Annotated in this window: 46 protein-coding genes and 1 tRNA gene (1 of these 47 running past the window's edge); 13 read left to right on the top strand and 34 right to left on the bottom strand. The window is 54.7% G+C overall.

The window, feature by feature from the left end; all coding sequences use genetic code 11:
- The 9 genes from truD to cysG all read right to left on the bottom strand — a co-directional run.
- On the bottom strand, positions 1-99 hold the 5' portion of the coding sequence (gene truD / locus LZP96_RS20235; RefSeq protein WP_064327186.1) for a tRNA pseudouridine(13) synthase TruD. The gene continues 951 nt to the left of window position 1, outside the view; the window shows 99 of its 1,050 coding nt (coding positions 1-99); its start codon is at positions 97-99; its stop codon lies off the left edge, out of view.
- Positions 96-575, bottom strand: coding sequence for a 2-C-methyl-D-erythritol 2,4-cyclodiphosphate synthase (gene ispF, locus LZP96_RS20240; protein ID WP_015571711.1), 480 nt, complete (start codon positions 573-575; stop codon positions 96-98). Before ispF ends, truD begins: the two co-directional genes overlap by 4 nt.
- The gene (ispD, locus tag LZP96_RS20245; RefSeq protein WP_064327187.1) at positions 575-1,285 is read right to left on the bottom strand and encodes a 2-C-methyl-D-erythritol 4-phosphate cytidylyltransferase; all 711 of its coding nucleotides are present in this window, start codon (positions 1,283-1,285) and stop codon (positions 575-577) included. Before ispD ends, ispF begins: the two co-directional genes overlap by 1 nt.
- A 19-nt stretch (positions 1,286-1,304) precedes the next feature.
- Positions 1,305-1,616 carry a cell division protein FtsB gene (gene ftsB, locus LZP96_RS20250; RefSeq protein WP_064327188.1) on the bottom strand — a complete coding sequence of 104 codons (312 nt, stop codon included), beginning with the start codon at positions 1,614-1,616 and terminating at the stop codon, positions 1,305-1,307.
- 78 nt (positions 1,617-1,694) lie between these two features.
- Positions 1,695-2,018 (bottom strand): DUF3561 family protein, encoded by a 324-nt coding sequence (locus LZP96_RS20255; protein ID WP_064327189.1) that lies wholly within the window; start codon positions 2,016-2,018, stop codon positions 1,695-1,697.
- A 58-nt stretch (positions 2,019-2,076) separates the two neighbouring features.
- On the bottom strand, positions 2,077-2,682 hold the full coding sequence (cysC, locus tag LZP96_RS20260; RefSeq protein ID WP_064327190.1) for an adenylyl-sulfate kinase: 606 nt from the start codon (positions 2,680-2,682) through the stop codon (positions 2,077-2,079).
- Positions 2,682-4,109: a sulfate adenylyltransferase subunit CysN gene (cysN, locus tag LZP96_RS20265; RefSeq protein WP_064327191.1), complete on the bottom strand. Its 1,428-nt coding sequence runs from the start codon at positions 4,107-4,109 to the stop codon at positions 2,682-2,684. The genes cysC and cysN overlap by 1 nt, the downstream gene beginning before the upstream one ends.
- A 9-nt stretch (positions 4,110-4,118) precedes the next feature.
- Positions 4,119-5,027, bottom strand: a complete 909-nt coding sequence (gene cysD / locus LZP96_RS20270) for a sulfate adenylyltransferase subunit CysD (protein WP_064327192.1) — start codon at positions 5,025-5,027, stop codon at positions 4,119-4,121.
- Between the two features lie 9 nt (positions 5,028-5,036).
- Complete coding sequence (gene cysG, locus LZP96_RS20275) at positions 5,037-6,395, bottom strand: siroheme synthase CysG (protein ID WP_064328179.1); 1,359 nt, start codon at positions 6,393-6,395, stop codon at positions 5,037-5,039.
- 241 nt (positions 6,396-6,636) lie between these two features.
- Here cysG and LZP96_RS20280 point away from each other — a divergent pair, with 241 nt between their 5' ends.
- On the top strand, positions 6,637-7,680 hold the full coding sequence (locus LZP96_RS20280; RefSeq protein WP_064327193.1) for an aminopeptidase: 1,044 nt from the start codon (positions 6,637-6,639) through the stop codon (positions 7,678-7,680).
- A 269-nt stretch (positions 7,681-7,949) separates the two neighbouring features.
- Here LZP96_RS20280 and cysH read toward each other — a convergent pair whose 3' ends face one another.
- From cysH to cysJ, 3 genes are read right to left on the bottom strand one after another with little or no spacing between them, the layout of a single operon-like run.
- Positions 7,950-8,684 (bottom strand): phosphoadenosine phosphosulfate reductase, encoded by a 735-nt coding sequence (cysH, locus tag LZP96_RS20285; RefSeq protein WP_064327194.1) that lies wholly within the window; start codon positions 8,682-8,684, stop codon positions 7,950-7,952.
- A 15-nt stretch (positions 8,685-8,699) separates the two neighbouring features.
- Positions 8,700-10,412 carry an assimilatory sulfite reductase (NADPH) hemoprotein subunit gene (gene cysI, locus LZP96_RS20290; RefSeq protein ID WP_064327195.1) on the bottom strand — a complete coding sequence of 571 codons (1,713 nt, stop codon included), beginning with the start codon at positions 10,410-10,412 and terminating at the stop codon, positions 8,700-8,702.
- A complete protein-coding gene (cysJ, locus tag LZP96_RS20295) occupies positions 10,412-12,217 on the bottom strand; it encodes an NADPH-dependent assimilatory sulfite reductase flavoprotein subunit (protein WP_064327196.1) in 1,806 nt (601 codons plus the stop codon). The genes cysI and cysJ overlap by 1 nt, the downstream gene beginning before the upstream one ends.
- Positions 12,218-12,521: 304 nt before the next feature.
- Here cysJ and queD point away from each other — a divergent pair, with 304 nt between their 5' ends.
- Positions 12,522-12,887 (top strand): 6-carboxytetrahydropterin synthase QueD, encoded by a 366-nt coding sequence (queD, locus tag LZP96_RS20300; protein ID WP_198324742.1) that lies wholly within the window; start codon positions 12,522-12,524, stop codon positions 12,885-12,887.
- A gap of 29 nt (positions 12,888-12,916) precedes the next feature.
- Here the strand turns inward: queD and queE are convergent, their stop codons facing one another.
- The 3 genes from queE to LZP96_RS20315 are packed head-to-tail and all read right to left on the bottom strand — an operon-like array spanning position 12,917 to position 15,905.
- Positions 12,917-13,588, bottom strand: coding sequence for a 7-carboxy-7-deazaguanine synthase QueE (queE, locus tag LZP96_RS20305; protein WP_064328181.1), 672 nt, complete (start codon positions 13,586-13,588; stop codon positions 12,917-12,919).
- A 53-nt stretch (positions 13,589-13,641) separates the two neighbouring features.
- On the bottom strand, positions 13,642-14,349 hold the full coding sequence (locus tag LZP96_RS20310) for an N-acetylmannosamine-6-phosphate 2-epimerase (RefSeq protein ID WP_064327197.1): 708 nt from the start codon (positions 14,347-14,349) through the stop codon (positions 13,642-13,644).
- Entirely contained in the window at positions 14,346-15,905 is a 1,560-nt protein-coding gene (locus LZP96_RS20315) for a PTS transporter subunit EIIC (protein ID WP_258926299.1), read from the bottom strand. Before LZP96_RS20315 ends, LZP96_RS20310 begins: the two co-directional genes overlap by 4 nt.
- 166 nt (positions 15,906-16,071) lie before the next feature.
- On the opposite strand from LZP96_RS20315, the gene LZP96_RS20320 reads away from it, so the two are divergent.
- Both LZP96_RS20320 and LZP96_RS20325 read left to right on the top strand, forming a co-directional pair.
- Positions 16,072-16,896, top strand: a complete 825-nt coding sequence (locus LZP96_RS20320; protein ID WP_064327199.1) for a MurR/RpiR family transcriptional regulator — start codon at positions 16,072-16,074, stop codon at positions 16,894-16,896.
- Between the two features lie 362 nt (positions 16,897-17,258).
- Positions 17,259-18,362: an SDR family oxidoreductase gene (locus tag LZP96_RS20325; protein ID WP_064327200.1), complete on the top strand. Its 1,104-nt coding sequence runs from the start codon at positions 17,259-17,261 to the stop codon at positions 18,360-18,362.
- A 55-nt stretch (positions 18,363-18,417) separates the two neighbouring features.
- On the opposite strand, the gene eno is transcribed toward LZP96_RS20325, so the two are convergent.
- From eno to rlmD, 5 genes are all read right to left on the bottom strand, one after another.
- Positions 18,418-19,713, bottom strand: coding sequence for a phosphopyruvate hydratase (gene eno, locus LZP96_RS20330; protein WP_064327201.1), 1,296 nt, complete (start codon positions 19,711-19,713; stop codon positions 18,418-18,420).
- Between the two features lie 84 nt (positions 19,714-19,797).
- Positions 19,798-21,435 (bottom strand): glutamine hydrolyzing CTP synthase, encoded by a 1,638-nt coding sequence (gene pyrG / locus LZP96_RS20335; protein ID WP_064327202.1) that lies wholly within the window; start codon positions 21,433-21,435, stop codon positions 19,798-19,800.
- Between the two features lie 224 nt (positions 21,436-21,659).
- Complete coding sequence (mazG, locus tag LZP96_RS20340) at positions 21,660-22,451, bottom strand: nucleoside triphosphate pyrophosphohydrolase (RefSeq protein WP_064327203.1); 792 nt, start codon at positions 22,449-22,451, stop codon at positions 21,660-21,662.
- A gap of 67 nt (positions 22,452-22,518) precedes the next feature.
- Positions 22,519-24,750, bottom strand: coding sequence for a GTP diphosphokinase (gene relA, locus LZP96_RS20345; RefSeq protein WP_064327204.1), 2,232 nt, complete (start codon positions 24,748-24,750; stop codon positions 22,519-22,521).
- Positions 24,751-24,802: 52 nt separating this feature from the next.
- Complete coding sequence (gene rlmD / locus LZP96_RS20350) at positions 24,803-26,101, bottom strand: 23S rRNA (uracil(1939)-C(5))-methyltransferase RlmD (protein WP_064327205.1); 1,299 nt, start codon at positions 26,099-26,101, stop codon at positions 24,803-24,805.
- 57 nt (positions 26,102-26,158) lie between these two features.
- Here rlmD and barA point away from each other — a divergent pair, with 57 nt between their 5' ends.
- Positions 26,159-28,918, top strand: coding sequence for a two-component sensor histidine kinase BarA (gene barA / locus LZP96_RS20355; RefSeq protein WP_064327206.1), 2,760 nt, complete (start codon positions 26,159-26,161; stop codon positions 28,916-28,918).
- 74 nt (positions 28,919-28,992) lie between these two features.
- On the opposite strand, the gene LZP96_RS20360 is transcribed toward barA, so the two are convergent.
- From LZP96_RS20360 to syd, 8 genes are all read right to left on the bottom strand, one after another.
- Positions 28,993-30,132 carry a glycerate kinase gene (locus tag LZP96_RS20360; protein WP_064327207.1) on the bottom strand — a complete coding sequence of 380 codons (1,140 nt, stop codon included), beginning with the start codon at positions 30,130-30,132 and terminating at the stop codon, positions 28,993-28,995.
- A gap of 77 nt (positions 30,133-30,209) precedes the next feature.
- Entirely contained in the window at positions 30,210-31,550 is a 1,341-nt protein-coding gene (gene gudD, locus LZP96_RS20365; RefSeq protein ID WP_087892638.1) for a glucarate dehydratase, read from the bottom strand.
- A gap of 13 nt (positions 31,551-31,563) precedes the next feature.
- Positions 31,564-32,904 carry an enolase C-terminal domain-like protein gene (locus LZP96_RS20370; protein ID WP_064328182.1) on the bottom strand — a complete coding sequence of 447 codons (1,341 nt, stop codon included), beginning with the start codon at positions 32,902-32,904 and terminating at the stop codon, positions 31,564-31,566.
- Positions 32,904-34,259 carry an MFS transporter gene (locus LZP96_RS20375; protein ID WP_064327209.1) on the bottom strand — a complete coding sequence of 452 codons (1,356 nt, stop codon included), beginning with the start codon at positions 34,257-34,259 and terminating at the stop codon, positions 32,904-32,906. Before LZP96_RS20375 ends, LZP96_RS20370 begins: the two co-directional genes overlap by 1 nt.
- Before the next feature lie 459 nt (positions 34,260-34,718).
- Positions 34,719-35,168, bottom strand: a complete 450-nt coding sequence (locus LZP96_RS20380; RefSeq protein WP_064327210.1) for a flavodoxin — start codon at positions 35,166-35,168, stop codon at positions 34,719-34,721.
- Between the two features lie 24 nt (positions 35,169-35,192).
- Positions 35,193-35,969, bottom strand: coding sequence for a tRNA pseudouridine(65) synthase TruC (truC, locus tag LZP96_RS20385; protein ID WP_064327211.1), 777 nt, complete (start codon positions 35,967-35,969; stop codon positions 35,193-35,195).
- Positions 35,966-36,295: a YqcC family protein gene (locus LZP96_RS20390; protein WP_064328183.1), complete on the bottom strand. Its 330-nt coding sequence runs from the start codon at positions 36,293-36,295 to the stop codon at positions 35,966-35,968. The genes truC and LZP96_RS20390 overlap by 4 nt, the downstream gene beginning before the upstream one ends.
- A 633-nt stretch (positions 36,296-36,928) precedes the next feature.
- Positions 36,929-37,474 (bottom strand): SecY-interacting protein, encoded by a 546-nt coding sequence (gene syd, locus LZP96_RS20395; RefSeq protein WP_064327212.1) that lies wholly within the window; start codon positions 37,472-37,474, stop codon positions 36,929-36,931.
- Between the two features lie 68 nt (positions 37,475-37,542).
- Between syd and queF the strand changes: the two genes are divergently transcribed.
- The 5 genes from queF (at position 37,543) to xni (ending at position 43,962) form a co-directional block, all read left to right on the top strand.
- Positions 37,543-38,385 carry an NADPH-dependent 7-cyano-7-deazaguanine reductase QueF gene (gene queF / locus LZP96_RS20400; protein WP_064327213.1) on the top strand — a complete coding sequence of 281 codons (843 nt, stop codon included), beginning with the start codon at positions 37,543-37,545 and terminating at the stop codon, positions 38,383-38,385.
- 116 nt (positions 38,386-38,501) lie between these two features.
- The gene (gene ppnN / locus LZP96_RS20405; protein ID WP_064327214.1) at positions 38,502-39,866 is read left to right on the top strand and encodes a nucleotide 5'-monophosphate nucleosidase PpnN; all 1,365 of its coding nucleotides are present in this window, start codon (positions 38,502-38,504) and stop codon (positions 39,864-39,866) included.
- A gap of 508 nt (positions 39,867-40,374) precedes the next feature.
- Positions 40,375-41,664 (top strand): HAAAP family serine/threonine permease, encoded by a 1,290-nt coding sequence (locus LZP96_RS20410; protein WP_064327215.1) that lies wholly within the window; start codon positions 40,375-40,377, stop codon positions 41,662-41,664.
- Positions 41,665-41,727: 63 nt separating this feature from the next.
- On the top strand, positions 41,728-43,095 hold the full coding sequence (locus LZP96_RS20415; RefSeq protein ID WP_064327216.1) for an L-serine ammonia-lyase: 1,368 nt from the start codon (positions 41,728-41,730) through the stop codon (positions 43,093-43,095).
- A gap of 111 nt (positions 43,096-43,206) precedes the next feature.
- Entirely contained in the window at positions 43,207-43,962 is a 756-nt protein-coding gene (xni, locus tag LZP96_RS20420; RefSeq protein WP_064327217.1) for a flap endonuclease Xni, read from the top strand.
- A 46-nt stretch (positions 43,963-44,008) separates the two neighbouring features.
- On the opposite strand, the gene rlmM is transcribed toward xni, so the two are convergent.
- The 4 genes from rlmM to LZP96_RS20440 form a co-directional block, all read right to left on the bottom strand.
- A complete protein-coding gene (rlmM, locus tag LZP96_RS20425) occupies positions 44,009-45,109 on the bottom strand; it encodes a 23S rRNA (cytidine(2498)-2'-O)-methyltransferase RlmM (RefSeq protein WP_064327218.1) in 1,101 nt (366 codons plus the stop codon).
- Positions 45,102-45,497: a DUF423 domain-containing protein gene (locus tag LZP96_RS20430; RefSeq protein ID WP_064327219.1), complete on the bottom strand. Its 396-nt coding sequence runs from the start codon at positions 45,495-45,497 to the stop codon at positions 45,102-45,104. The genes rlmM and LZP96_RS20430 overlap by 8 nt, the downstream gene beginning before the upstream one ends.
- 42 nt (positions 45,498-45,539) lie before the next feature.
- On the bottom strand, positions 45,540-46,457 hold the full coding sequence (gcvA, locus tag LZP96_RS20435; protein ID WP_064327220.1) for a glycine cleavage system transcriptional regulator GcvA: 918 nt from the start codon (positions 46,455-46,457) through the stop codon (positions 45,540-45,542).
- Between the two features lie 346 nt (positions 46,458-46,803).
- The gene (locus tag LZP96_RS20440) at positions 46,804-47,031 is read right to left on the bottom strand and encodes a YgdI/YgdR family lipoprotein (RefSeq protein ID WP_064327221.1); all 228 of its coding nucleotides are present in this window, start codon (positions 47,029-47,031) and stop codon (positions 46,804-46,806) included.
- A 193-nt stretch (positions 47,032-47,224) separates the two neighbouring features.
- Here LZP96_RS20440 and csdA point away from each other — a divergent pair, with 193 nt between their 5' ends.
- Together csdA and csdE are read left to right on the top strand one after the other, a co-directional pair.
- On the top strand, positions 47,225-48,430 hold the full coding sequence (csdA, locus tag LZP96_RS20445; protein WP_064327222.1) for a cysteine desulfurase CsdA: 1,206 nt from the start codon (positions 47,225-47,227) through the stop codon (positions 48,428-48,430).
- Positions 48,430-48,876 (top strand): cysteine desulfurase sulfur acceptor subunit CsdE, encoded by a 447-nt coding sequence (gene csdE, locus LZP96_RS20450; RefSeq protein WP_064327223.1) that lies wholly within the window; start codon positions 48,430-48,432, stop codon positions 48,874-48,876. The genes csdA and csdE overlap by 1 nt, the downstream gene beginning before the upstream one ends.
- Here csdE and tcdA read toward each other — a convergent pair.
- Both tcdA and mltA read right to left on the bottom strand, forming a co-directional pair.
- Positions 48,867-49,673: a tRNA cyclic N6-threonylcarbamoyladenosine(37) synthase TcdA gene (tcdA, locus tag LZP96_RS20455; RefSeq protein WP_064327224.1), complete on the bottom strand. Its 807-nt coding sequence runs from the start codon at positions 49,671-49,673 to the stop codon at positions 48,867-48,869. The genes csdE and tcdA overlap by 10 nt on opposite strands.
- A 95-nt stretch (positions 49,674-49,768) precedes the next feature.
- The gene (gene mltA / locus LZP96_RS20460; RefSeq protein WP_064327225.1) at positions 49,769-50,866 is read right to left on the bottom strand and encodes a murein transglycosylase A; all 1,098 of its coding nucleotides are present in this window, start codon (positions 50,864-50,866) and stop codon (positions 49,769-49,771) included.
- A 209-nt stretch (positions 50,867-51,075) separates the two neighbouring features.
- On the opposite strand from mltA, the gene LZP96_RS20465 reads away from it, so the two are divergent.
- Positions 51,076-51,152: transfer RNA gene (locus LZP96_RS20465), tRNA-Met, on the top strand.
- Positions 51,153-51,325: the final 173 nt, after the last annotated feature.

Raw genomic sequence — 51,325 nt, forward strand, 5'->3', positions numbered from 1 at the left:
TAAATCTTCAATGACCACAAAATCTTCAGGATTGGCTTTTAACAGGCCCGTCCCGTGCGGTCTGCCGTGCAAATAGGTCAGATCATCAAACGCCGTCATTTTACCGCCTTCACCAGAAGCGCCACCGCCTCACAGGCAATCCCTTCACCCCGGCCGGTAAAGCCGAGTTTTTCAGTGGTGGTGGCTTTTACGTTGACGTCATCCATATGACAGCCGAGATCTTCGGCAATAAACACGCGCATCTGCGGAATGTGAGGCAGCATTTTCGGTGCCTGAGCAATAATCGTCACATCAACGTTACCCAGCGTATAGCCTTTAGCCTGAATACGACGCCAGGCCTCACGCAGCAATTCGCGGCTGTCGGCGCCTTTGAAGGCCGGGTCGGTATCCGGAAACAGCTTGCCGATATCGCCTAACGCCGCCGCGCCAAGCAGGGCATCGGTTAATGCATGCAGCGCAACGTCGCCATCAGAATGCGCCAGCAGCCCTTTTTCATAGGGAATGCGCACGCCGCCAATGATAATCGGGCCTACGCCACCAAAGGCGTGTACGTCAAAACCGTGTCCAATTCGCATTATGCGTTCTCCTGATGCGTCGTACGGGTAAGATAGAATTCCGCCAGCTGTAAGTCTTCCGGGCGCGTGATCTTAATATTATCAGCGCGTCCCTCCACGATAACCGGATGATAACCGCAATATTCCAGCGCCGATGCTTCATCGGTGATGGTCGCGCCTTCATTAAGCGCGCGGGTTAAGCAGTCGTGGAGCAGCTCGCGGGGAAAAAACTGAGGCGTCAGCGCATGCCATAAATCGACGCGCTCGACGGTGTGGGCGATGGCCTGCGCTCCCGGCTCGGCGCGTTTCATGGTGTCGCGCACGGGTGCGGCCAGAATGCCGCCAATCGGGCTGGTGTCGCTCAGCGCCAGCAGTCGCGCCAGGTCATCCTGGTGCAAACAAGGACGCGCTGCGTCGTGCACCAGAACCCAGGGCGCGTCACCCGCGGCGCGGAGGCCCGCCAGAACGGAATCAGCACGTTCGGAGCCACCGTCAACAACGGTAATTTGGGGATGATGGGCCAGCGGAAGCGCGGCAAAGCGGGCGTCGCCCGGACTGATAGCGATAATGACACGCGTCACCCGTGGATGGGCAAGAAGCGCCGCCACGGAGTGTTCAAGTATCGTCTTATCACCCATTGAAAGGTATTGTTTAGGACACTCTGTCTGCATGCGCCGACCAACGCCAGCGGCCGGTACCACGGCGCACACATCCGAAAAAGTCACTGCCATGTCGTAATCCTGGGCCTGATTATCGATTATTTTGTACTGAGCCCTGATTGCGTTTAGACGCATCTGGAACCAGGCGATAAAAAGTTTCACCCGGCTTAGTCATACTGAGTTCATTACGTGCGCGTTCCTCAATCGCCTCCTGACCGCCATTGAGATCGTCAATTTCGGCAAACAGTTGATCGTTGCGCGCTTTAAGTTTGGCGTTTGTTGCCTGCTGTGCTGTTACGTCGTCATTGACACGGCTATAGTCGTGCAGACCATTTTTGCCGAACCACAGCGAATACTGAAGCCAGACCAGCAAAGCCAGCAACAGAAGCGTTAATTTACCCATCCTGCCCCCTGAAAAACGGCATCATCATCCCATAACTTTCCGCTGGACTCTACTCTGGGGTTTTAATTATGTCTTAAGTTAGCCCATGAGCCATAAAAATAGCAGGCCGAAGATAATGACAACGGTGGCGATCGTCACGATCGTGCTGTAAAGCAGGCGGCCATTGAGCAACGAATGCAGCGCGATGCCGACGACCACGGCCACGGGCATCAGCGCCAGAAAGAACGGCCAGGTGTACAGGAAGAAAAAGAGCGTATTGCGGCCATAGATCATGAAAGGGATGCCCAGCGCCAGCAACCATGAGACGAAACCGACCACCGCCCCGGGCAGTGACCAGGTCGTTTCGTCAGGCGTCGAAAATGTATCCGACCCGGTAATAATGTAGTTTTGGCTTTCGCGCATAAGGGATCCTGTAACCATGACCAGTCGTTCGGGAGAATCACGCCCCGAACGATACGTCTCAGGATCTGATAATATCGCCCTGTCTGAGCAGGTCTAATAATTGGCTTACTAAATTTGTTACCAATTGTTGACCATCCAGGTGAATGTCTGGCGATTCAGGAATTTCGTATACAGAATCAATTCCCGTGAAATGGCGCAACTCTCCCGCCCGCGCTTTCTTATACAGCCCTTTAGGATCGCGTTCCTCGCAAATCGCCAGCGGCGTATCCACGAAGACTTCGATAAAGCGATCGTTACCCACTCGTTCCCGCACCATCTGGCGTTCAGCGCGATGGGGAGAGATAAACGCCGTCAATACTACCAGTCCGGCGTCGGCCATGAGGCTGGCCACTTCGCCTACGCGCCGAATGTTCTCTTTGCGATCGTTATCGCTAAAGCCCAAATCGCTGCAAAGCCCGTGGCGGACGTTATCGCCATCCAGTAAATAGGTACTCACACCGGCCTGGTGGAGCGCCTCTTCCATTGCTCCCGCGACGGTGGATTTCCCCGAGCCCGACAGCCCGGTGAACCACAGTACAACCCCACGGTGGCCGTGGAGTTGTTCGCGCTGCGAGACCGTGACCGGATGAGGATGCCAGACGACGTTCTCATCGTGTTGCGCCATTACTTTCCTCCCAGCAGATCGCGTGCGCCCCAGTGCGGGAAATGCTTACGTACCAGCGCGTTCAGCTCCAGCTCAAAGGCGCTGAATTCTGACGGTGCCGCGGCAGACTGCTCATGCGGTTGTCGCACCATGCCGGCCCCGACGGTCACGTTAGTCAGGCGGTCAATAAAGATCAGCCCACCGGTGACGGGGTTTTGCTGGTAACGATCTAGCACCAAAGGTTCATCAAAAATAAGATCCACCAGACCGATGCCGTTCAGCGGCAGTTCATTGACGCTGTGCTGCGTCAGCGTATTGATGTCCACCTGATACTGAACGCCTTCCACGCGTGCACGCGTTTTCTTACCCGCAATTTTAATGTCATAGCTTTGGCCTGGCGTCAGAGGCTGTTCCGCCATCCACACCACGTCCAGCGAGGCGCTCTGCACGGCAGGGACGGATTCCTGCGCATCCACCAGCAAATCGCCCCGGCTGATATCGATTTCATCTTTCAGTACCAAAGTAACCGCTTCGCCCGCGCCGGCTTCCTGTAAGTCGCCGTCAAAGGTGACGATGCGCGCAATCGACGACTCAACGCCAGAAGGCAGCACTTTGACACGCTGCCCGACCGTGACCACGCCGGATGCGAGGGTGCCTGAGAAGCCACGGAAATCGAGATTAGGACGGTTAACGTACTGAACCGGGAAACGCATCGGCTGGCTTGCCACCACGCGCTGAATCTCAACGGTCTCCAGCACCTCCAGCAGCGTCGGGCCACTGTACCAGGGCATGTTAGCGCTCTGGGAGGCGACGTTATCGCCCTCCAGCGCCGACAGCGGCACGAAGCGGATATCCAGATCCCCCGGCAGTTGTTCTGCAAAGGTCAGATAGCTCTGGCGGATCTCGTCGAAAGCCTCTTCGCTGTAGTTGACCAGATCCATTTTGTTGACCGCGACCACCAGATGTTTAATGCCCAGCAGCGTGGAGATAAAACTGTGCCGACGCGTCTGATCCAGCACGCCTTTACGGGCATCCATCAGCAGAATCGCCAGCTCGCAGGTCGACGCGCCGGTCGCCATGTTACGGGTGTACTGCTCATGCCCCGGGGTGTCCGCAATGATAAATTTGCGCTTCTCGGTAGAGAAATAGCGGTACGCCACATCGATAGTAATGCCTTGTTCACGCTCGGCCTGCAGTCCATCGACCAGCAGTGCCAGGTCAAGCTTCTCGCCCTGGGTGCCGTGACGTTTGCTGTCATTATGCAGTGACGAGAGCTGGTCTTCGTAAATCTGGCGCGTATCGTGCAGCAGGCGACCAATCAGCGTACTTTTACCGTCATCGACGCTGCCGCAGGTCAGAAAACGCAGCAGGCTTTTGTGTTGTTGTGCGTGGAGATACGCCTCGACGCCGCCTTCATCAGCAATTTGTTGTGCAATAGTGGTGTTCATGGCGGCTCCTTAGAAATAACCCTGGCGTTTTTTCAGCTCCATCGAGCCTGCCTGATCGCGGTCAATCATGCGGCCCTGTCGCTCACTGGTGGTGGAGACCAGCATCTCTTCGATGATCTCCGGCAGCGTTTGCGCGTTGGATTCCACCGCGCCGGTCAGCGGCCAGCAACCGAGTGTACGGAAACGGACCATCTCTTTTTTGATCACTTCGCCCGGCTGCAAGTCGATACGATCGTCATCGATCATCATCAGCATGCCGTCACGTTCGAGCACCGGACGTTCTGCCGCCAGGTAGAGAGGGACAATTTCGATATTTTCCAGATAGATGTACTGCCAGATATCCAGCTCGGTCCAGTTGGACAGCGGGAAGACGCGAATACTTTCGCCTTTATTAATCTGGCCGTTGTAGTTATGCCACAGCTCCGGACGCTGGTTTTTTGGGTCCCAGCGGTGGAAGCGATCGCGGAAAGAGTAGATGCGCTCTTTCGCGCGGGATTTTTCTTCGTCACGACGCGCCCCGCCGAAAGCCGCATCAAAACCATACTTATTCAGCGCCTGTTTTAGCCCTTCGGTTTTCATGATGTCGGTATGTTTGGCGCTGCCATGCACGAAGGGATTGATGCCCATCGCCACGCCTTCAGGATTTTTATGTACCAGCAGCTCGCAACCGTAGGCCTTTGCCGTGCGGTCACGGAATTCATACATCTCACGGAATTTCCAGCCGGTATCCACATGCAGCAACGGGAAAGGCAGTGTCCCTGGATAAAACGCTTTACGCGCCAGGTGCAGCATGACGCTGGAGTCTTTGCCGATGGAGTACATCATGACCGGGTTAGAAAATTCAGCAGCCACTTCGCGGATAATATGGATACTTTCCGCTTCGAGTTGCCGCAGGTGAGTCAGTCGTTTTTGGTCCATAACCATTCCTTAAGACAGCGTTATCACAGAAGAATGAAAGCTCTCTGTGTCTGTTGTATGTTGAAACCAGGCGAGCGTCTGGTGCAGCGCCACCACTTCTCCCACCACAATCAGGGCGGGCATCGGGGCATCTTTTGCCAGGTGTTCAAGGTGTTGTAATGTGCCGGTCGTCACCTGTTGATCGACCCGCGTCCCACGGGAAATCACCGCCACCGGCGTGGCCGCATCTCTCCCGTGACGAATAAGCTGTTCAGCGATTTCCGCCGCCTTCATGGTGCCCATATAAATCGCCAGCGTCTGGCGGCTCTGCGCCAGGTGGGACCAGTCAAATGGCGTACTGTCGGCTTTGTAATGCCCGGTTACGAATGTCACACTTTGGGCGTAGTCGCGATGCGTCAGCGGAATACCGGCATAGGCCGTTACCGCAGAGGCGGCCGTGATACCTGGCACCACCTGAAACGGTATCCCAGCCCCGGCAGCAGCCTGTAGCTCTTCGCCGCCGCGCCCAAAAATAAACGGGTCTCCCCCTTTCAGGCGTACCACGGTTTTGCCCTCTTTCGCCGCCGCAATCAGCATCTCATTGGTGTCGTGCTGAGAGACCGAGTGTTCATTCGCCCGTTTACCCACGCAGATTTGTTCCGCATCGCGGCGAATAAGCTCCCGAATGCCGTCGGTCACCAGATGGTCATAAAACACCACGTCTGCGTCCTGGAGTACCTGTAAACCGCGTAACGTCAGGAGGCCGGGATCGCCCGGTCCTGCGCCGACCAGGATAATCTCCCCGGTGCTGCGTCCGGGGTTATCCAGCTCATCTTCCAGGATTTGCTGGGCGGCCGTTTCATTGCCCGCCTGCATCAGGCTGGCAAAGCGACCGCGAAAGACCCGCTCCCAGAAGCGGCGTCGCGCCGTCACGCTGGTTAAGCGCGTTTTGAGATGCGCGCGCCAGTAGCTCGCTTTCTCAGCCATTCGCCCGAGGCTGGTGGGCAGCAGAGCCTCTATTTTTTCTCGCAGGACTCGCGCCAGTACCGGCGCGGTGCCGCCAGAGGAGATCGCCACGATCAACGGCGAGCGATCGACAATCGACGGGAAAATGAATGAACAGAGCGGCTGGTCATCAACCACATTCACCAGGCGAAACCGGGCGTTTGCCGCGTCGGAAATCCGACGGTTAAGCTCGCGATTGGTTGTTGCCGCGATGACCAGGACGATGGAGTCCAGCATTGACTCGTCAAACTGCGCCTCTTTGACCACCTTGACCTGCGCCCCGGCACGACGCAAAAACAGCATTTTGCGTTCGGCAATTTCTCCCGTGCCGACAACCAGTACCGGACGGTCTTTCAGAGCAGCAAATAACGGCAGGTAGTCCACGATGTGAAAACTCACTCATATTCAGGAATAGAGGGACTATAGGGGGCGGCTTAGAGTGAATGAAATTACGAATTGGAATGAGTAGTTACTCAATGGAATAACGAGCTGAAAATATAAATATCAAAAAGTGCTTAACACGCCAGATTTCGGGCGTTTAAGAGCAAATGAAATTGTGCAGGAGCGATCACAGTTTCATACTAGGCGGGTTAAAATTTTGCTCTGTTTTTTTAAAGGACTCACTATGTTTTCCGCAACGCGCCACCGTATCGCTGCCCTGGCGTTCGGCGTTTGCTTTATCCTCCCGGTTCAGGCGAAGGATCTTCCGCCTGGTGATATTGCCACTTTACAGGCTCGCCATATCGCGACCGTATTTCCGGGACGTATGACGGGCTCTCCGGCCGAAATGCTGTCAGCGGATTATCTGCGCCAGCAATTTGCGGAAATGGGCTACCAGAGCGATATCCGTGCGTTTCATAGCCGCTATATCTATACCTCGCGCAGCAATAATAAAAACTGGCACAACGTGACGGGCAGTACGGTTATCGCGGCACACGAAGGGAAAGCCGAACAGCAGATTATTATCATGGCGCATCTGGATACCTTTGCGCCACTGAGCGATGCCGATACGGATAAAAACCTCGGCGGCCTGACGCTTCAGGGCGTCGACGATAACGCCGCAGGTTTAGGCGTATTGTTAGAGCTGGCTGAACGGCTGAAAAATATTCCCACGCAATACGGCATTCGATTTATTGCCACCAGCGGTGAAGAGGAAGGCAAACTCGGCGCTGAGAATGTCCTTAAACGCATGAGCGCCGCCGAAAAGAAAAATACGCTTCTGGTCATTAATCTCGATAATTTGATCGTCGGGGACAAACTTTATTTTAACAGCGGGAAGACGACGCCAAATTCGGTGCGTAAGCTCACGCGTGACCGGGCGCTGACGATTGCCCGGTCACATGGCATCCAGGCGGCCATTAACCCTGGGCTCAACCCTGCGTATCCGAAAGGAACGGGATGCTGTAACGACGGAGAGGTATTCGACAAAGCAGGGATCCCGGTTCTGTACGTTGAAGCGACAAACTGGGCGTTAGGTAAACAAGACGGGTATCAGCAACGCGCCAAAACGAAGGCCTTCCCGGAAGGGACCAGCTGGCATGATGTCAGGCTGGATAATTTGCAACATATCGACCGTGCCCTGCCACAACGCATTGAGCGCCGGAGTCGGGACGTGATGAAAGTGATGTTGCCGCTGGTGAAAGAGCTGGCGAAAGCCGGGAAAGCGTAGTGCGGTCTGGTGCCCTCACCCCAACCCTCTCCCACGGGGAGAGGGAGAAATAACCCTGCAGGCCCATTCAACTTCCTCCCACGGGGAGAGGGAGGAGTAGCCCTGCTGGCCCATTCAACTTCATCCCTCGGGGAGAGGGAGGAGTAGCCCTGCAGGCCCATTCAACTTCATCCCTCGGGGAGAGGGAGGAGTAGCCCTGCAGGCCTTTTCAACTTCCTCCCACGGGGAGAGGAAGGAGAAAAGCAGCAGAGCCGCAGGGAAAGAAACCCTTACCCTTCGTGCAGTCCGCACTCTCGCTTAAGCCCGAAGAAGCGCGTCTCTTCTTCTGCCATACCGGGCTCCCATTTGCGGGTGGTGTGGGTATCACCGACCGAGAGATAGCCTTCATCCCACAGCGGGTGGTATTTCAGCCCGTGCTGTTGCAGATAGTGATAGACAGTCCGGTTATCCCAGTCGATGATCGGCAGCACTTTGAAGACCCCGCGCTGAATCCCCAGCACCGGCAAACTGGCACGGCTACCGGACTGTTCGCGGCGCAGCCCGGCGAACCAGGTGTTGGCCTTCAGCTCTTTGAGCGCGCGATTCATGGGCTCGACTTTGTTGATCTCGTTGTATTTCTCAATCCCTTCAACGCCCTGTTCCCACAGCTTACCGTAGCGCGCCTCCTGCCAGGCGGGGCTTTGCGGCGCACGATAAACCTGAAGATTGAGCTTGAGCTTATCGGTGAGTTCATCAATAAACCGGTACGTCTCCGGGAAGAGATATCCGGTATCCGTGAGGATCACCGGAATATCCGGGCGAATCTTGTTCACCAGATGCAAACTCACCGCCGCCTGAATACCAAAGCTTGACGACAGCACATAATCACCAGGCAGATTCTCCAGCGCCCAGGCCACACGCCCTTCGGCGTCGCGCTTTTCCAGCAGCGCATTGGTTTCGGCAAGCGCAAGAATGCGCTCGACTTTAGGCAGTGCATTCAGGGCGTTCAGATCGAGTACGGACATAATTACCTCTCGTGTTTATTCCCAGAAATCCCTGGCGGGATCGAGCACCGGGCGGATGATGCCCGCACGCACCGTAAAGTCGCCGAAGCCTTCACCCGCTTCACGCTCTTTCGCCCAGCGCCCGACAAGCTGGTCCAGGGAGTCAAGAATTTCGGGTTCCGTGATATTTTCACGGTACATCCGCGGAATTCGGGTTCCCATCCGGTTACCACCAAGATGTACGTTATAGCGACCCGGCGCTTTACCAACCAGCCCCAGCTCTGCCAGCATGGCGCGGCCGCACCCGTTCGGGCAGCCCGTCACGCGCATCACGATATGCTCTTCAGGCATGCCGTGTTTTGCCAGAATCTCTTCCACCTTATCCGTGAAGGACGGCAGAAAACGTTCAGCTTCCGCCATCGCCAGCGGACAGGTCGGGAACGACACGCAGGCCATGGAGTTTTCACGCTGCGGTTTCACCGCGTCCATCAGACCGTGACCTTTTGCCAGCGCCTCGATCTTCGCTTTTTCGCTTTCCGGCACGCCCGCAACGATCAGGTTCTGGTTTGCGGTAATGCGGAATTCCCCTTGATGGATCTTAGCAATTTCCAGCAGACCGGTTTTCAACGGACGGCCCGGATAATCCAGAATACGGCCGTTTTCGATAAACAGCGTCAGGTGCCATTTGTCGTCGATGCCTTTCACCCAACCAATGCGGTCGCCGCGTCCGGTGAATTCATACGGGCGGACTGGTTCAAATGTAATGCCTGCGCGACGTTCCACTTCTGCTTTAAACGTCTCGACGCCCACGCGCTCCAGGGTGTATTTGGTTTTCGCGTTTTTACGATCGGTACGGTTACCCCAGTCGCGCTGGGTAGTGACCACCGCTTCAGCCACGGCCAGCGTGTGCTCCAGCGGCAGATAACCAAACTCGCTGGCGGTGCGGGCATAGGTTTTCTTGTTACCGTGCTCAATGGATAATCCCCCGCCGACCAGCAGGTTAAAGCCCACCAGCTTGCCGTTTTCGGCAATCGCCACGAAGTTCATGTCGTTGGCGTGCAGATCGATATCGTTCTGCGGGGGGATCACCACGGTGGTTTTGAACTTACGCGGCAGATAGGTCTGGCCGAGAATCGGTTCTTCATCCGTTGTGGCGACCTTCTCCTGATCGAGCCAGATCTCCGCATAGGCGCGGGTGCGCGGCAGCAGATGCTCAGAAATTTTCTTTGCCCACTCGTAGGCTTCGGCATGCAGCTCAGACTCGTACGGGTTTGAGGTGCAAAGCACGTTACGGTTCATGTCATTGGCGGTTGCCAGCGCGTCCAGTCCAACGGAGTGCAGCATCTGGTGCACCGGTTTGACGTTCTTCTTCAGAATGCCGTGGAACTGGAAGGTCTGACGGTTCGTCAGACGAATGCTGCCGTAAATCGTGTTGTCGTGGGCGAATTTGTCGATCGCCTGCCACTGCGTCGTGGTGATAACGCCACCCGGCAGACGGCAGCGCAACAGCATCGCATGGCGCGGCTCCAGCTTCTGTTCCACACGCTCGGCGCGGATATCGCGATCGTCCTGCTGATACATGCCGTGGAAGCGGATCAGCAGGAAGTTATCGCCCTTAAAACCGCCGGTTAAACCGTCATTTAAATCTTCGGCAATGGTGCCGCGCAGATAGTTACTATCAACCTTCATGCGCTCGGCATCAGCCAGTTTGCCTTCGACCACCAGTGGGCCTGGGTGTTTTTCGCTCATTAGTAGACATCTCGCTGATAACGGCGCTCGACGCGCAGCTCACTTAAAAATTCATCCGCCGATTCGATATCCATACCACCGAATTCAGCAATCACTTCCAGCAACGCCTGCTCAACGTCTTTCGCCATGCGATTGGCGTCGCCGCAGACATAAAGGTGGGCACCGTCATTGATCCAGCGCCACAGTTCTGCGCCCTGTTCGCGCAGTTTGTCTTGTACGTATATTTTCTGTTTCTGATCGCGGGACCAGGCAAGATCGATTCGCGTCAGCACGCCCTCTTTGACGTAGCGCTGCCACTCCACCTGATAGAGGAAATCTTCGGTAAAGTGCGGATTGCCGAAGAAGAGCCAGTTTTTACCTGGGGCTTCTTCTGCCGCGCGTTGCTGCATAAAGGCGCGGAACGGGGCAATCCCGGTGCCTGGCCCAATCATAATGACCGGGGTTTCCGGGTTTTCTGGCAGGCGGAAGTTGTCGTTATGCTCGATAAAGACGCGCACTTCGCCCTCCTCTTCCACACGATCGGCGAGGAAGCTCGACGCGCCGCCGGCGCGCGCACGACCTTCAATGTCGTAACGGACTGCGCCTACGGTAATATGGACTTCGCTCTCGACCTCCGCCTGCGACGAGGCGATGGAGTAGAGGCGTGGCGTTAGCGGACGCAGCAGGCCAATGAGCGCCTCAGCATCCAGCTGTGCCGGTGAGAAGCGCACCATATCGACAATCGGCGTCGTCGCGGCGTAATGCTGGAGTTTGGCTTTGTCACCCACCAGCGCCAGCAGTGAATCGCTGCGGGTGAGCGTGGCGTAATTCTCCACGATATTGGCGGTGTTAACGGTGAGTTCAACATGCCATTGCAGCGCTTCACTAAGCGGCAGCGTTTTGCCCTCGACCGTGACCGGCTCGTCGCCTTTCAGCCACAGCAGTTCAACCAGTTCGTTCACCAGCGCAGGATCGTTTTGATACCACACGCCCAGGGCATCGCCCGGCTGATATCGCAGGCCGGAATCCCCTAAATCAATTTCAATGTGGCGCACGTCTTTTTCGGAGTCGCGTCCGGTGATCTTTTGATTGACCGACAGGCTTGCCGTCAGTGGCGCTTCTTTGGTGTAAGGGCTGGTGTGGATGTCGTTCACCACGCCCGTGGCGGTCAATGCCGCCTGGGCAGAGGTCTCTTTCGGGACGCGGGCTTTCAGCACATCGACTATGCGTGCACGCCATTCGGCTGCGGCCGTCTGGTATTCCACGTCTGCATCCACGCGATCCAGCAAGCGCTCTGCGCCCAGCTCTGCAAGTTTGTTATCGAAATCTTTACCGGACTGGCAGAAAAATTCATAGGACGTATCGCCCAGCCCAAACACCGCGAAGGCGGTGCCATCGAGTTTTGGCGCTTTTTTGGAGAACAAGAACTTATGCAGGGCCACGGCCTCTTCGGCCGGTTCACCTTCACCCTGCGTTGACGCGACCACCACCAGCGATTTTTCTGACGCGATTTGCTTAAATTTATAATCCCCGGCGTTCACCAGGTTCACGTTCAGTTTTGCGGCAAGCAGATCGTCACGCAGGGCCTCAGCCACGCGGCGCGCGTTGCCGGTTTGCGAAGCGGAGATCAGAGTAATCGCAGGAATTTCTGCTGCAACCGCCGGTGCGGCAGCCACCGTGCCGGGCTGTTGATTCAGCATGCCCCAGAAATAGCCGGAGACCCAGGCAAGCTGAGTCGGTGAAAAATCAGTCGTGGCCGCCTGAAGGCGCGCCAGTTGCTCCGGATTAAGAGGGAGCAAATTCGAAGGTGGGGCCTGTGTTGTCATGCGTTGTTATGTTCCAGTAGCAAAGCGGAATTTATGCAAAAAGACCAAACTAGCGATAAGGTTAACGGCGAGGATCATAACAATTAAAGAAGTGATGGAAATAATTAATAACCAAATGAACTAACCTGTTTTAGTCATGGTTCTTAACAAGAAAAGTGATAAAGCAACACACTGAATATAAAGGACAAATAAGCCTTGCAAGGTGAGTTTCCCCGCACAGTCGCATGAAGGCCGTTTTAGTTAATGCTAAAAAATGTGCTTTCCGGTACTATGCGGCGGTTTTTTCCGCACTACTTGAGAGTTCATGATGTCCACCACACTGTTTAAAGATTTCACCTTCGAAGCCGCTCACCATCTTCCGCACGTTCCTGCCGGGCATAAATGTGGCCGTCTGCACGGGCACTCCTTTATGGTGCGCCTTGAAATCACCGGTGAAGTCGATCCCCATACGGGCTGGATCATGGACTTCTCCGAGCTGAAAGCGGCGTTCAAACCAACGTACGATCGTCTCGATCACTACTATCTGAACGATATTCCAGGCCTGGAAAATCCCACCAGCGAAGTGCTGGCAAAATGGATCTGGGATGTGATGAAACCTCTGGTGCCGTTACTGAGCGCCGTGATGATCAAAGAGACCTGCACCGCTGGCTGCGTGTACCGCGGAGAATAAAAAAACCCGGTTTTTACACCGGGCTTTTATCAGGCAATGTTCAGGTACTTGTGCGTCTGCATTGACAGGCGCCAGTTGCGCGCAATACAGGTTTCGATACACAGCCGCGTGGCGTCCTCTTTCTGACTGATCGGCTGCAGAGCAATGATGCGCTGCTTTTCATCCGACAGTGTCTCCAGCAGTTCATCCAGCGCTTCGATGTCGCGCACCCGGCCAACCGGATGTTTAATTTCATCAGCACGTTCAAGCGCCTGTGAAAGGACATCATATCCCCCGCGCATATTCACTTTTGGCGACACGGTGACCCACGTCGAGGGTGTACAACGCACTTCATGCGTACCGCTGGTTTCGATCTGGCAGCTAAAGCCGTTCTTTTCCAGCAGGTCCGTCAGCGACATGAGATCGTGGATACACGGCTCACCACCGGTAATCACCACATGGCGCGCGGTCCAGCCCTGACGACCAATGATCGCCAGAAGGTCTTCCGCACTCCCTGCACCCCATTTATCGCTCTCTTTGGTTTTGGCAAGAATGCTAAACAGCGAGACTTCCCGATCTGCAAGCTTATCCCACGTATGTTTGGTATCACACCAGGCACAGCCAACCGGGCATCCCTGTAAACGAATAAAAATAGCGGGAACGCCAGTGAAGTAACCCTCGCCTTGCAGGGTCTGGAACATCTCGTTAATCGGGTACTGCATAGTCATCTCGGTTCAGGGATAATCGTTAATTATTACAGATCCCAGCCCAAGTATCATGCCCCATCGGTGCTGTGCGCATGAATGGCCATGACAAACCGCGTGGTAATTTGCTGCGGGCGGGTTATTGCGCCACCCACGACCACCGTATGCGCCCCGAGCGCCAGGCAGCGCGCGGCACGCTCCGGCGTATCGACATTGCCTTCCGCCACCACCGGAATGCTGACGGCAGCAATGACATCGCGCAAAAATGCACAGTCATCTTCAGGCAGAGAATGACCGGCCGTCTCCTGCGTATAGCCATACAGGGTGGTACCAACGCAGTCAAAGCCCAGTGCCTCTGCGGTGCGGGCCTCTTCTACCGTGGCGATATCAGCCATTAGCAGCAACGCCGGATAACGAGCCCGAATCTTGCCCATTAGCTCCGCCAGCGTTTCGCCCCCGGGACGAGGGCGCGCCGTGGCGTCAAGCGCTATCATCTCGGGTGCCACCGTCATCAGCTCGTCCACCTCTTTGAGGGTGGCGGTAATGAAGACCTCACTGTCGGGGTAATCTCGCTTAATAATCCCAATCACCGGCAGAGAAACCTGCTGCTTAATCGCGCTGATATCAACCACGCTGTTCGCCCGAATCGCCACCGCCCCACCCTGTTCGGCGGCCACGGCCATCCGTGACATAATAAATGGGCTGTGCAGCGGTTCGTTTTCCAATGCCTGGCAGGAAACAATCAGTTGGCCTTTCAGATTATTCAGTACAGTTTTCATGACGATAACATCTCTTCTACTTCGTTTTTGATAATGGTGACATGCGGTCCATAGATGACCTGTACCCCGTTGCCGCGCACAATCACGCCGCGCGCACCGGTGGCTTTTAACGCCTCTTCATTGACTTTATTTCCGTCTTTCACCGTTACGCGCAGCCGCGTGGCACAGCAATCGACCTCATCAAGGTTCTCTCTCCCGCCAAGCCTGGCAACTACCGCCGCTGCTCTTTCGCTTTGCAGCAGGTTAGTTTCCACTACGGCCTCTTTCTCACGACCCGGTGTGGCATAACCAAAACGGTTAATCATGAAACGGAAGGTGAAGTAATAGAGGAAGAACCACGGCACGCCGACCAGCGGCACAGACAACCAGTGCGTTTTCGCCTCTCCCTGCAGCACGCCAAAGAGAATGAAATCGATAAACCCGCCGGAGAAAGTCTGCCCGATGGTGATATGCAAAATGTGGGCGATCATGAATGCCAGGCCATCAAAGAACGCATGGATGACATATAAAACGGGCGCAATGAACAGGAACGAGAACTCAATCGGTTCGGTAATCCCCGTCAGGAAAGAGGTCAACGCGGCGGATAATAACAGCCCGGCGACGCGTTTTTTGTTCTCGGGTTTTGCCGTGTGATACATCGCAAGGCACGCACCGAGCAGACCAAACATCATCGTGATAAAACGCCCGGACATAAAGCGAGAGGTGCCCACGTAGAACTGCCGGGTATCAGGATCCGCCAGCTGAGCAAAGAAGATCCGCTGGGTGCCTTCAACCAGCTGGCCATTAACGATTTCACTTCCCCCTAACGCCGTCGTCCAGAAAGGCAGATAGAAGATATGATGAAGACCAAACGGGCCAAGCATACGCAGGATAAAGCCGTATAAAAACGTGCCCAGATAACCGGTGGCGTCCACCAGCCCGCCCAGCCCAAAGATGAGCTTCTGGAAGTGGGGCCAGACAATGGTCATTGCGGCGCCGACGACGATCGCTGCCAGCGAACTGATGATGGGCACAAAGCGCGAGCCGCCAAAGAAGCCAAGGAACTGGGGCAGCGCAATTTTATTGAAGCGGTGATGCAAAATGCAGGTCACCAGACCAATCACGACGCCGCCAAATACACCGGTTTCCAGCGTCTGGATCCCGAGCGTCATGCCTTGCCCTACCGCACCCGGGTTTTCCAGCGCCAGCTTGCCGGTCAGGATCAGTAACGCATTTATCGTGGCGTTCATCACCAGAAAGGCCAGCAGTGCCGCCAGCCCCGCGGTGCCTTTATCGGTTTTCGCCAGACCCACCGCGACGCCAACGGCAAAAAGGACCGACAGATTGGCAAAGACGATCGACCCTGCACTGCTCATGATGGTGAAGATGGCCTGAAGCCAGCCAATATCCAGGAAAGGATAGGCAGTGAGAGTATTGGGATTGGACAGCGCGCCGCCAATGCCCAGCAACAACCCTGCCGCGGGCAAAACCGCGATAGGCAGCATAAACGATTTACCAAACCGCTGTGCTTTTTCAAACCAGGCCCCTGAAGAGGCGCCACTCATTATTTGCATCATTTTTTCACTCCCCCGACAATTGATGAAAATTTTTACCATATAATTATATTTAGCTGGAAATTATCACCAATAAAGGAGAAGCGGATCATACTTTTTTAAAATGACTGGCATCTTTGCCCCGCTTTCCCCCACACTAGACGGCAGAGAAACGCATTAAGGATCGAGCATGTCAGACCATGAAAACCTGCTGCTGAAGCTACGCCAGGAGGCTTCCGGGTACAGTCCCACACAACAAAAACTGGGTGAGTTCGTCCTCAACGATCCGGCCCGGGTCATTTACCTGACCATCACCGAACTGGCGCGCGAGAGCCACACCAGCGAGGCCAGCGTGACGCGCCTGTGCCGTACGCTCGGCTGTAAGGGATATAACGAATTCAAAATGGCGCTGGCGCTGGATGTTCAGCAGGGTCAACCAGAACGTCAGGCCGGGGATGAGATCGATCGCGTGGTGGATGAGTCCGTCCAGGCCCTGCAGGACACCGGCAAACTTCTCGACAGAGCGCAGCTTGAAAAGGCGGCACAAGCGCTGCATCAGGCGCGTTCAGTACAAATTTACGGCGTGGCGGCCAGCGCAATCCTGGGTGAATACCTGCACTACAAGCTTCTGCGCCTCGGTAAACCTGCACAGCTTTTTAGCGATATGCACTGCGCGGCAATGAATGCCGCCACGCTTGGGTCAGACGCGCTGGTCGTCGCCATTTCGAGTTCAGGCTCAACGCGTGATTTGCTCCATGTGGTGAAGCTGGCGCGCAAACGCGGCGTCACGGTACTGGCGCTCAGCAACACGCCACGCAGCCCGCTGACCTCTCTGAGCGATATGCAGCTGGTGGCCGCAAAACCAGAGGGCCCACTCAGTGCGGGCGCGCTTAATGCGAAGGTGGGCGTAATGCTGCTGGTTGAGCTGCTGACCACCTCTTTGATTGCGATAGACAGCCATTACGGCGAGGTAAGCCAGCAAACGGCCAGCGCTACGCTTCCGATGCTGCTGTGAAAAAGACCTGCAGGTTAACGTTTTATAGCCTGCGGTTTATTTTTCCGGTTTGACTTAAGGTCTCATCTATTTATTTTCCGCATGAATGAATGTTGTAACAATTTATTATTATTTTTTCATTCTGAAGTATATTTACAACGAACCAGTAAAGGTAAAAAGCATTACAAATCAATGGAATAAAAATATCTCAGGTGAAAATTGAATTTTCATTATCTTCCTGATGTCCAATATTTCCGCCCAAATTTTCTGGCTTAAAATAACCTTAAGATATTCGTCGCATCGCCATTTTTTTATTTACATGCCGTTTACTTTCGTAAGATTACACTCCGCCTCATCAATCAAAATGAGACGGTATAAAGAAAATGTTATTGATTACAGGCGTGACCGGATTTCTGGGTGGTGCAGTACTTGAAAAAATCCTGACCGGCGGTGAATCCCTTCATCTACTCCTGCTTGCGCGTGCCAGCGACCCGGAAGGCGGGCTGGAACGGGTGCGGGAAAACATGCGTAAATTCAACGTTCCTGCCGAAAAACTGGCTTCGCTGACGGTGGATAATATTCTCATCGGGGATCTCAGCCAGCCAGAAGACTTTCTGAACGATCCGCGTCTGGAGCAGGTTACCCATGTCATCAACTGCGCGGCCGTCGCGTCATTTGGCAATAATCCCCTGATCTGGAAGGTAAACGTCGAAGGCACACTGGCACTGGCGCACCGTATGGAACGTGTTAAGACCTTACAGCGCTTCCTGCACGTTGGCACGGCGATGTCATGCACACCAGAGCAGAATTCGCTGGTCGCCGAAAGCGCAGAATTCAGAGAAAACGCCGAGCATCTGGTGGAATATACCCGGTCAAAATCGACCATCGAACAGCTTATGCGTCAGCGTTGTCCTGACCTGCCACTGCTCATCGCCCGTCCGTCAATCGTAGTCGGCCATACCCGTCACGGCTGCACCCCTTCAAGTAGCATTTTCTGGGTCTTCAGCATGGGGTTAATGCTGCAAAAGTTTATGTGTTCAATGGAAGACAGAATCGATGTCGTTCCGGTGGACTATTGCGCCGACGCGCTGTTAATGCTGCTCGGCAGCAATGCGCATTCAGGGGAAGTGGTACATATTTCGGCGGGAGAAGAGAACAGCGTTCGCTTTGGGGATATTGATATGGCGATGGCGCAGGCCCTGGAGAAAGCCCCTGTTGGAGATAAATACGCTCAGGTCAGCTACGAAACGCTGGTAAAAATGCGCCGCGAACTGAAAGGTATTTTCGGGCCGTGTAATGAACGTTTGATGTTAAAAGCGATGCGTCTGTATGGCGGCTTTGCCACCCTCAACGTGCGCTTCAGTAATGAAAAGCTGATCAGCATGGGTATGCCGAAACCTCCTCGCTTTACGGATTATATCGCCCGCTGCGTGCAAACGACGCAAGGTCTGACCATTCCGGAACAAATGGCGGTCGATTTTAAATAGCCAAAAAAAATGCCAGTCCGAAGACTGGCATTTTCATTTTAAGGCTTAAGCGTAATTACTGGCCTTTGATCTCTTTACGACCGTTGTAAGGTGCTTTTTCGCCCAGCGCTTCTTCGATACGAATCAGCTGGTTGTACTTAGCAACACGGTCAGAACGGCTCATAGAACCGGTTTTGATCTGGCCTGCAGCGGTACCCACAGCCAGGTCAGCGATGGTAGCGTCTTCAGTTTCGCCTGAACGGTGAGAGATAACGGCAGTGTAGCCAGCGTCTTTCGCCATTTTGATCGCAGCCAGAGTTTCGGTCAGAGAACCGATCTGGTTGAATTTGATCAGGATGGAGTTAACGATGCCTTTCTCGATACCTTCTTTCAGGATTTTGGTGTTGGTTACGAACAGATCGTCACCAACCAGCTGGATTTTGTCGCCCAGTACTTTAGTCTGGTATGCGAAACCATCCCAGTCAGATTCGTCCAGACCGTCTTCGATAGAGACGATTGGGTACTGTTTGGTCAGGTCTTCCAGGAAGTGAGTGAACTCTTCAGAGGTGAACGCTTTGTTGCCTTCGCCAGCCAGAACGTATTTACCGTCTTTGTAGAATTCAGATGCTGCACAGTCCATCGCCAGAGTGATGTCAGTGCCCAGCTCGTAGCCTGCAGCTTTAACCGCTTCAGCGATGACAGCCAGTGCTTCTGCGTTAGAACCCAGGTTAGGCGCGTAGCCGCCTTCGTCACCCACAGCCGTGTTCATGCCTTTAGCTTTCAGAACTTTAGCCAGGTTATGGAACACTTCAGAACCCATACGAACCGCTTCTTTCAGGGATTTCGCGCCAACTGGCTGAATCATGAATTCCTGAATATCAACGTTGTTATCCGCGTGCTCACCGCCGTTGATGATGTTCATCATCGGAACTGGCATAGAGTATTTGCCTGGGGTGCCGTTCAGTTCAGCGATGTGTTCGAACAGTGGCTGACCTTTAGACGCTGCTGCTGCTTTGGCGTTTGCCAGAGACACAGCCAGGATTGCGTTAGCACCGAAGTTAGATTTGTTTTCAGTACCGTCCAGATCGATCATGATCTTGTCGATGCCAGCCTGGTCTTTGGCGTCTTTGCCAAGGATTGCCTGAGCAATAGGACCGTTTACAGCGCCAACCGCTTTGGTTACGCCTTTACCCATGAAACGGGATTTGTCGCCATCGCGCAGTTCCAGCGCTTCGCGGGAACCAGTAGAAGCACCTGACGGCGCAGCAGCCATACCGACGAAACCACCTTCCAGGTGAACTTCAGCTTCTACGGTAGGGTTACCACGGGAGTCGATGATTTCACGACCGATGACTTTAACGATTTTGGACATTAGATTTTCCTCAGTACAAGTTAAACTAAAACTCCAGACAAACAACGCGTACCGGGGGTACGCGTTGCCGTTCTAACTTTTGACTTACTTCGCCTGACGCTTCTGGTAATCGCTGGCGGCTTTCACAAAGCCTGCAAACAGCGGATGTCCATCACGCGGCGTTGAAGTAAATTCCGGGTGGAACTGACATGCCACAAACCACGGATGATTTGGCACTTCGATGATCTCGACTAACTGATCATCCCCGGAGCGTCCCGCAATACGCAGACCCGCAGCTTCAATTTGTTTCAACAACATGTTGTTGACTTCATAGCGGTGACGATGGCGTTCGGTAATGACCGACGAACCGTACATCTGGCGAACCAGGCTGTCGTCAGAAACCTGACAAGCCTGCGCGCCCAGACGCATTGTGCCACCCAAATCGCTTTTCTCACTACGGACTTCGACGTTACCGTCTTCATCGCGCCATTCAGTGATAAGCGCCACAACAGGGTACTTACAGTCTGGCACAAATTCCGTAGAGTTCGCGTTTTCCATCCCGACGACGTTACGCGCAAATTCAATCAGCGCAACCTGCATACCCAGGCAAATGCCGAGGTAAGGAATATTGTTTTCACGGGCATAGCGGGCGGTCGCAATCTTGCCTTCAACACCACGATAGCCGAAGCCACCTGGGATCAAGATAGCATCCAAATCTTTCAGAATTTCGACACCGCGCGTTTCAACATCCTGCGAATCAATCAGCTTGATGTTAACGGTGACGCGATTCTTCAGACCGCCGTGCTTCAGCGCTTCGATGACGGATTTGTAGGCATCCGGCAGTTCAATATACTTGCCGACCATACCAATCGTCACTTCGCCTGCCGGGTTCGCTTCTTCGTAAATAACCTGTTCCCATTCTGACAGGTTAGCTTCCGGACAGTTCAAGCTGAATCGTTTACAAATATAATCGTCCAGACCCTGTGATTTCAACAGGCCTGGAATTTTATAAATGGAATCGACGTCTTTAAGAGAGATTACAGCCTTTTCGGCAACGTTACAGAACAATGCAATTTTCGCACGTTCGTTAGCCGGAACAGCACGATCGGAACGGCAAATCAGGATATCCGGCTGGATACCGATAGAGAGCAGTTCTTTTACGGAGTGCTGAGTTGGCTTGGTTTTTACTTCACCCGCTGCCGCCATGTAAGGCACCAGCGTCAGGTGCATGAACAGCGCGTGCTCACGACCGATATCCACCGCCAGCTGACGAATCGCTTCCAGGAACGGCAGGGATTCGATGTCACCGACCGTACCGCCGATTTCAACCAGCACAACGTCATGACCTTCGCCACCGGCGATGATGCGTTCTTTAATGGCATTGGTGATGTGCGGGATAACCTGTACGGTTGCGCCCAGATAGTCGCCACGGCGTTCTTTACGCAGAACGTCGGAGTAGATTCGACCGGTGGTGAAGTTGTTACGGCGGCTCATTTTGGTGCGAATGAAGCGCTCATAGTGGCCTAAGTCCAAATCGGTTTCAGCGCCGTCTTCGGTAACGAACACTTCGCCGTGCTGGATTGGGCTCATGGTGCCTGGATCGACGTTGATATACGGATCCAGTTTCATCATCGTCACATTGAGGCCACGGGCTTCAAGAATGGCCGCGAGAGAGGCTGCGGCAATGCCTTTACCCAGAGAGGATACAACCCCGCCGGTCACAAAAATATAGTTCGTTGTCATGCTGAACCTGAGAAGTTAGGTTGGAATGATGGAATAACCAGGACGGGAAAGTAGTATACCCGAACACGGCGAGTGCCACAAACATTCATTCTCCGTCTCCTGCTTCAGGTTTTGACAAACATAGGGAGTGAGAAAATAGCCCCTTTTGATTTATTGTTTTTGACGCAAATCAAGCGCTTGTCATTTAAAAAATCACACAAATTGCGCTTGATCGCGCAATTTCGTTAGAGATCATGTTCCTGGCGTTTTACTTCCTGCCAGACTTCTTCCATTAAATTCAGATCAACGCCGGTCATTTCCAGGCCTCGCGAGGCCACAATGCGTTCCACTTCCCGGAAACGGCGTTCGAATTTGAGGTTGGCTTTTTGCAGTGCCGTTTCGGCTTTTACGCCTAAATGGCGCGAAAGATTCACCGTCGCGAACAACAGATCGCCCATCTCCTCTTCAAGCCGGGCTTCATCCACGACGGCCTGCTTCGCTTCATGCATGACCTCGTCGATCTCTTCGTAGACTTTGTCCAGCACCGGCCCCAGGGTGGTCCAGTCAAAGCCAACCGTTGAACAGCGTTTCTGGATTTTATGGGCGCGCATTAACGCAGGCAGGCTCATGGGGATATCGTCCAGGGCCGAGTGCTGGGATTTTTCGGCACGCTCGGCGCTTTTTATCTGCTCCCAGCGGGTCAGCACTTCCGTGCTGTTCGCGGCGGTGGCATCGCCAAAGATGTGCGGATGGCGACGCTCCAGCTTGTCGCTGATGGCGGCACAAATGTCATTGAAATCGAAACGCCCCTCTTCCTGGGCCATTTGCGCATAAAACACGACCTGGAAAAGCAGGTCGCCCAACTCACCGCGAAGATCGTCGAAATCTTCACGAGAAATGGCATCCAGCACTTCGTAGGCCTCTTCAAGGGTGTAAGGCGCGATGGTCGCGAAAGTCTGCTCTTTGTCCCAGGGACAGCCGGTTTCCGGGTCGCGCAGACGTTTCATAATGCCGAGCAGGCGGTCGATTTGGGTCATGTCTGTTTCCATAAATAACGCAGCCGGGCGACGGCGACGCCTTGCCCGGCCTGAATGAGTGAGAGGATTAACCGCCGTGCAGACGACGCGCGTCAATCACATCGGGGACCTGGTTCAGTTTACCGAGCACGCGGCCCAGCACCTGCAGGTTATAGATTTCGATCGTCATATCGATGGTGGCGAGCTGTTCACGGGTGTCGCTGCGGCTGGCCACGCCAAGCACGTTGACCTTCTCGTTTGCCAGGATAGTGGTGATATCCCGTAACAGGCCGCTGCGGTCGTTGGCGGTGACGCGGACCACCAGTGAATAGCCCGCTGAGTAGCTTTCGCCCCACACGGCATCGACGATTCTTTCCGGGGCATGCGATTGCAGTTCAGCAAGCTGATCGCAATCGGCACGGTGGATCGAGATCCCGCGTCCCTGGGTAATAAAACCGACAATATCGTCCCCGGGGATAGGCTGGCAGCAGCGCGCGATGTGATGCATCAAATTACCGACGCCCTCAACCACCACGCGACCGTTATCTTTGCTGCGCTGCTGCGGCACGTAGGTTTTTTGCTGCAGCTGCTTCAGCGCGGCGGCATCCTGCTCTTCTGCGCTTGGCTTGTTGAACTGAGCCTGCAGGAAATTCACCATCTGGTTAATGCGAATATCGCCGCCGCCAATGGCCGCCAGGAGTTCATCAAGCTCGTTGAAGTTATAACGCGGCAACAGCTGTTTTTCCGCTTCCTTCAGGCTTATGCCAATATGTTCCAGCTCGTCGTCCAGAATCTGACGGCCCGCCAGAATGTTTTTGTCACGATCCTGCTTACGGAACCAGGCGTGAATCTTCGAGCGGCCACGGCTGGTGGTGACATAGCCAAGGTTTGGGTTCAGCCAGTCGCGGCTCGGGTTCGGCTGTTTCTGGGTGATGATTTCAATTTGGTCGCCCATCTGCAGCTGATAGGTGAACGGCACAATACGCCCGCTAATTTTCGCGCCTATGCAGCGGTGCCCCACATCGCTGTGGATGTGGTAGGCAAAGTCGAGCGGGGTGGAGCCGGCGGGCAGATCCACCACATCCCCTTTTGGGGTGAAGACGTAGACGCGGTCATCGAAGACCTGGCTGCGTACTTCGTCAAGCATTTCACCCGAGTCGGCCATCTCTTCCTGCCAGGCGATAAGTTTACGCAGCCAGGCAATGCGATCCTCGTGCCCCGTGCGCGTGCCGGTGGAAGGGCCTTCTTTGTATTTCCAGTGTGCAGCCACGCCAAGCTCTGCATCTTCGTGCATCTGCTTCGTACGGATCTGAATCTCGACCGTTTTGCCCCCGGGCCCCAGCACGACGGTGTGGATTGACTGGTAACCGTTCGGTTTTGGGTTGGCAACGTAGTCATCAAATTCATCCGGCAAATGGCGGAAGTGCGTATGCACTATCCCCAGCGCGGCATAGCAGTCTTGTAAACGTTCCGCCACGATACGTACCGCGCGCACATCGAACAATTCATCAAAGGCGAGGTGCTTTTTCTGCATTTTGCGCCAGATGCTGTAGATGTGTTTAGGGCGACCGTAGACTTCGGCCCGCACGTTCTCTTCTTTCATGGCCTTGCGCAGGCCCCCAACGAACTCGTCGATGTAGTGTTCACGATCGATACGGCGTTCGTGCAACAGTTTGGCGATGCGCTTATATTCCGCCGGATGCAGATAACGGAAGCAGTAATCTTCCAGTTCCCATTTGAGCTGGCCGATACCTAAACGGTTGGCCAGCGGCGCGTAGATGTTGGTGCACTCTTTTGCCGCCAGCACGCGTTCATCTTCCGGGGCGTCTTTCACCTCACGCAGATGCGCCACGCGCTCCGCCAGTTTGATGACCACGCAGCGGAAATCATCCACCATGGCCAGCAGCATGCGGCGAACGTTATCAACCTGTTCAGAGGAGACAGAATCGGTTTGCGCCGCTTTAAGCTGGCGGATCGCCGCCATATCGCGCACGCCGTGGATCAGCGCCACCACGGGTTGACCCACGCTTTCGCGAAGGACATCCTCGCTGACGACTTCCGCGTCGGCCAGCGGGAACAGCAGCGCTGCCTGAAGGGTTTCAAGATCCATGTTGAGCATGGAGAGAATTTCGACCATCTCTATGCCGCGCCATAACAGCAGTTCGGCGTCGGCATGGCCCGTTGTGGTCCGCAGACAGTATGCCCAGGTTTCGGTTAAGCGCTCACTCGATTGCTGGCTTGAAATCCCCAGACTGTCAATCCATTTTTGCGGGTCAAACTCGCCCGCTTTATTAAGATGTGCACTGCGTACCGCAACCATCGTCCTCTCCTTTAGGGACCAGGGCCTGTCGAATTCGACAAGCCAAAACTCATTAGATGTGCTCGAACAACACCATCGATTCCAGATGCCCAGTGTGCGGGAACATGTCAAGCATTGCCAGACGCTGAATCTGGTAACCTGCGTTCACTAATACATCACTGTCTCGGGCAAGCGTTGCCGGGTTACAGGAAACATAGACCACACGCTCAGGCGCAAGTTTAATTATATGCTGCATCACGCCGGGCGCACCTGCGCGAGCCGGGTCGAGCAGAATTTTATTGAAGCCCTGCTGCGCCCACGGCTGCAGGGTGACATCATCTTCCAGGTTTTCATGAAAGAATGTCACATTGTGCAACCCATTCTGACGGGCGTTTTCCTGACCTTTGAGGACCAACGCCTCGACGCCTTCCACGCCCACAACCTGCGCCGCCCGCGCCGCCAACGGCAGGGTAAAGTTACCCATGCCGCAGAAGAGATCGAGTACCCGGTCTTCAGGCTGAACATCCAGCCACGTCAGCGCCTGGTCGACCATCTGCTGGTTAACGCCATCGTTGACCTGAATAAAGTCTCGCGGGCTGAACGATAAGCGTAGACCGTCTGAAGAGTACCAGGGCGCTTCACCTGTAATCTGGTGAAGTATCTCGCTTTGCGGTGCCAGGAACAGCGACAGATGATGTAAATGCGAAAAGCGTTCCAGTTTTTCGCGATCCTGCACCGACAGCGGCGAAGTATGACGCAGCACCATTAACGGTCCGTTATCGGCATGCACCAGTTCGACGTGGCCGAGGGATCGCCCCCCCTGCAAATCCGTTAGCAGGTTGCGTAATTCCGGCAGCAATGCCTCAAGTTGGGGCACCAAAACAGGGCATTGTCTGATATCGACAATGTCACTGGAGCCTGCCTGACGGAAACCCATCTCCAGCTGCTGCTTTTTAGGCGAGTAATTTACGCTCAGCCGCGCACGGCGACGATAGCCCCAGGGCTCAGCGGCAATAATGTCGTTGACCTCTCGCTTCATCATCCGCGCCAGCGCGGTGCTTTTGCTGCGCTGTTGTAGAGCAACGCTGGCATGCTGCTGCTGACAGCCTCCGCAAACGCCAAAATGCACGCAGCGTGGCGCGACGCGCTCCGGGCTGTCCGTGAGACGGCGTTTCACCCGCCCACGGGCATACTGGCGCTTCTCTTCTGTGAGCGTGACTTCTGCCCGTTCTTGCGGTAATAATCCGGCGATAAATAACGCTTTACCATCATGACGCGCCACACCCTGACCAAAGGGATCCAGGTCTGTGACATCAACAGTTATGATCTGACGCGTCGTCACGCGTCGCTTTGCAGAGTAGAATTGCGCCATTGCAGAGAATTTTCTCAAATAAACATAATGACTCTAATTGTCCCATAACGGAACGCCATGACCAACTACAGCCTGCGTGCGCGCATGATGATTTTGATTCTTGCCCCAACCGTCCTTATCGGTCTGCTGTTGAGCATCTTCTTTGTTGTGCACCGCTATAACGACTTGCAGCAGCAGCTGGAAGATGCCGGAGCCAGCATTATCGAACCGCTGGCGGTCTCCAGCGAATACGGTATGAATCTGCAAAATCGTGAGCCGCTTGGTCAGCTAATTAGCGTGCTGCACCGCCGTCATTCGGATATTGTCCGCGCCATTTCCGTCTATGATTCGCATAATCGCCTGTTTGTGACCTCCAATTTTCATCTCGATCCCACTGAGCTTAAAATTCCCGATGGCACCTCGTTTCCGCGTCACCTGAACGTGATTCGGCGCGGCGACATTATGATTTTGCGCACCCCGATTGTGTCAGAAAGCTATTCGCCTGATGAATCTCCCCTCTCTGATGCCAAGGCCAGTAATAATATTCTGGGCTATGTGGCGCTGGAGCTGGATCTCAAATCGGTCCGCCTGCAGCAGTACAAAGAGATTTTCATCTCCAGCGTCATGATGCTGTTCTGCATCGGTATCGCCTTGATCTTCGGCTGGCGTCTGATGCGGGACGTCACCGGTCCCATCCGTAATATGGTGAATACCGTTGACCGCATTCGCCGCGGTCAACTGGATAGCCGCGTCGAGGGCTTTATGCTCGGCGAACTGGATATGTTGAAAAATGGTATCAACTCGATGGCCATGTCGCTGGCAGCCTATCACGAGGAGATGCAACATAACGTGGACCAGGCCACGTCCGATCTGCGTGAAACGCTGGAGCAGATGGAGATCCAGAACGTCGAGTTGGATCTGGCCAAAAAGCGCGCGCAGGAAGCCGCGCGCATTAAGTCAGAATTCCTCGCCAATATGTCTCACGAACTGCGTACGCCGTTGAATGGCGTGATTGGCTTTACCCGTCTGACGCTGAAATCCGAACTGAATCCTACCCAGCGCGATCATCTGCATACTATTGAACGCTCTGCGAATAACCTGCTGGCGATCATCAACGATGTGCTCGACTTCTCGAAGCTGGAAGCCGGTAAACTGCTGCTTGAAAGCATTCCATTCCCGCTACGCAGCACGCTGGACGAAGTGGTGACCCTGCTGGCGCACTCCTCGCATGACAAAGGGCTGGAGCTAACGCTCAATATTAAAAACGACGTGCCGGATAACGTGATTGGCGATCCGCTGCGTCTGCAGCAGGTGATCACCAACCTGGTCGGGAACGCGATCAAATTTACCGAAAGCGGCAATATTGACGTGCTGGTTGAGAAACGCGCAATCAGTAATAACAAAGTGCAGATTGAAGTGCAGATCCGCGATACCGGCATTGGCATTCCGGAGCGCGATCAGTCGCGTCTGTTCCAGGCGTTTCGACAGGCGGATGCCAGCATCTCCCGACGCCACGGCGGTACCGGGCTGGGGCTTGTGATCACGCAAAAACTGGTGAAAGAGATGGGGGGCGATATCTCCTTCCACAGCCAGCCAAACCGTGGCTCGACCTTCTGGTTCCACATTAATCTTGATCTCAATCCTAACGTTATCACCGATGGTCCGATGACGGACTGCCTGCGCGGAAAACGTCTGGCTTATGTTGAGCCCAACGCAGCTGCGGCGCAGAGCACCCTGGACGTGTTGAGTATCACGCCGCTCGAGGTGATTTACAGCCCTACGTTCTCCGCACTGCCGCGGGACCATTACGATATTCTGCTGATGGGGATCCCCGTAACCTTCAGCGGTGAGCTGACGATGCAGCAAGAGCGGCTGGCAACTGCCGCTTCGATGACGGATCACCTGCTTCTGGCGCTGCCCTGCCACGCACAGCTCAATGCCGAAGAGCTGAAAAGCGACGGTGCCGCTGCCTGCCTGTTAAAACCGCTCACGTCAACGCGCCTGCTGCCCGCCCTGACCGAGTATTGCCGCCTGAATCATTACGCGCTGCCGGTGGTGTCTGACGATCATAAATTGCCCATGAGCGTAATGGCGGTTGACGATAATCCGGCCAACCTGAAATTGATCGGCGTGTTACTGGAGGATCAGGTTCATCATGTCGAGCTGTGCACCAGCGGCGCACAGGCGGTGGAGCAAGCCAAACAGATGCAGTTTGATCTGATTCTGATGGATATTCAGATGCCCGATATGGATGGCATCCGCGCCTGCGAACTTATCCGTCAGCTTCCCCATCAGCAACAGACGCCGGTGATTGCGGTTACCGCGCATGCTATGGCGGGGCAAAAAGAGAAGCTTTTGAGCGCCGGGATGAATGACTACCTGGCAAAACCTATCGATGAAGAAAAGCTGCATAACCTGCTTTTACGTTACAAACCGGGTATTACCGTGGCGCCCCGCCAGGTTCAGACTGAACCGGTGGAGATTGTCGTTAATCAGAACGTCACCTTTGACTGGCAGCTGGCTCTGCGTCAGGCGGCAGGCAAACCCGATCTGGCGCGTGAAATGCTGCAAATGCTGGTCGCCTTCCTGCCGGAAGTGCGGAACAAGGTTGAAGAGCAGCTGGTGGGTGAAAATCCGGAAGCGTTACTCGAATCCATTCATAAGCTGCATGGCAGCTGCGGCTACAGTGGTGTACCGCGCCTGAAAAATCTGTGTCAGCTGCTGGAGCAGCAGTTACGTTCCGGCACCCCTGAATCTGAGCTGGAACCGGAGTTCCTGGAACTGCTGGATGAAATGGATAACGTCACGCGGGAAGCCAGAAAGCTGTTTGGACACTGACCCACAGGCCCGGTGACGTGCTTAACCGGAAGAGAACAGCAAATCGGCTGGGCAAGGCAGCCCGGCCTTGTACGCTAGATACCTTGCCCCACTTTTAACAAGGCGGCGATATTTCTCGCGGCCATGTGCACATTGGCGCGGGCGTTCGCCAGGGCGTCGTCCAGCGAGCAAATGGTATAGATCACGCTAAAGACCGCGTCGATTCCATGGTCGTGTACCACACCGACATCTGCCGTCAGGCTGCCCGCGATTCCGATAACCGGTTTGTTAAAGCGCTTCGCCACTTTCGCTACGCCTACGGGCACTTTTCCATGAATAGTCTGGCTGTCGATGCGCCCTTCACCGGTGATAACGAGGTCTGCATCGGCAACCTGGTCAGCCAGATGCAGGGCGTCAGTAACAATCTCAATGCCCTGGCGCAGTTCTGCGCCGCAAAACGCGTACAGCGCCGCCCCCATACCGCCCGCCGCGCCGCCGCCAGCCAGATCTAACACATTGATATCCAGATCCCGGGCAATGATCCTGGCGTAATGCGCGAGCCCACGATCCAGAGCGACAATCATCTCTGGCGTCGCCCCTTTCTGCGGGCCAAATACCGCCGATGCGCCCTCTTCCCCGGTGAGCGGATTGGTGACATCACAGGCCACTTCAATTCGGCAATCGGCCAGGCGCTTATCCAGCCCAGAGCAGTCGATACGCGCCAGCGTCTCCAGCGCGCCTCCCCCCTGCCCGACAGGACGATCGTCAGCATCGAGTAACCGTGCCCCGAGCGCCTGCACCATACCGGCACCGCCATCGTTGGTGGCGCTGCCGCCAATGCCGATGATGATGTGCTTCACGCCAGCATCCAGGGCATGGCGGATCAGTTCCCCCGTGCCCCAGGAGGTGGTCTTTAACGGATTACGTTGCGCAGGGGCAACAAGCTCAAGTCCGCTGGCTGCCGCCATTTCGATAAACGCGCTCTGCTCGTCACCGGAGACGCCATAGAACCCTTCCACGCGCTCGCCCAGCGGGCCGCTGACGGGAACATGGACTATCCGCCCGTGGGTTGCAGCGACCATGGCCTCCACAGTCCCCTCCCCGCCATCGGCGACGGGCAGTTTGACATACACTGCCGACGGGAAGATCTCGCGAAAACCCTGTTCGATCGCTGTCGCAACCTCAAGAGCACTCAAACTTTCCTTATACGAGTCCGGTGCGATAACAATTTTCATAAGCCATCCTTACGCATAGTAATCACGTTAAGCATACACCACGTAAATGACCGCCAGTGGGAGCGGTCCCAGTACAATTATCGTACCATGCAGGGGCGCTTATTGTCGAATGTCCAGTCGGGGATCAGGTACTGCATGGCCATCGCATCGTCACGCGCGCCCAGGCCATGCTTCTGGTACAACTCGTGCGCCTTCATCAGCTGATCCATATCCAGTTCAACGCCCAACCCAGGCGTGGTGGGCACCTGAACCATACCGCCTTTAATCTCGAACGGTTGTTTCGTCAGACGCTGGTTACCCTCCTGCCAGATCCAGTGGGTGTCGATGGCGGTAATTTTGCCCGGCGCTGCCGCCGCAACGTGGGTGAACATCGCCAGAGAAATATCAAAGTGGTTATTGGAATGCGAGCCCCAGGTCAGGCCGAATTCATGACACATTTGCGCCACGCGCACCGAGCCTTGCAGGGTCCAGAAATGTGGATCCGCCAGCGGAATATCAACCGATTGCAGTGAGATCGTATGCCCCATCTGACGCCAGTCGGTCGCAATCATGTTTGTCGCCGTCGGCAAGCCGGTGGCGCGACGGAATTCAGCCATGATCTCGCGCCCCGAAAAGCCCTGCTCCGCCCCGCAGGGATCTTCCGCATAGGCCAGCACGCCTTTTAACCGTTTACCCAGCCTGATGGCCTCGTCGAGCGACCATGCACCGTTCGGATCCAGCGTCACGCGCGCCTGTGGGAAACGCGCTGCCAGCGCCTCGATCGCCTCGGCCTCTTCATCACCCGCAAGCACGCCGCCCTTGAGCTTGAAATCGTTAAAGCCGTATTTTTCATAGGCGGCTTCCGCCAGACGGACGACCGCATCCGGGGTCATCGCCTCCTCGTGGCGCAGGCGATACCAGTCGCCTGTCTCATCCGGCTGGCTTTGATACGCCAGCGGGGTGCGTTTCCGGTCACCGATGAAGAAGAGATAACCGAGCATTTCCACTTCGCTGCGCTGCTGGCCATCACCCAGCAGCGAAGCGACGTTCACGCCCAGATGCTGACCCAGCAGATCGAGCATGGCCGCTTCGATGCCCGTCACCACGTGGATTGTCGTGCGCAGATCAAACGTTTGCAGACCACGCCCGCCGGCATCGCGATCGGCGAAGGTACTGCGCACCGTATTTAAGACGTTTTTGTATTCACCCAGCGTTTTGCCCACGACGAGAGGAATGGCCTCTTCCAGCGTTTTACGGATCTTCTCACCGCCCGGAATTTCACCCACGCCGGTCTGTCCGGCGTTATCTTTAATGATCACAATATTACGGGTAAAAAACGGTGCGTGTGCGCCACTCAGGTTCATCAACATACTGTCGTGGCCCGCGACCGGGACAATCTGCATTGAGGTGACAACCGGGGTAGAAAATGTGTTCATCATTCAGTCCTTTTCTTTAGTGACGACCAAACGCCGGGCGTTTGCGGTCAAATGTCCAGCCGGGTACAAGGTACTGCATTGGGCCTGCATCGTTGCGTGCGCCGCCGGGGAGCGTTTTGTACAGCTCGTGCGCCTTATGGATCTGATCCCAGTCCAGCTCGACACCCAGCCCGGGCGCATCCGGCACGGCAATCTTGCCATTTTTAATCTCAAGTGGATTTTTGGTCAGGCGCGCGTCGCCCTCCTGCCAGATCCAGTGCGTGTCTATCGCGGTCGGCGTTCCTGGCGCGGCGGCCCCGACGTGGGTAAACATGGCGAGGGAAATATCGAAGTGATTATTTGAGTGGCAACCCCACGTCAGGCCCCAGTCGTCGCACAGTTGTGCCACGCGCACCGCGCCGGAAAGGGTCCAGAAATGTGGATCGGCCAGCGGAATATCGACCGCGTTGAGCATTACCGCATGGCCCATTTCACGCCAGTTAGTGGCAATCATGTTGGTCGCGACAGGCAGCCCCGTTGCCCGGCGAAACTCGGCCATCACTTCGCGTCCAGAGAACCCCTGCTCTGCCCCACAGGGATCTTCCGCATAGGTCAGAACATCGTTAAGGCCTTTGCACAGGGCGATAGCTTCATCCAGATGCCAGGCGCCGTTAGGGTCGACGGTGATACGGGCGTCCGGGAAGCGTTTTTTTAATGCCCGCGCGCTCTCAATCTCCTGCTCGCCCGGCAGTACGCCGCCTTTTAGCTTGAAATCTTTAAACCCGTAGCGATCCTGTGCCGCTTCCGCAAGGCGGACCACCGCCTCGTGGGAGAGGGCTTCCTGATGACGCAAATGATACCAGTCATGATTCCCCGGGGTGTTTTCCCGATACGGCAGGTCCGTCTTGCGGCGATCGCCGAGGTAAAACAGATAGCCCAGAACGGTCACGGCATCACGTTGCTTGCCCGGCCCTAGCAGCTCGCACACCGGTACGTTTAGCGCCTTACCCAGTAAATCGAGCAGTGCGGCCTCCAGTGCCGCCACCGCATTCACCCGCAGTTCGAAGGTCCACGCACCTTGAGCAAAGGTATCAAAATCAGCCGCCTGATTGCCTTTGTGCACACGTTGCACCACGCTGTTCAGACGGGCGATTTCCTGACCCACTACCGAGGGAATGGCGTCTTTCAACGTCTGATAAATAACGTCGCCGCCGGGCGCTTCCCCAACGCCGGTATTGCCCGCACTGTCGGTGAGCACCACAATATTTCGGGTAAAACAGGCGTTATGGGCACCGCCAATGTTCAGTAACATACTGTCATAGCCCGCGACGGGAATGACCTGCATATCGGTAATTTTTGGGCTCGACTGGCTTGTCATCATGCACGCTCCACGACAGGTTTAAGTTCGATACGTTTGATATCACCCACCAGCACCAGATAGCTCAGGACCGCGACCAGCGCATGGACCCCGACATAGATGAGCGCACCGTTAAAGGAACCCGTTGTCCCGACGATATAGCCTATGGCGATCGGGGTGACGATGCCGGAGATATTGCCGAACATATTGAACAGACCGCCGCTTAAGCCGCTGATCTCCTTCGGCGCGGTATCCGCCATCACCGCCCAGCCCAGCGCACCGATGCCTTTGCCAAAGAATGCCATCGCCATAAAGCCGATAATCATCCACTCGGCGCTGACATAGTTACAAAACACCATGGTCATGGAGAGCAGCATCCCCAGCACGATAGGGGTCTTGCGGGCGATATTCAGCGATCCGGTACGGCGCATTAACCAGTCGGAAATGACCCCGCCAAGCACCCCACCAACAAAACCACAGATGGCCGGCACCGAGGCGACAAAACCGGCTTTAAGTATCGACATCCCTCGTGCCTGCACCAGATAAACCGGGAACCAGGTGATGAAGAAGTAGGTTAAGGCGTTAATGCAGTACTGCCCCAGATAGATACCGATCATCATCCGCGAGCCGACGAGCTGTTTTATCTGTTGCCATTTCTGGCTGAACGGGACTTTCTCTTTTTTGGCTGCCTGATCCATGTTGATCAGCGCCCCGCCCTCGGCGATGTACTCCAGCTCCTTCTTATTCACGCCGGGATGCTGGTTAGGCTCGTGGATCACTTTTAGCCAGACGAAGCTGATGATGATCCCAAGGCCGCCCATAAAGAAGAAGACGTGCGACCAGCCCACTTCATGCGTCAGCCAGCCCATAATGGGCGCGAAAATGACCGTCGCGAAGTATTGTGCCGAGTTGAAAATGGCGACGGCGGTTCCCCGCTCCTGCGCCGGGAACCAGGCTGCGACGATCCGGCTGTTTCCGGGGAAAGAAGGCGCTTCAGCCAGGCCGACCAGGAAGCGCAGCGTAAAGAGCGCAACGATGATGCCAAAGCCGTTAAAGACGTCGACAAATCCCTGCAGCAGAGTGAACAGGGACCAGATAAAAATCGACCAGAAATAGACGCGCTTAGAGCCAAAACGGTCAAGGAGCCAGCCGCCAGGAATTTGGCCGATAACATAGGCCCATGAAAAAGCAGAAAATACGTAACCCATACCGACCGCATCCAGGCCGATATCTTTGGCCATTTCCGATCCGGCAATCGACAGCGTGGCGCGGTCACCATAGTTGAACGATGTGACGATAAACAGCATCACCACTATCCAGTAGCGGGCGTTGGTGCGCTTCTCAGCGCTGCTCGCCGCGTGGCTTAATGTACTCATTGTTGCACTCCTGAATCATAGCTTTTAGCCTGGTTCATTCTGTACGGCACAACCTGTAGGGTAATCAGAATGAGAGATGAGTGTTGGGCAGTTTTAGTACGGCTTGATGCCGTTTTAGAGTCATGCTCTGCCTTTTCGGTCACTGACGGGAAAAGTATATGAAGGAGTGCCTCTTTCTCTCACCGTGCAAAAACACAACATTGACGGCCTAAACAGAGGTTGTTTATGGCATAAGCCCGAGGGAGTGGAAGGTGCTTCACGAAAACAGAGGAAGTGTGAGTGTGGTCAAGGTGCAACAAGGCAATCGCGACGCTGCCATGTTCAGGGGGTCACAAAGACGACATTATCGGCCGGGCGGCGACGCTATGCGTCTTACCCGGCCGATAAGGGCTGCCCCTCACATTGGCATCGCCAAAAAAGGAGGTGAGTGTTGAGCTTTTGCGCGAAAAGGCATTCGCCTTATTTAAGCAGTGTCGCCCAGTGCTCTACCCATGGGCTGGACTCGCTTTCGGGTTCCGGATGTTCACTGGCATCAATCAGCAGCATTTCGCCAATCCGCTGTGCGCCCTGCTCCTGAAGCAGCGCATCGAACTGCTTACCGCCGCCGCAGAAATGGCTATACGAACTGTCGCCCAGCGCAATCATGCCGTAGCGGGTTTCAGGCTGAAAGCCCACGCGATCTTTGATGGCCTGGAAAAGCGGAACAATGCTGTCAGGAAGATCGCCCTGTCCCGTTGTGGAGGTCACCACCAGCACATACCGATCTTTATACTTAAGCCAGTCCGCCAGTTCGGCATCTTCATAAACCGTGGCTTTATGGCCCAGTCCGGCCAGAATCGCCTCTGCCTCTTCGGCGACCAGCAGTGAGTTGCCGTACATTGTACCGACAAAAATTCCAACTTCAGCCATGCTTTGCTCCCGTCATTATCGCGATTAGGGTTCATCCTGAACGTTGCCCGCGGCAAACTCAACCCTTTCATTTTCGGGGAGTTGTCCCAGCCAGCCAAACTGTGACAGGGCCTGCATCCAGACATCATCAAACGGCGCCCGGATTACCAGCGGCTCACCGGTAAAGGGATGCGTCAGACTCAGCTGACTTGCATGCAGCATCAGGCGATGGCAGCCAAAATGGTCTGCCGCACTGCGGTTCTGACGTAAGTCGCCATGTTTGCTGTCGCCAATGATAGGGTGGCGCAGATGCGAAAGATGGCGGCGCAGCTGGTGCTTACGGCCGGTTTTCGGCTCAAGCTCCACCAGACCGTAGCGCGTAGTCGGGAATTTGCTGGTGGCAACCGGCATCTCGACCGTCGCCAGGCCACGATAATCCGTCACCGCAGGCTGAGGGTCTTTGTTTTCACGGGCAAATTTATCAGCGATTTTATCCAGCTCTTCCACCAGCGGGTAATCAAGCGTGGCCTCATCCATCAGCCAGCCGCGCACTATGGCGTGGTAGCGTTTCTGGATCTGGTGCTGTTCAAACTGCTGAGAGAGCAAACGCCCGGCTTCGCTGGAGAGCCCCATCAGCAGAACGCCGGAAGTGGGTCTGTCCAGACGGTGCACGGTATACACATGCTGGCCTATCTGGTCACGCACGGTTTGCATGACCACCACTTTCTCATCGCGATCGAGCCAGCTGCGGTGAACCAGCCAGCCTGACGGTTTATTGACGGCAATTAACCATTCGTCCTGATACAGGATCTCAATGGTCATGCCCCGTTCCCGCCAAAGAGGGTATCGAGCCTTTGCAGTTCAATCAGCACGACATCGCGAGCGGGATGCGTCGCTTCCAGCGCCATTTCATAATAAGGGGCGACGGCAAAAGAGTGCGGCAGCGGATGCCCGCCTTCCAGCAGCGCGTGCAGACGCGGGATTAATACCCACTGCAGCCACTGAAAAGGCTCCAGCGTATCCAGGCAAAAAGGCTGCGTGCTTTCGAGCGCGGCGGGCTGCGGCGCTGTCTCCTGCCACAGCTGATGTTTACGCAATACCGCTTCGATGGCGTGCAACTGCACGCGAACGCTATCGTGATGCGTCATACCAACCTCAACTGATAAATTGAACGGCGCGCAGCATAGCATTACGGGGCGCAGAAATAAAAAAAGGGAGCACTGTAAAAACAGTGCTCCCGGTTCGTTCCGCAGCATTCCAGCTACAATTCGTGCTCCCTGCTCATCCGTGACAACTTTTCCTGTGGCCCTAAGACCTGGTCATCCGTAGACCTTTCGCATCCTGCTCATATCATCCTGATATGATAGTTTCATCCTGAAACGTCCTGGCCATCCTGACCCACCGTTCATCCTGAGCGGCTCTCTTTCTCCTTCCTGGAGGTGTCCCTTACGCGTCCTGCGTGATCCTGTTCGCTTCATCCAGAAGCCTTTCCTGCAGCGCCGTCCTGACGTGTCCTGAGTAAGAAACGTCATCATCCTGATGTTCGTTTCTCGTGTCGGCTTCCTGTCGACGGGAATAGAATCCGCTATTCCGCCGCGTCTTACAACCCATGCGGTAAGCCTTATCGCTAAGGCTTACAGGCATAAGTCACTACATTTAGCGATTAAGCCGTTAAAAAATAATGAATTATTAAATCAGGAGTACGAGATTATTCTTAACTGTTTCGGCGATCTCTCACAGAGCTTGTAAGAGATCTCTCACACAGGCAGTAGCACATTGGATTACAGAACAGGCTCAAGCTGGTTGAGGAATTCCGCAAGTGAAGGGGCGAGAACGTCGCGTTTGCGGGTGCCAATTGTCTCTTTGATCACCTCCCCGGTCAGGTTACAGACTGAAATGACATCCAGTTCGCTATCAAGGGTGGCAATAAAGAGCGTCGGGGCAAGCTTCAGGCGCTTCTGTGTGACCAGATGACCAATCAGGTTTTCCTGCACGCGGAGAAAATCGTCTTCGCTCCAGGTCTGGAGTAGCGTCATCGTTTCTAAAGCGAAACGGGCGCGCATATCCCCTGCAAACTGAGTGGTGTAAAACGCATGAACGGCAGGTTGTACCACAAGGCTCATGGCGCGTTCAACCGCATTTACATTTTGCTCTGCCGTGAAGGGCTGAGGTTGCCAGATGATGCGATCGTCAAGCGTGGTCACAATGCACGGTGAGGGCACGCCGTACAGCTCTTCGCTTTGCGGCCAGGTCTCTTTGTTTTCATGCCATGCGTCGCAGTAACGCGTCGTAAACGCCGTCAGGGCATTTGCAGTTTCAATATCCACCGATTTCTCTCTTCACCTAAGACAGGATAAACTCTGCCCATAGTGTACCTGCAAAGTGGCAATGAAACATGACTGACGAAAACCATCAGGCGTTAACGGGTTTAACGCTGGGCAAATCGACCGATTACCGTGATACCTATGATGCCAGCCTGCTGCAAGGGGTTCCGCGCAGCCTTAACCGCGATCCGCTCGGGCTGCGCGCCAACGCCCTACCCTTTACCGGCGGCGATATCTGGACGCTCTATGAGCTCTCCTGGCTGAATGCGCGCGGCTTGCCGCAGGTGGCGGTCGGCCACGTCGAGCTGGATTATGCCAGCGTGAATCTGGTGGAATCCAAAAGCTTTAAGCTCTATCTCAATAGCTTCAACCAGACGCGATTCGACTCCTGGGAAGAGGTTCAGCGGACGATGGAGCGCGATCTGAGCGCGTGCGCCCAGGGCAAAGTAACCGTGGCGCTCTACCGCATCCACGAGCTGGAAGGTCAACCTATCGCCCATTTTCACGGCGCGTGCATTGACGATCAGGCGATCGAAATTGACAGCTACGCATTCAGCACCGCCTACCTGGAAAATGCAGCGGACGGTAAAGTGGTGGAGGAGACGCTGGTCAGCCACTTGCTGAAATCGAACTGCTTAATCACCCATCAGCCTGACTGGGGATCGGTGCAAATTCAGTATCGCGGCCCGAAAATCGATCGGGAGAAGCTGCTGCGCTATCTGGTCTCGTTCCGCCATCACAACGAGTTTCACGAGCAGTGCGTCGAGCGCATCTTCAATGACATCCAGCGTTTCTGCCAGCCGGAAACCCTGAGCGTCTATGCGCGCTATACCCGTCGTGGCGGGCTGGATATCAATCCATGGCGGACCAATACCGACTTTGTGCCTGCAACCGGGCGTCTGGTTCGTCAATAAGCCTACTTTTTTCACATTATGCGCACGGTATTCCGTGCTTATAGTTGTGAAACGTCATAAGGCAGGGCTATTGTAATCATCAGGGAAAGACGATCTTCGTCCCATAAGGAGCTTACTTGATTACACATATTAGCCCGTTAGGCTCAATGGATATGTTGTCGCAGCTGGAAGTGGACATGCTTAAGCGCACCGCCAGCAGCGACCTCTATCAACTGTTTCGCAACTGTTCACTGGCTGTATTGAACTCCGGAAGCTTGACTGATAACAGCAAAGAGTTGCTGTCCCGCTTTGAAAGCTTCGACATTAACGTATTGCGTCGCGAACGCGGCGTGAAGCTGGAAGTGATCAATCCGCCGGAAGACGCCTTTGTCGATGGGCGTATTATTCGCTCCTTACAAGCTAACCTCTTCGCTGTCCTGCGCGATATTCTGTTTGTTAACGGTCAGATTCATAACGCCGGGCGTTTCCAGCATCTGAATCTGGAAAGCTCCGTGCACATGACCAACCTGGTGTTTTCCATTCTGCGTAACGCCCGTGCGCTGCACGTGGGTGAAGCACCGAATATGGTCGTCTGCTGGGGCGGTCACTCTATAAATGAAACCGAATATCTGTATGCCCGCCGCGTGGGCACGCAGCTCGGCCTGCGTGAGCTGAATATCTGCACCGGCTGTGGTCCTGGCGCGATGGAAGCGCCAATGAAAGGTGCCGCGGTCGGCCATGCCCAGCAACGTTATAAAGAAGGCCGTTTTATCGGGATGACCGAACCGTCCATCATTGCGGCTGAGCCACCTAACCCGCTGGTGAACGAACTGATCATCATGCCGGATATCGAGAAACGCCTGGAGGCCTTCGTGCGCATTGCCCATGGGATCATCATCTTCCCGGGTGGGGTCGGCACGGCAGAAGAGCTGCTGTATCTGTTGGGCATACTGATGAACCCGGCGAACAAAAATCAGGTCCTGCCGCTGATTCTTACCGGGCCTAAAGAGAGTGCTGATTATTTCCGCGTGCTGGACGAATTTATTGTTCACACCCTGGGTGAAGCGGCGCGTACGCACTACCGCATCATCATAGACGATGCAGCTGAAGTGGCACGTCAGATGAAAAAAGCGATGCCGCTGGTGAAAGAAAATCGCCGCGATACCGGGGATGCGTATAGCTTCAACTGGTCTATTCGTATTGCACCGGATCTGCAAATGCCGTTCGAGCCTTCGCACGAAAACATGGCGAACCTGAAACTTTACCCCGACCAGCCTGTTGAAATATTAGCGGCCGACCTGCGTCGTGCGTTCTCTGGCATCGTTGCCGGTAACGTGAAAGAGGTGGGGATTCGGGCAATAGAAAAATATGGTCCCTATAAGATCCACGGCGACAGCGACATGATGCGCCGTATGGATGACCTGCTGCAGGGCTTTGTGGCCCAGCATCGTATGAAGTTGCCAGGTTCAGCCTATATCCCTTGTTACGAGATTTGTGCTTAACAGCATAATCCTCTGAATCGCAAAAAGCCGGGTCCGACCCGGTTTTTTTATTTTCTTCGAAAAAACATAGGCATTACTTATACGTTTTACATTCCACCGTCAGAAGCAAACGATTACGTCGCTTTCCCGTCCGCAATTTATCAGCCTTAAACTAAATTCCCCGCCAGAAAAAACTAAAAACAACACTTTTTACAGCCAATCTGCCGTATCTCAATGGCTGAGCTATCCCGTTCTATCCGGTTAATGGTAGCCTTCGCGCCCGTAAATGCGCTTTGATGTTTTATTAACAGTTTTTTGGACTAATAATGCCCACATCGAAAGTGGATTATTGCATTTGGGATCGGGATCACTGATACATTCATCACTAGAATGTATCTTTCCGCCCGCCAATAGTTACGGGCATAAATTATAAAAAAACCGTTATTGAACGAATTTCATATTACCGTCGGGCCCTTTTTCATCGGAAATGACTAAAAAGCCAGACAAATTGTTCCTCCAGGAGATACAGATGGAAAGCACTCAAACCAGCACCATTGCTTCGACAGAATCCCGAAGTGGATGGCGTAAAACGGATACCATGTGGATGCTTGGCCTTTACGGCACGGCAATCGGCGCTGGTGTACTGTTCCTTCCGATTAACGCAGGTGTGGGCGGTCTGATTCCGCTGATCATCATGGCGATCATTGCGTTCCCAATGACCTACTTCGCACACCGCGGGCTGACCCGTTTTGTGCTTTCCGGTAAAAACCCTGGCGAAGACATCACTGAAGTGGTTGAAGAACACTTTGGCGTGGGCGCAGGTAAACTGATTACCCTGCTCTACTTCTTCGCGATCTACCCCATTCTGCTGGTTTACAGCGTGGCAATCACCAACACCGTTGAAAGCTTCATGGCTCACCAGCTGCACATGACGCCACCACCGCGTGCCATTCTCTCTCTGATTCTGATCGTCGGTATGATGACGATTGTTCGTTTCGGCGAGCAGATGATTGTGAAAGCGATGAGCGTTCTGGTGTTCCCGTTCGTGATTGCCCTGATGGTGCTGGCCTGCTACCTGATTCCTAACTGGAACGGTGCCGCGCTGGAAACCCTGTCCCTGAGCAGCGCGTCTGCCACCGGCAATGGCCTGTGGATGACCCTGTGGCTGGCCATTCCAGTTATGGTCTTCTCCTTTAACCACTCTCCAATCATCTCCTCCTTCGCCGTGGCGAAACGTGAAGAGTACGGTCAGGACGCAGAGAAGAAGTGTTCCAGCATTCTGGCTCGTGCGCACGTGATGATGGTGATCACCGTGATGTTCTTCGTCTTCAGCTGTGTACTGAGCCTCTCCCCGGCCGACCTTGCCGAAGCAAAAGCGCAGAACATCTCGATTCTCTCTTACCTGGCGAACCACTTTAACGCACCGGTTATCGCATGGATGGCTCCTATTATCGCGATGATTGCGATCACCAAATCCTTCCTCGGCCACTACCTGGGCGCGCGTGAAGGCTTTAACGGTATGGTGATCAAATCGCTGCGCGGTAAAGGCAAGAGCATCGAAATCAACAAACTGAACAAAATCACGGCATTGTTTATGCTGGTGACCACCTGGGCTGTCGCGACCATGAACCCGAGCATCCTCGGCATGATCGAAACCCTGGGCGGCCCGATTATCGCGATGATCCTCTTCCTGATGCCGATGTACGCCATTCAGAAAGTGCCTGCGATGCGCAAATACAGCGGCCATGTAAGCAACGTCTTCGTTGTGATTATGGGCCTGATTGCCATCTCCGCGATCTCCTTCTCTCTGTTCAGCTAATACTCCCTGCGCAGCCTTCGGGCTGCGCACTCTTCCTCTCTGACTGATAGCAATGGACGCATCATGATTAGCGTATTCGATATCTTCAAAATCGGTATTGGACCTTCCAGCTCTCACACTGTCGGACCGATGAAAGCCGGTAAACAATTCACGGATGACTTGATTGCACGCGGCATTTTGCACGACGTAACCCGCGTGGTTGTTGATGTCTATGGGTCGCTTTCCCTGACGGGTAAAGGTCACCATACGGACATCGCCATCATTATGGGGCTGGCAGGAAACCTGCCGGACACCGTCGATATTGACGCCATCCCGGGCTTCATCCAGGACGTCAACACGCATGGTCGTTTGCTTCTGGCAAACGGTGACCATGAAGTCGAGTTCCCGGTTGATAAGTGCATGAATTTCCATGCCGATAATCTCTCCCTGCACGAAAACGGCATGCGAATTACCGCGCTGGCAGGCGAGCAGGTGGTTTATAGCCAGACTTATTACTCCATCGGCGGCGGTTTTATTGTCGACGAAGACCATTTCGGGCAACCGGATAATTCTACGGTTACGGTGCCTTACCCGTATAAAAATGCGGCCGATTTACAGCGTCATTGCCAGGAAACGGGACTTTCGCTTTCCGGCCTGATGATGAAGAACGAGCTGGCGCTGCACAGTAAAGAAGAGCTGGAGCAGCACTTTAAAAACGTCTGGGATGTGATGCGCGGCGGAATTGAGCGCGGCATTACCACCGAAGGCGTTCTGCCCGGGAAATTGCGCGTGCCCCGCCGTGCGGCTGCGCTGCGGCGTATGCTGGTAAGTGCAGATAAAACGACGACCGACCCTATGGCGGTGGTGGACTGGATTAACATGTTCGCCCTGGCGGTCAACGAAGAAAACGCCGCCGGTGGCCGCGTAGTGACCGCGCCAACCAACGGGGCCTGTGGCATTGTGCCCGCTGTGCTTGCTTACTACGACAAGTTTATCCGTGAAGTAAATGCTAACTCACTGGCGCGCTATATGCTGGTGACCAGCGCAATTGGTTCACTGTATAAGATGAATGCCTCTATCTCTGGCGCAGAAGTCGGCTGCCAGGGCGAAGTGGGCGTGGCCTGTTCTATGGCCGCGGCGGGCCTTGCCGAACTGCTTGGTGGTAGCCCGACGCAGGTCTGCATCGCGGCTGAAATCGGCATGGAACATAACCTCGGACTGACCTGCGACCCGGTTGCCGGCCAGGTACAGGTGCCGTGCATCGAACGCAATGCGATTGCATCAGTAAAAGCCGTTAACGCCGCACGTATGGCGTTACGCCGGACCAGCGAGCCTCGCGTGTGCCTCGATAAAGTGATCGAAACCATGTATGAAACAGGGAAAGACATGAATGCCAAATACCGCGAAACCTCGCGCGGTGGTCTGGCCATGAAGATTGTCACCTGCGATTAAGCCCTACAGGAAGCCTCGTTTTGCGAGGCTTCTTCCTGATTAGCCCGCCTCTCATAGTTTCATCCTGCTGACAGTGTTACCCTTTCTGCATTAACAGAAGGGAGATTATCTGTGACTGTTCATTTGCTTATTGTCGACGCGCTTAATCTGATTCGCCGTATCCACGCGGTCCAGGGCACCCCGTGTAAAGACACCTGTCTGCACGCGCTGGAGCAGCTGATACGTCATAGCGAACCGACCCACGTCGTGGCGGTGTTCGATGACGAAGCGCGCAATACCGGCTGGCGCCACCAGCGCCTGCCCGACTACAAAGCGGGGCGTGCGCCGATGCCGGACGATCTGCATGCCGAAATGCCCGCTCTGCGCCATGCTTTTGAACAGCGCGGCGTCCCGTGTTGGGGATCGCAGGGCAATGAAGCGGACGATCTGGCGGCTACCCTTGCGGTTAAAGTCGCCGGTGCCGGGCATCAGGCAACGATCGTGTCGACAGACAAAGGCTACTGCCAGCTCCTTTCACCGACGATCCGCATTCGCGATTATTTCCAGAAGCGTTGGCTGGATGCGCCGTTCATCGCCAGCGAGTTTGGCGTCTCCCCCCAACAGCTACCCGACTACTGGGGCCTGGCGGGCATAAGCAGCTCTAAGGTCCCGGGCGTGGCGGGCATTGGCCCGAAGAGTGCCGCGCAGCTGCTGACCGATTTTCAAAATCTGGAAGGGATCTACGCCCGCTTAGATGAGGTGCCGGAAAAATGGCGCAAAAAGCTTGAGGCGCATAAAGAGATGGCGTTCATCTGCCGGGATGTGGCAAGACTGCAGACGGATTTACAGCTGGACGGGAATTTACAACAGTTAAGATTAGAGCGTTAACGCCGTTCTGCCCGGCGCAGTCATACTGACCGGGCAGATGATAAGACTATCGCTCGTCGCGACGCCCCCCTACGGCGGCCCACCAGCGACGGACGTGCACTGTCACCTCTTCGCGGTCGTGATACAGCTGGCGTGCCTGGATGACCACGTTGATCCCGTTTGCATCCATACGCTCCTGAATGTACGCCAGATTTTGCGACACCTCTTCGTAGCGTTTTTTCATCGGTAACTTGAGGTTGAAAATGGTTTCACGGCACCAGCCGTTTTCCAGCCAGGTTGCCATCAACGCCGCCACCTTTGCCGGTTTCTCAACCATATCGCACACCATCCAGGTGATGTTGTTACGCGATGGACGATAGCGGAAACCGTCTTCACGCAGCCAGGTGACCTGTCCGGTATCCATCAGGCTTTGCGCCATCGGACCGTTATCAACGGACGCGACCCACATGTTGCGTTTCACCAGCTGATAGGTCCAGCCCCCCGGACACGCGCCTAAATCAACCGCGTGCATCCCGTTGGCCAGACGCTCATCCCATTCGTCGGCAGGAATAAAGACGTGGAAGGCCTCTTCCAGCTTCAGCGTTGAACGGCTCGGCGCATCGGAAGGGAATCTCAAACGCGGGATGCCCATAAAGAATGGCGAGTTGTTGTTGGTATACGAGTAACCGGTATAGCAGCAGCCAGGAGCAATAAAGAAGATATGTACAACCGGACGCTTAGGCGTTTCGTAGTTTGTCAGCACGCCGGCTTCACGCAACGCTGCACGCAGCGGCACGGTAAATTTGCGGCAGAACTTCATCAGCTCTTTGCTTTCATTGGTGTCTGCCACCTCAACGCGCAGATCGCCCCCTTTCTCTACCACACCCTGCAGCATACCTACCACTGGCGTAACGCGATCGTCCGGCGGCAAATCGGTGAGCAACTCACCGGCAACAAACATCTGACGCGCAAAAATCAGCGTACTGAACGGTAACTCACGCGCCAGCTTATCGGCATCTTCAGGCTGATAGCATTCGAAGACCACATAGCCCGCGTTCTCTTTGACGCGCGCAAAACCGAAGACTTCGCGTTTCGCCGCTTTGTCTGTAATTTCCGCGGCGCACTCTTTCTCAAACCCCGGACGACAATATAAAACAACCTTATTCATGAACAACGCCTTTGCGTTTCAGACGGATAGCTCCGACAAACATCAAAACCCAACCTGCCAGGAAGCTTACGCCACCGACCGGTGTAACAAACGCCCACAGGCGCAGATGTGACAGTGCCAGGCAGTATAAACTGCCGCTGAAAAGCACCGTTCCCAGAGCAAGGAAAACGCTGCTCCAGTAGAACCAAATACTGATACGTCGCTGCATCGCGACCGCAAGACCGAAGATTGCCAGCGTATGGAACGCCTGATACTCAAGGCCGGTCTGTATCCAGCCCATCTCGACAACCCCCAGCGTCTTGCTTAAGACGTGTGAACCAAATGCGCCCAGGGCGACAAAAATAAAGCCACTGACGGCGGCAAAAATCAGCATGAAACGGCTGGTCATGTTTCTTTCCTAAAGTTATGCGTGCCGGACACGCAAAAGACGTTATTGCTCGTACCTGAAGCGGAATTTTTCTTGCTCGTTTGCCGCTTTTGACAGTATCCACTGCCGGAAGGCGGCTATTTTACCCAGTTCTGCCTGACTGTCATGACAAACCAGATAAAATGCATTCTTGCTGACCAGAACATCATTAAATGGGCAAACCAGACGGCCCGCCTCAATTTCGGATTGCGCCATCACGTTGTTCGCCAACGCCACGCCTTGTCCGTGTATTGCAGCCTGTAACACCATCGCGCTATGGCTAAAGATGGGACCATGCTGCACGTTTATATGATTAAGACCTAATTGGCGGGTATAAGTTTGCCAGTCACGGCGAGATGCATCATGCAATAGCGTATGTTGCGCCAAATCCGCAGGTGTTTTCAACGCCTTGTCGCCCGTCAGCAACAAGGGGGAGCACACCGGCAGTAAATATTCTGCGTATAATTTTTCTACACGCAAGCCTGGCCAGTTGCCGCGACCATAAAAAATAGCCACATCGACATCATCCGCCAGCTTGTCTTCCTGACGGTCCACGGCCTGTATTCTGACATCAATTCCCGGATAAGCTGAGTTAAAGCTTGTGAGGCGTGGCACCAGCCAGTGAATGGCAAAACTGGGCAATAAACTGACGGTCAGTGCGCCTTTCGCACTTCGCGCCTGGAGTTTTCGCGTGGCTTCGGTGAGCTGGGAAAAAATGTCTTTAATATCCTGAAAATAGCTCTGCCCCTCTTCCGTCAAAAGTAAAGAACGGTTGCGTCGACGGAACAGCTTAAGCCCCAGGAAATCCTCCAGGGACTTGATTTGATGACTTACTGCGGCCTGCGTCACAAAAAGCTCATCGGCTGCGCGAGTGAAGCTTAAGTGCCGTGCTGCGGCATCAAAAACACGTAATGCATTTAGGGGGGGTAATCGCTTCGACATGTTTATAAGACTTAGATGTTAAGGGCATTTAACAAACAGGAAACAATGTTTAACCTATTAGTTTTTTTTATCTGAGCCATTATAATTTGTCCGTTGAGGAACTACCAGCAAATACCTATAGTGGCGGCACTTCCTGAGCCGGAACGAAAAGTTTTTTGGAATGCGTGTTCTGAAGGGCTTTTGGCTTACGGTTGTGATGTTGTGTTGTTGTGTTTGCAATTGGTCTGCGATTCAGACCACGGTAGCAACGCTACCAATTTTTCACTTCCTGTACATTTACCCTGTCTGTCCATAGTGATTAATGTAGCACCGCCAATTTGCGGTGCTTTTTTTTGCGGTAAATCTCTTACTTATCCAGTTCAACCATCTCTTTCACATCAGAGCGATTGATCTGCTGCTTGTTACCGTTTGCGTCTTTATACGAGATCATCCCCGTATCGTTATCAGTCTGAGGTTTCCCTTCTGACACGATAGAACGACCATCATTCGTATGCATGACATAGTTCGAGCCGGAACAGGCGCTCAGGGCAAAAGTTAACATACAGGCGGAAATGATTGCGGCAGTCTTTTTCATGAGTTTTTCTCCTTTAGCAATTAATGCTATTCAAACCTTGATTTAAAACAGGCTAAAACATTCGCCTGACACTATTCAGCATAACCTGCTTTTTTGAGCTTGCCAGGATAAACAGACGAATCTGATAGAGATCAATGACCTTGCCCTGTTGCCAAATTTGCGCGACGATCTCTCTATTGATATGAGGAATCCCATGAACGCTTTCAGCCCCGCACATTTTCGCGCGCAATTTCCTGCGCTGGCCGATGCCGGTATCTATCTCGACAGCGCGGCGACGGCGCTTAAACCCCAGGCGGTTATCGAGGCCACGCAGCAGTTTTACAGCCTGAGCGCCGGTAACGTTCACCGCAGCCAGTTTGTGGAGGCTCAGCGCTTAACGGCACGCTATGAAGCTGCACGCGATCAGGTTGCCGCGTTACTGAATGCGCCCGACGGAAAAAATATTGTCTGGACCCGCGGCACCACTGAAGCGATCAATATGGTGGCGCAGTGTTATGCGCGCCCACGGCTTCAAGCGGGGGATGAAATTATCGTGAGCGAGGCGGAACATCATGCCAATCTTGTCCCCTGGCTGATGGTGGCGGAGCAAACCGGCGCGCGCATCGTTAAGCTGCCTCTGGGAGCAGATCATGTTCCGGATGTGTCGCGTCTGGCGGAATTCATTACCCCGCGAAGCCGCATTCTGGCTATTGGTCAGATGTCGAACGTCACGGGAGGATGTCCGGATCTGGTGCGCGCCATTGAGATTGCCCATGCCAATGACATGGTGGTCATGGTGGACGGCGCACAGGGGGTGGTCCATTTCCCGGCGGATGTGCAAAAACTGGATATTGATTTCTACGCCTTCTCAGGACATAAACTTTATGGTCCCACGGGTATTGGTGCGTTGTACGGTAAAGCAGCGCTGCTGGCGCAAATGACGCCCTGGCTCGGCGGCGGCAAGATGATCGCAGAGGTCACCTTCGACGGATTCACCACGCAGGAGATTCCATACCGCCTGGAAGCCGGCACGCCGAATGTCGCCGGGGTGATTGGGCTTAGCGCGGCGCTGGAGTGGCTCGCGGATATCGACATGATGCAGGCTGAAAGCTGGAGCCGTGGGCTGGCAACGCTTGCCGAAGAAGCGCTGAAACAGCGCCCCGGGTTCCGCTCTTTTCGCGTGCAGGACTCCAGCCTGCTGGCGTTCGACTTCGAAGGCGTGCATCACAGCGATATGGTGACCTTACTGGCGGGATACGGCATCGCTTTACGTGCCGGCCAACACTGCGCGCAACCTCTGCTTGCTGCGCTCGGCGTGACGGGTACCCTTCGTGCCTCTTTCGCTCCTTACAATACGCAAAACGACGTTGATGCCCTTGTGGCTGCCGTCGATCGTGCCCTTGAAATTCTGGTGGATTAATGACGAGCCCTTCTTTAGCCGGACACCCTTTCGGAAGCGTAATCACAGAAGACACGCTCCGACAACGCTTCCTTCCCCTGACGCAGTGGGAGGATAAATATCGTCAGCTGATTTTGCTGGGTAAACAATTGCCGCCTTTGTCAGACGATCTTAAAGCCCAGGCCCGCGAAGTCCCGGGTTGCGAGAATCGTGTCTGGCTCGGTTATACCCTTCAGGGTGAGACCTTGCATTTCTTTGGCGACAGCGAAGGGCGTATTGTGCGGGGATTACTGGCCGTCTTATTAACGGCCATTGAAGGCAAACGCGCCGACGCACTGCTTTGCAGGGATCCTCTGGCGCTGTTCGATGAGCTGGGCTTACGCGGACAACTGAGCGCCTCGCGCAGCCAGGGGTTAGCCGCCCTCAGCGAAGCGGTGCTGGACGCGGCACGTCAGGTTCAGGCCTGACGGTTGGCTTTCGCCATCATCTTCTTCAGGGCGTGCGACACCGCCACAAACCCAAAGGAGGCGGTGACCATGGTGGCCGCCCCAAATCCGGATGCGCAGTCCATCCGCTTTGGTCCTTCTGCGGTGCTTTTCATGGCACATACTGAGCCATCGGCCTGCGGGTAGACCAGCGCTTCGGTCGAGAAAACGCAATCCACGCCCAGTTTTCCTTTGCTGTTTTTCACCACGTTAAAATCGCTTTTCAGCCTTTCACGCAGTTTGGCCGCTAACGGATCCTGAATGGTCTTCGCCAGGTCGGCGACCTGAATTTGCGTTGGATCGATTTGTCCTCCCGCACCGCCCGTCGTCACCAGCGGGATCTTATTGCGGCGGCACCAGGCAATCAGCGCGGCTTTTGGCCTGACACTGTCAATAGCATCGATCACGTAGCTGTAGCCCGCGCCCATATATTGCGCCACATTGTCCGCCGTCACGAAGTCATCAATGACCGTGACGCGACACTCTGGATTGATCAGACGAATACGTTCGGCCATCACGTCCGATTTCGCCAGCCCGACCGTATCGCGTAAAGCGTGGATCTGTCGGTTGGTGTTGGTGACGCAAACATCATCCATATCAATTAATGTAATGGCGCCAATCCCCGTACGGGCCAGGGCTTCCGCCGCCCATGAGCCCACACCGCCAATGCCGACCACGCAGATATGGGCATCCGCAAAGAGCTGCAGGGCTTTTTCACCGTATAAACGTGCCGTGCCGCCAAAACGCTGGCGCCAGGCATCGCTGATGATTACAGACATATAACCTCAAAATTAAAAAGGGTGAGGGATTCCCCTCACCCGCCCCCCCTCCTGACGGGAGAGGGGTGATAGCAATGTGTACGATATTACCACACTCAGCCGCTGAAGACGTTACCTGCACCGGCTGCGGGCTTGAGCACCCAGACACGTCCATAGTGGTTATACCATCCGGCACGATGTCCGGCTTCCGGGCCAATGCCCTGGTAAATATCGAAGTGCTGACCTTTAATCGCGCCGCCCACATCCAGCGCCACCATCAGACGCAGCTCATACTGACCGCTGAATTTGCCGTTGTTATCCAGAAGCGGCACTTCAGCCAGCAGCGTCGTGCCCGCAGGTATAATAGAACGATCGGAGGCGACGGACGCCCGGCCGATCAGCGGCACGGCACTGGCACCTTTTACGGGCGCAAAGTTTTGCGGCTTGAAGAAGACGAACGAAGGATTCTGCTCAAGCAGTTCCCGCACTTCGGCTTCGCTGTGCTTTTCGCCCCATTCACGAATCGCCTGCATCGACATATCTTCTTTCTTCACTTCCCCTCGGTCGATCAGCACTTTACCGATGCTTCGGTAGGCGTGACCATTTTTGCCGGAGTAGCTAAAGAAGTTAAGCGGTGAGCCATCACCAAAATCGATGTAGCCGCTTCCCTGTACATCCATAATAAAGTTGTCCATTAAGGAGTTACTGTAAGCAAGGATATACGTTTCATTCAGGGCCCCGGAGTAGATCTCTGCACGCGAAGGCAGACGCCCCCTTTTCGGCGGCATGCGATAGATAGGATACTGGAATTCACCCTGACGGGTATGACGAGCCTGTATCACCGGCGTGTAGTAGCCCGTGAACTGAACGTTGCCGTAGTTATCGGCGCCTTCCATTTGCCAGGCATCAATACCGTACTGGCGCATCGTGCGCGTATCGCCCCCGGCACGGAGCCAGTCCTGCACTGCGTTATAGACGCTGTTCTGCGAACCATATAAACGTGGAGAGCTGGTGCGGATCTGGTTCACCTGCTCAGCAAAGTCACCGGCATTGATTGGCGCGCCTACGGCCTCAGGTTGGTTTACGAGTGAGAAAGGCTGGGTGAACTTCCCGTCTTTATATTGCTGACCGCGATCGGTCGGTTTAGAGGAACAGGCCGCAAGAATCGCTACCATGGCGCCTGTCATCAGATACTTTGCCCAACGTCCTTTCATTATATCTCGTCTTTAAGTTGCCCTTAGTCTGCATAATGAAGATAACAAACCACCAGGGCTAAAGAAATGCGATAACGCCCCTCAGGCGTAGTTTTGCACAAAAAATAGACCACAAAAGGCGAAGTCGTTCAATTTACATACTAATGTGATGAAATCGATGAAAAAGGGTTGCATCAAAAAGTCATCCGAGTATAGTGCGCATCCACGGACGCGGGGTGGAGCAGCCTGGTAGCTCGTCGGGCTCATAACCCGAAGGTCGTCGGTTCAAATCCGGCCCCCGCAACCAATTAAAATTTGATGAAGTAGAAATTTCTACGCAGTAGTTCGATTCACAGCAGGGTTTGCTAAGCCATTGCAGAGGTGGATTGAAATACCACGAAGAAAGACGGACGCGGGGTGGAGCAGCCTGGTAGCTCGTCGGGCTCATAACCCGAAGGTCGTCGGTTCAAATCCGGCCCC

The sequence above is a fragment of the Huaxiibacter chinensis genome, from assembly GCF_022171985.1.
In the GTDB taxonomy this organism is placed as follows: domain Bacteria; phylum Pseudomonadota; class Gammaproteobacteria; order Enterobacterales; family Enterobacteriaceae; genus Enterobacter; species Enterobacter chinensis_A.

Excerpts from the sequence above, each read along its gene's own strand:
- ispF (WP_015571711.1), bottom strand. The coding sequence starts at position 575 with ATGCGAATTGGACACGGTTTTGACGTACACGCCTTTGGTGGCGTAGGC.
- ispD (WP_064327187.1), bottom strand. The coding sequence starts at position 1,285 with ATGGCAGTGACTTTTTCGGATGTGTGCGCCGTGGTACCGGCCGCTGGC.
- ftsB (WP_064327188.1), bottom strand. The coding sequence starts at position 1,616 with ATGGGTAAATTAACGCTTCTGTTGCTGGCTTTGCTGGTCTGGCTTCAG.
- LZP96_RS20255 (WP_064327189.1), bottom strand. The coding sequence starts at position 2,018 with ATGCGCGAAAGCCAAAACTACATTATTACCGGGTCGGATACATTTTCG.
- cysC (WP_064327190.1), bottom strand. The coding sequence starts at position 2,682 with ATGGCGCAACACGATGAGAACGTCGTCTGGCATCCTCATCCGGTCACG.
- cysN (WP_064327191.1), bottom strand. The coding sequence starts at position 4,109 with ATGAACACCACTATTGCACAACAAATTGCTGATGAAGGCGGCGTCGAG.
- cysD (WP_064327192.1), bottom strand. The coding sequence starts at position 5,027 with ATGGACCAAAAACGACTGACTCACCTGCGGCAACTCGAAGCGGAAAGT.
- LZP96_RS20280 (WP_064327193.1), top strand. The coding sequence starts at position 6,637 with ATGTTTTCCGCAACGCGCCACCGTATCGCTGCCCTGGCGTTCGGCGTT.
- cysH (WP_064327194.1), bottom strand. The coding sequence starts at position 8,684 with ATGTCCGTACTCGATCTGAACGCCCTGAATGCACTGCCTAAAGTCGAG.
- cysI (WP_064327195.1), bottom strand. The coding sequence starts at position 10,412 with ATGAGCGAAAAACACCCAGGCCCACTGGTGGTCGAAGGCAAACTGGCT.
- cysJ (WP_064327196.1), bottom strand. The coding sequence starts at position 12,217 with ATGACAACACAGGCCCCACCTTCGAATTTGCTCCCTCTTAATCCGGAG.
- queD (WP_198324742.1), top strand. The coding sequence starts at position 12,522 with ATGATGTCCACCACACTGTTTAAAGATTTCACCTTCGAAGCCGCTCAC.
- queE (WP_064328181.1), bottom strand. The coding sequence starts at position 13,588 with ATGCAGTACCCGATTAACGAGATGTTCCAGACCCTGCAAGGCGAGGGT.
- LZP96_RS20310 (WP_064327197.1), bottom strand. The coding sequence starts at position 14,349 with ATGAAAACTGTACTGAATAATCTGAAAGGCCAACTGATTGTTTCCTGC.
- LZP96_RS20315 (WP_258926299.1), bottom strand. The coding sequence starts at position 15,905 with ATGATGCAAATAATGAGTGGCGCCTCTTCAGGGGCCTGGTTTGAAAAA.
- LZP96_RS20320 (WP_064327199.1), top strand. The coding sequence starts at position 16,072 with ATGTCAGACCATGAAAACCTGCTGCTGAAGCTACGCCAGGAGGCTTCC.
- LZP96_RS20325 (WP_064327200.1), top strand. The coding sequence starts at position 17,259 with ATGTTATTGATTACAGGCGTGACCGGATTTCTGGGTGGTGCAGTACTT.
- eno (WP_064327201.1), bottom strand. The coding sequence starts at position 19,713 with ATGTCCAAAATCGTTAAAGTCATCGGTCGTGAAATCATCGACTCCCGT.
- pyrG (WP_064327202.1), bottom strand. The coding sequence starts at position 21,435 with ATGACAACGAACTATATTTTTGTGACCGGCGGGGTTGTATCCTCTCTG.
- mazG (WP_064327203.1), bottom strand. The coding sequence starts at position 22,451 with ATGACCCAAATCGACCGCCTGCTCGGCATTATGAAACGTCTGCGCGAC.
- relA (WP_064327204.1), bottom strand. The coding sequence starts at position 24,750 with ATGGTTGCGGTACGCAGTGCACATCTTAATAAAGCGGGCGAGTTTGAC.
- rlmD (WP_064327205.1), bottom strand. The coding sequence starts at position 26,101 with ATGGCGCAATTCTACTCTGCAAAGCGACGCGTGACGACGCGTCAGATC.
- barA (WP_064327206.1), top strand. The coding sequence starts at position 26,159 with ATGACCAACTACAGCCTGCGTGCGCGCATGATGATTTTGATTCTTGCC.
- LZP96_RS20360 (WP_064327207.1), bottom strand. The coding sequence starts at position 30,132 with ATGAAAATTGTTATCGCACCGGACTCGTATAAGGAAAGTTTGAGTGCT.
- gudD (WP_087892638.1), bottom strand. The coding sequence starts at position 31,550 with ATGATGAACACATTTTCTACCCCGGTTGTCACCTCAATGCAGATTGTC.
- LZP96_RS20370 (WP_064328182.1), bottom strand. The coding sequence starts at position 32,904 with ATGACAAGCCAGTCGAGCCCAAAAATTACCGATATGCAGGTCATTCCC.
- LZP96_RS20375 (WP_064327209.1), bottom strand. The coding sequence starts at position 34,259 with ATGAGTACATTAAGCCACGCGGCGAGCAGCGCTGAGAAGCGCACCAAC.
- LZP96_RS20380 (WP_064327210.1), bottom strand. The coding sequence starts at position 35,168 with ATGGCTGAAGTTGGAATTTTTGTCGGTACAATGTACGGCAACTCACTG.
- truC (WP_064327211.1), bottom strand. The coding sequence starts at position 35,969 with ATGACCATTGAGATCCTGTATCAGGACGAATGGTTAATTGCCGTCAAT.
- LZP96_RS20390 (WP_064328183.1), bottom strand. The coding sequence starts at position 36,295 with ATGACGCATCACGATAGCGTTCGCGTGCAGTTGCACGCCATCGAAGCG.
- queF (WP_064327213.1), top strand. The coding sequence starts at position 37,543 with ATGACTGACGAAAACCATCAGGCGTTAACGGGTTTAACGCTGGGCAAA.
- LZP96_RS20410 (WP_064327215.1), top strand. The coding sequence starts at position 40,375 with ATGGAAAGCACTCAAACCAGCACCATTGCTTCGACAGAATCCCGAAGT.
- LZP96_RS20415 (WP_064327216.1), top strand. The coding sequence starts at position 41,728 with ATGATTAGCGTATTCGATATCTTCAAAATCGGTATTGGACCTTCCAGC.
- rlmM (WP_064327218.1), bottom strand. The coding sequence starts at position 45,109 with ATGAATAAGGTTGTTTTATATTGTCGTCCGGGGTTTGAGAAAGAGTGC.
- LZP96_RS20430 (WP_064327219.1), bottom strand. The coding sequence starts at position 45,497 with ATGACCAGCCGTTTCATGCTGATTTTTGCCGCCGTCAGTGGCTTTATT.
- gcvA (WP_064327220.1), bottom strand. The coding sequence starts at position 46,457 with ATGTCGAAGCGATTACCCCCCCTAAATGCATTACGTGTTTTTGATGCC.
- LZP96_RS20440 (WP_064327221.1), bottom strand. The coding sequence starts at position 47,031 with ATGAAAAAGACTGCCGCAATCATTTCCGCCTGTATGTTAACTTTTGCC.
- csdA (WP_064327222.1), top strand. The coding sequence starts at position 47,225 with ATGAACGCTTTCAGCCCCGCACATTTTCGCGCGCAATTTCCTGCGCTG.
- csdE (WP_064327223.1), top strand. The coding sequence starts at position 48,430 with ATGACGAGCCCTTCTTTAGCCGGACACCCTTTCGGAAGCGTAATCACA.
- tcdA (WP_064327224.1), bottom strand. The coding sequence starts at position 49,673 with ATGTCTGTAATCATCAGCGATGCCTGGCGCCAGCGTTTTGGCGGCACG.
- mltA (WP_064327225.1), bottom strand. The coding sequence starts at position 50,866 with ATGAAAGGACGTTGGGCAAAGTATCTGATGACAGGCGCCATGGTAGCG.